Source organism: Ferruginibacter sp., from assembly GCF_049840995.1.
GTDB lineage: Bacteria > Bacteroidota > Bacteroidia > Chitinophagales > Chitinophagaceae > Ferruginibacter.
In genome coordinates, this window is sequence record NZ_JASGIP010000006.1 from 634,387 (window position 1) to 692,057 (window position 57,671).

Consider the following 57,671-nt stretch of genomic DNA (forward strand, 5'->3'; position numbering starts at 1 on the left):
AAACCGGCGTTACCACTTTTAAACTAAAACATGAAATTGATACCGGCGATATTTTATTGCAGGAAAGCTTCCCCATTGGTGAAAATGATACAGCTGGTGAAGTGCATGACACTATGAAAGCGATCGGCGCAGCCGTTTTAGTAAGAACAGTGAAAGGCTTAGCAGAAGGATTACTTACAGAAACGCCCCAATCCGAAATCGCCAATCTGCAATCTAAAATCCAGCATGCACCTAAAATATTCACCGAAACCTGCAAAATAGATTTTACAAAAACGGTTGCAGAAGTGCATAATTTAATCCGTGGGCTCTCTCCTTTTCCGGGAGCATTTACTATGCTGGATGGTAAAACATTGAAGATCTACAAAAGCGAAAAGCAAATCACTGAACCAAAATTAGCTGTCGGCAATTATGAAACCGATGGCAAAACATTTTTACGATTTGCTTGTACAGATGGATATATTACCGTGAAAGAATTACAACTGGAAGGAAAGAAAAAAATGCTGGTGGAAGATTTTTTAAGAGGCTACCGCTTTACATCATAAAAAACGTCCCGTTAAAAACGGGACGTTTAAAATTATATCTGTTCGCTTACTTACCGATCTTTAATTTATCCAGCAATGATTTGCTGAGTGCAGCTTTGGGTATCACCAAACTGATGGTATTGATAGCAAAATAATCTTCCGACACATTGATATATCCATGCGCAGGCCCAATATCGCCCCAGGAATTTTTCACCAGGAAGAAACTACCACCACTCTTAGATTTTGCCAGGCCCACAATATGCATCAGGTGATCATCCTGGGTGGTAAGGTTCTCAAATAATTTCTGGCGGGTGGCTGTATCTGCTTTTCCTTCTTTTACTTCGCCGGTAAAGATGCTCGCCTTTGTTCTGATGATATTTGTAGGTATATTTTCAAGGTTCACTGCTGACCCATATTCCTGCTGAAAACCATCATTGCTCACATCAGCATCCCACAACACTGTATATCCTTTATTTACAGCATCCTTTACCAGCTGTATCATTTCTGCCAGCGGCAAATTGTAGTAAGCGCCATTGCTGAAATTATCAGGCACTTCCAGCACAAATGGTTCATAATAACTGTGATGCGTAAACGAAGTGATATTCACGTAATCATTCGCATTAAAATGCAATGCTTCCTCCGCAAAACTTTTCGGGGTGTATGCTTTGCCTTTATAGGTGAATTTTTCCGGCATTTTTCCCAGCGTAGTATCCAGTATATGGGTGTAACCTGCCAGCCATCCGTTTGGCAATGGTTTTATCGCCAGTACACTATCCAGGTAACGTTTAAGATTGCCTACCAGCTTAATATGGTTATGCTGTTGTTGTCCTTCTTTTAAGCCGGTATACACTTCTTCCGGTACGGCCCCGTACAAGCTGATAGCCCTTATCAGGTCGTGCCCCAGGCCGCCTTCACCAAACTGTGCATGCCCTTGGCGCAGGATATAATTCTTAGCCTTTTCCACGTACACATTTCTTACACTGAACATTTCGCTCAGGTCAAATTCTCCCAGGTTATTTTTAAGACATTGACTTTCTACCAGCGATGTAGTTGAAAAACACCAGCAGGTGCCCGTCATGGCCTGGTTTTTTACAGGTGTGGCTGGCAAACTTTTTTCAACCGTGAAATTAAAACCGGTCTTATCTCCCCCTCCGGCAACTTTTGACTGGTCTTTAGGCGTTACTGTTTGCGGTTTATCATTTTGACCGCCTACCAGTTGCGCATACCCGCAAATAAAAAATGCAGTGCTCACCACGGATAAGGTCACTTTCTTCATCATAAATTTTATTTTGAATAATTAATTGTGCAGTCCAGTTTATTATCCGTTACACCCAGTGCATCTGCAGCAGCATTACTAAGGCGGATAATAAGGCCATTGTTCTGTTTAATGTCTGTAATAAGATCCAGTACTTTGGCATATACCGTTTTACCGGTTGCATTATTGGTAACTTTTAAAATAGTACCCGGTGCAGCATTATTGTGCAGGCAGTAATATTTACCATCTTCCCAACCACTGGTGCTCTTAAATATGCCACCGGTACCGGTTTCCGTTACCTGTTGTTTACCCTTGGTCTGATCGTCGTAAGTATTTTTAAACAAACCGCCTTTAAAATCTGCCGCTTTCATTGTAACTACATTCTCTACAGTTTTTACAGGTGGCGGCGGTGTTTCTTTCTGCACAGGCTTCACTTCTTCTTTTTTAGGTTCCGGTTTTGTTTTTTCTGCTGTTTCATTACCTGTTTCCACTACTTTCTCCGCAGGTTTTTTATCCGCTTCGTTTTTAGCAGGTGGTCCGGCTTTATAACCCACGATCAACTTGGCACCTTCACTTACACCGTCGCTGGTAAGGTTATTCCATTTTTTAATATCTGCCACCGGCACTTTACCGTACAGCGTACTGATATGGTACAGCGTTTCCTTTTTGGCTACTGTATGATAAATGGGTGTGCCACTTTCTTTAGGTGCTGCAACTGTTTTAGGAGTTTCATTTACAGGTGCAGGCGTTTTTGCGGCATTGGTTTCTTTTGCAGGTGCCGCTGGAATCTTCACACCATCTTTTACAGGAATCTTCAATACCTGGCCAATGGTGAGGCCTTTATCGTAATCAATTTTATTATAATTGGCAAGCTCTCTTCCATTAATATTATACATGCGTCCTATACTGGTAAGACTTTCCTTGGGGCCCACTGTATGCGTTATCACTTTTTGTGCAACTGCAAACAATGGCACTAAAAATAACAGGCAGAGTAATTTCTTCATTTATGGTTATTATAGTTGCAAATATGCAAAAATTAGTTGGTTTATAAGGTCATTAACTTGTTAACAATGGCAACAACTGTACCGTTATTTTACTTGTTCAAAATACGCCATTCCTTGGGATAGTAATTATTGATACGGTTGGGCATTATTTTCAGCCATCCCAGCGGTAATTGCCGGTACCTTATTAAGACCCAGCCCTTTAAAGTAGTATCTGTTTTTATATCCTGCCTGCGGAGGTATTGCAGGGCAGTCTCCATATCCACATCGCAAAAAAGCAGTTCATTTTTCATGATATTGCTCATCGCCAGTTCATGATGAGGGATCAGTTCGTTACGGATCACGGTGCCCATCCTTATACCGGCTTTTTTTATATACAAAGCAGCCTGTATTGCAGTAAGATCCTGCTGCAGGTGAAGTGGTATTGCAATGATCTCTTCATTTTGCTTAATAAAAAAATATTGAGCGGGTTCTTTTAACCACGCACTTACAGTTTCTGTTTCCTGCTTCGATAATTTTTCAGCAGTCTTTGCTTTTTTTTCTGCATTGGCAGACCCGGCTGATCCGCTTTTTTTAAATGCTGCGATAAAAAATCCTTCGCCTTTTATTTTATCAGGATAAAAACGATAGCCATAGGTTTTTTTCCCGGGAGAGATCGTTTCAACAATGCCGTTGCTGGTGCCGGTATCCAGCCGCAGGCTTTCCACATCAAATACTTCTGCCAGCCAATCACCAATTGCTTCATCTTCTTCCTGCGAATAAGAGCAGGTGGAATAAATGAGTACCCCATCATCTTTTAATGAAGGCATAATATCTGCCAGTATGCGCTGCTGGCGCTGGCTGCACAGTTCCACATTATTCAAACTCCATTCTTCCACAGCATTTTTATCCTTGCGGAATAAACCACTGCCGCTGCAGGGGGCATCCACCACTATCACATCAAAATGATCCTGGAGCCTTGCAAAATCTTTGGGATCATTATTGGTAACGATCACATTGGCAGCTCCCCATTTGGTGATATTCTCCGCTAGTATATTCACCCGGGTCTTGATCACTTCATTGCTCACCAGTAAACTATCATCATTGATCAATGATTCTATCAAAGTGGATTTACCACCCGGTGCCGCACAAAGGTCCAGCACTTTTAATGGCTGCGAAAGGTCGACCGTTTGCTGCAATGCCTGCTGTAAAAACATACTGCTGGCTTCCTGCACATAATAAGCCCCTGCATGAAAAAGCGGATCCGTTGTAAATGAAGGCCGCTCTGCCAGGTAAAGCCCGTTGCTGCACCAGGGAATATTTTCCGTTGGCTGGCCAAACAATGCAGCGCCATCATCAATTATCTTGGAAGGATTCAGCCTTACCGAAGTTATTTGTGTTCCCGACGCATGCACCTGCCGGAAGGCTTCTTCATCAAAGCCGGGTGCATTTTGCAAAGATGTTATCAATGTTTCGGGTAACTGCAATGAATATTGTCCGGCAACGGTGTACCGGTTTATTGGTAAATGAATAATAGCTTATAATGAAATGGTATCGTATACCACTACTTTCTGCCACAGGTGCGAACACGTTTTCACAAAATCCAAATGTATTGGATCTACCTGGTAGCTGTCCTGGTCGGCCGCAGTTTCAAATGTTAGCAACCACGACAGCGAATAAGAACTGTCGATCACTTCGCGGCTGGTAGCGGCCGGCTGGCCAATATGATAGGTTTTGATCGTAGCTACTGCAGATAGTTTTTGCAATCCTTCTGCCAGTTGTTTTTTATGGGTTTCGTTGGCCGGTTCTTTCAGCCAGAAAAAAACATGGTGTATAAAAGCCTGTTGCATTATTACTATGATTTAAAATTTAAAGCGCAAAGTTAAAGCCTGGCGGTTATTTCTGTAATGATTTCTCTTGCAATGCCGGAATATTATGCCTATTTTTCTGAAAGATACTCCCCCTTCTAAACTATTGCGCTGTACTTTCCTGAATTTTTATTTTTAAATCTTAAAACTTCCAGAGATGAAGCAATTCAAATTTTTGACTGCTGTATCATTAATGATAGCAGTATTCCTTATGGCCTGCAACAATGCAGATGAAAAAAAAGAAACGGGTACTACTACCGCTGCTAAAGACAGCAACAGCACCAAAACGCCCGAGCCACCTGCGTTTAAGCTTTTTAATGTATTGGTGGTAATACACAAAGTGGCAAGTTATTCCAAATGGTTACCCCTGTACGAATCAGATGATTCTGCTCGCAAGGCAAATGGTTTAAATAACTACGTTATCGGCAGGGGAATTGGCAACGATTCCAATACGGTAATGGTAGCCATGCGCATGGCCGATGTGGCTAAAGCAAAAGCAATGGCAGGTTCGCCCCAATTAAAAGAAAAAATGAAGCAGGGCGGCGTAACCGGTGCTCCCAGTATTTTTTATGCGGAGAATGTAGTGATGGATACTGCAACTATTCCAACCATGAACCGGGTGATGATAACACATAAGGTAAAAGATTTTGACGCCTGGAAAAAAGAATTTGACAGCCACAAACAGACAAGAATGGATGCCGGGCTTATTGACAGGGTGATAGGACATGATGTTGATGACAATCACCTGGTAAGGCTCGTGTTTGCCATTACGGATATGGAAAAAGCAAAAGCATTTATGGCATCCAAAGATCTGAAAGATAAAATGGCTGCTGCAGGAGTGGAAGGACCGCCAACTATTTTTTATTATACCATTGCTAAAAAATATTGACAGCATTAAAAAGAAAAAGGGCGGGGCGGTTTTTCCAAACTGTCCACCCTTTCTCTGTACCTGAGGTTTTTGTATTTTCTGTTTACCTGTATCAATGTTTTATTGTAGTCAATAAAATGGGTACTGGTTTACAGGCACAAGATAGCGACAGGTGTAAAATATTTTTTTAGTTCCTGTACTGTAATTACGTAGCTGTTTTTCTACATGCATTTTTATCAGGCCATTACGGAAACCATCTGCAGGGCGATGGCGCCAAGTTTTTTATCTCCTTCAATCACCACATCACGCAATGCTATTGCAGGGCTGATACCTTTTGAAAATAATTTCCACGCCGTTTCCGGTGTGAGTGTAACAATTGATGATGCAGTTGCTGCAGGATGCACAGTAAGTTGCCAGCCGCTTGTTGTTCTTTCAATAAACCATTGCCCGCCAATTTCGGTAGCCACATTTACCTGTACCACAGTACCAACAGTAGCTTCTGTGCGCCTGTATGTATGCGGCAGGCCATACATAAACGTTGCAATAAATGGATAGAACAATTCTTTGGTAAGCAGGGCAGGTTTATTCACTGCATCTCTTATCTGTTGCTGGTGAATGAATTTTTCGGTGTATTCCCTTGCTATATGAAACCAGTTCTTCGATTCTTTTTCTCCCGCCCACGATACGGCAAAGATGGCCGGTTCAAATGGATCCAGTTTTTCCAGCTGCACAATATATTCCCGGCCCGTTATTTCCATCAGTTCCGTTATTACCTGCGGGCTCAGGCGTTTAGTGGCATTTGTCCAGCTCATATTCAAATGATTCAGCCATTGCACCAGGTCTTCATACGAATTAATAACGGGCGGTGTTTCTCCAAAATAACCATCGCGTAAAAAAGAAAGTACACGGAGATTGCCATCCAGCAAATGCGATGCGATATCTTTTACCGTCCATAATTTAGCAATGGTGGAACGCTCCCATTCTTCGGCAGTAAGCGACCGCAGCAACTTTATCAACTCGTGGTGCAGCACCGGGAACAGGTGCAGGGTTTGCAACGGTATTTCTTTTTTAAGGTCAGGCATAATTTTTACTGTGTTAAAATATCTGCAAAACTATCAAAAACAAAATACAGCATTACACTTGCAAACAGCTTATAAGGATATTATTTTTATGAACAGCATTTTAACGTTTTCTTTTATAACCTGGCTGTGTAATAGCATTTCATTTCTAATCCATATAAAAACACAATCATGAAAAATATTTTTTTACTAATCTTCTTTGCTGCAGCAATAAGCAGTTGCAGCAACACCAAAAAAATGGCTGGCAATAAAGACTTGTACAATTTACAATGGAATTTAACCAAAGTACAGGGCATTACAGTGCTACCCACTTCTAATGCTGCATTGAATTTTACTGCTGATAATAAAGTAAGCGGCAGCACTGGTTGCAACAGGTTAAACGGCAGCTTTACATCGTCAGGCAGCACTATAAAATTTTCGCCATTGGCGGTAACCCGTATGGCATGCCTGGATGGCGATGCGAATAATACCGAAACTAAATTTTTAGCCGCAATACAAAAAGCCACCAGTTGGTCGGTTGAGAACGGGCAGTTGATACTGAGCGATGCATCCGGTGTGCTTGCAAAACTGCAGGGCGTTAAACCTGTTACTGCCGAAGAGAAAAAACTTAATGGCAGTTGGGAACTCAATTATATCTCCGGCGCTAAAATTGCATTTGAAGGATTGTTCCCGGCAAAAAAACCTTTTATCAGTTTCAACCTGCCCCGCACAGAGGCCAGTGGCAATGGAGGTTGCAATGGTTTTGGCTGCAAAGTAAATGTGGACGGAAATAAAATAAAGATCAGCCAGGTCATTTCTACCATGATGGCCTGCGAAGGTGGTGGCGAATCGGTGTTCTTTAAAACATTGGAGTCCGTTACTTCTTACAGCATCAGCGATGATACCTTAACGATGATAAGCGGTGATATTGCAGTAATGCGTTTTAAAAGAAAATAACACTTAGAACCATTTGCCATTCTTCCTGTCCCAGGTGGTAACGCCGATCTTAAACTGTACAGGATTCCGGAACTGGTTAGCAGCAGACCCTGATACATAAAAACCGAGTTTGAATTTGCCTAATTGGTTAAAGGGATATTTAAAAACTCTTTCCACACCGGTGAAAATTTCGGCATAGCGCAGGTTATTTCTTTCGGGTGCAAATAAAAAGCCACCGCCGGCAATTTCCCTCAGTCCTATCTTTTTAAAGAAAGGGATCTTATTCAATAAAGCGCCATTGAACTCATGTACATAATGCGCTTCGTAAAAACGTTTGAATACAGGGAAAGTAGAATCCAGTGACTGAAATGCTTCATTCGGATTTAAAAATAATAAGGGATCACCGCGGCGCTGGTATTTATAATCTATCAGGCTCAGTTCTTTCCTGTTGATGAAAGAGCCGCTTTTTATAGTATAAGACGATACTCCAACTGTACCGAGTTTGATGGATTGTTTGATACCAAACTCCAGGTAATCATAATTCACTTCGCTGCTGAGTAATTTAGGTATCCCTTTTTTCAACAACACATAAAAAGTAGGCCAGGAGGAACCGAGTATCACTTTTTCTTTGGGCTCTCTTATATAACGCTGGTGCGGCGTATATTCCAGGCGGATACTGCCGTAGAATGCGTTGGTGGGCACAAATGACTTTGCCCGGTTACTATCAATGATACCGCCTAAAAAAGAACTGTCGAAAGCATCATTGGTCTTATAACCGCTTAAAGAACTGCGGAAGGACATATCTACATCTGTAAAAAAGAACAAACCGTTAGCGATCTCCAGGCTATGCCCAACTCCTGCACCTTTATTAAGATAAAGGTTGCTGCGGCTGATCATATTGATCCAGGCATCGCCATTAAAGATGAATTCAAAATTCTTTTGCGCCCTTACATTATAAGTACCCCGGTTAAAAGGATTATACATCCTGCTTACGCGGAGGTTGCCATTGATATCTTTATTGCGCAGGCCATAACTGATATCCGCATATACACTGATGTTCTTCCTGGATTCAAAAGTTTTAAAATAATTCACAGAAGGTTCTATACGGGTACCGCCAAACTGCAATGGCTGGTATAAATTAGGCAATGGCGGGATATACCAGGTGCGCCTTTTTTTATGATCATTGAAATTCTGCCCTTTGAACAAAAGATTCTGCCAGGTGATCTTATTGATCTTCCTATCCATAGAATCAAGATAAGCTTCTGTATGTGTAGCAGAATAAATACTGTCTTTATAATGAATAAAGCGTACTTCTTTCTCTGTTAATGGCTCCGTACGGTTGCTTTGCCAAAAACTGCTGTCTCTTTTATAAGCTTCTTTTGTTGCCGCGCTCACTTCCACACCAAAATGTTTTTTATCGAAAGTTTTGTTCAGTTCAAAATTGTTATAGCTCACCACGGTACGTCCTGATGCCTTCTTCTTTCCGGAAACGGCATTGTAGGTAAATTGTTGCCGGGTGATCATCCATGCAGTATCGTTCACAAAATCGTATTGCTGCTCCACCTCAAAAAAATCGTATTCCGGCAAATGATATTTTGGCAAACTCAGCCTGGTATGCAATACCACCCATAGGCTATCCATTACCGTTATCTCGCCTTCCATCGCGGTATTGCTCAGCTGGCGGGGCTTAACACTGATGGTGTAGATCTTCCTGCCTTTTACTATATCTGTACGGATAACTTTATAGCGATAAGCAAGTAAGCCACTGTAACTTAACGGAGATAAAAATGGCATTTGTGAAATAGATGGAACATTAATAAGATTCTCATAAAAATTAAAATCCCCATCAGTAGCTGTAAGATAAAAAAGGCTTTGTGTATTGCCCTTCTTTGTAATACCGGTTCTTTCTTCTTTTATTTTTTTTCCACTGCCATGATCAAGCTGCAAAACGATCTCTGCCATGGCCATACCATTCATTTCAGCTTTTAGCTGTTGTATTTTTAATAAAGAATCGCTGATGGGCTTTTTACTTTTCTTCTGCGGCATCGAATCTTCCTGCAGTGCTTTAATATATACTTTGCAGGAATAATCACCCGCTGCATTCATAATATGATCCTTATTACGGATCACGTTGCGGATGTATTCTTCCGCCCTGTCGCGGTTCTTGCCTTTTATCACCACTTCCGAAAGATTGGTGGCATCAGCAGCTTCCATAATAATGTTCTGCTCCATATCTGCCTTGCGTACTATCACCGTTATTACCTGTGGTTTGTAACCCACCAGTGTAATCACCAGGTCAAATTTTCCTTCCTCCAGTTCCAATGAATACGTACCGTCTTCCTTTGTTACTGCACCTGCTCTTATTTCTTTTACCTGTATACTGGCAAATGCAAGCGGCTCCTGTTTGCCGTTCGTGATCTTTCCAAAAATTGTATGGTATTGGCCCAATGCCGTTGCAGAAATTCCCAACGAAAGCAGCAGTAGAATTGATCGCATAGAAGATTTGGCGTGGTTATACAGCAATAAAAATGCATCAAAACACCGGTATATTAAGCCGTACCTTTATTTATTACACATTAATTAACAAAATCAACAGCTGCGAAAGTACTCGTACTTTTATTCCGCAATGATAGATCGCAGTATACCCGATATTTCGGCCGCCCGGTTCACGATCATGAAATGTCCGCCTGCATCCAGCAGGTAATGCGGTTTAAAATTGATGATGGGCAGCACCCTGTCTTTATTACCATGTATGCGGATTATATTTTCGGGTGTGGTCGTGCGTTTCCAATTCACAATTTCATTGATGGCCCATTGCGAAAAAGAAGGATTGGAAGACGTCAATATATCTTCCAGTAAAAATCTATCACTCCTGGAGGAGATACTGAATACCCAGTTGGTAAACATATTGCTCTTATGAATATTCTTCTTCGGTAATAATTTATTGAGTTTTAAAGCACCGGCCATTTTATAATAAAACGGTAGTTCCTGCCTTCTTGCAGCGCTGGATATAAGGATGGTTTTTTGCGGCGAAATAAATTGCAATGCCTCGGTTGCCAGCATGCCTCCGAATGATAAGCCTATCAATATAAATGGAGCAGATTGATCTATAACAGCTGTAAGCCTTTTGGCATAAGCAGCCATGGGTTCATTTTTATACGGCTCTATCCAGTCTACAAAAACCGTTTTTATTCCGGGCTCAAATACCAGGTTCTTAAAAGCCCTGCTGTCTGCACCTAATCCACTGAAAAAATAAATGGTCACGGTTATTTATTTTATTGCTGTATGTTAATGTAAGTGATCACAATTTCCACCCGCCTGTTCTTCTGTTTACCGTTTGAAGAATTGTTATCTGCAACCGGTGCGTATTGTCCTTTGCCGCTTGCGAAAAATTTATCTGTAAGGGCCGGAAATTTATTTGCAAGATAGGTTTTTATTGCTTCGGCCCTTGCAGCAGAAAGCGCCAGGTTATTTTTTTCGGAGCCACTGTTATCTGTATGTCCTGTAATGTCAACTTTTAAAAATTTCTTACTGCCCAGCACTGTTGTAAGGCTATCTAAAATATTGGTGACAGGCTTTTTTAATTCGGCACTGTTCACATCAAACAGCAGGCCGGGTATGGCAAGTGTATCCGTGGTAAATTTCACTGTTGGCTTTTCTTCCGTTACTTTAAATACGGGCAGGTTATCGGAGTGCCTGTAATTATAATCATACATTGTTTTTACAGTTGCTGCATAGCCCGTGCAGGCAGGTTGTGGAATTTGCGGCTTTAATTGTATCTCGTCGATAAAATACAAAATATCACCGCTGCTGTTCATAGCGCTCCTCATTTCATAATTTATTATAGGAAGGCCGAAGGTGCTGATGACAAAATACTTTTCCTTACCCGAAGCTGTATACGAAGTTTTCACGTATTTCCAGTTTTCTTTGAAATCGCCACTTAGATCAGCTGCTGTAATGCTGATAGGTGCTGTAAGCATGCTTTTTACGGTTGCAAGTGTGGGTTCGTAGGAAGTAAAATAAAAATTAAGCCCGGCAAAATCCATTTTGCCACTGTTTACATAAAAAGAGAGATCGTACTGGAGGCCGGCTTTTAAAGGGCAGCAAAGCGCCGTGTAAACAAAACGCGGTTTATTAAAATTCTCCATCACACTGCCCACGGGCAATACCAGCACCATGTGACCGAGCATTGGCCTCGGCGCCAGGCTGCCGTGTACCAGGTAATTGGTTGCAGGAATATTGAACCAGGCTTCCGGTGCACAATCCGCATGAAATTCTGTGCAGTTGTTGAGATCTTCAAAACCCGGATTGGCAAAGAGGTTCTGGCAATGCACATGTATGCTGTGCAGTAATAACAAAACAAAAAGGCAGATACATTGCTTTATAAAATTCAAATTTTTAAAAGCAATTTAAACAATAAAAATTAAAGGCTAGGCTGTTTCCAGCGCAGTGCGCAAACTGATCTCTTTTTCTATAGCAATGGCTTTTGTAAGCAATGCTTTGTTGCGTACATATTTTGTAACATCCCTTACTTCACTCAGCAGGTCCTGTTCGTACACATTTTTAAAAGGCATGTATTCCAGGCTGAAATGCCAGTTATTCTTCAGGATGGCAAAAAAATCTTCATCATTACTGTTCAGTTGCGCATAGTTGATGAACATAAAGCGTCCTTCCGGCAGGGATTGAATATGCTGGAAGATCTTTTCGTAATAATGTATCCATACTTTTAAATACCGGTCGGTCTCTGTTTCAAATATCTTATCCAGGCTTTTTCGTTTGAACAGTTTCCACTTCAGTTTTGATAAGCCTTTTTTTGTATGGAACTTTTTTTCTTCCATTTTATGTTGCCTTGTTACCAGCGAATTAACGGTGGCATTAAAGCTCCGCACCACCACTACATAAAAAGCGCCGGGTATCAGTTCATTGTATTCGCCCAGGAAAAGACTGGTACGGGGTTCTTTCCAGCCCCATTCTTCGTGTTTGCGGTTCTTGGATTCTATTATTCCTTTCAGTTCTGTTTTTTCCAGCTCCGATAATTCGGGCAGGTCTTTAAAAATCAATCCTGATTCGGGCAATCTTCTTTTACGCAATAATTTTTGATGGATGCGCAGGAAATCTGCGTCTTCAAAATGGCCGTTTAAATTTCCTATGGCGGGACCAACAAGGTTGCTGCCTATAAAAAGTCCACAGCGATTCAACCATTGTGTTATCAGGGAGGTTCCGGAACGATGCATACCTACTACTACTAAAACTTTTGCACTCATATTATATTGGTGGTTTTGCTGCTGTTGCAGCAGTGTTAATTATTTTCCATTGCGGGTACTTTGGCAAATAGGCCTTTTGCAAGTGTTTCCTGTACAAACTCCACAATCTTACCGGAACAATTGATGATAGTATCCGCATCAGTGTTGATATAAAGATCCGGTTGTGATGGTGTATCAAATGTATCGTTGATGCCGGTAAGGTTATGCAGTTTTTGTGGATGGCCGGCAGGCAAAAAAGCTTTTTGATATAATCCCTTTGTATCCCTCGATTTCAACACTTCCACCGAACAGTCAATATGCATGGTAACCACACCGGGATAGGTTGTTGATATTTCACTGCGGATCTCATCATAAGGATTGATAGCACAGATAATGGCTACAATATTATGTTTCGATAACTGGTGTGCTACAAACGCCATACGCCGCATGTTCTCAAAACGATCCTGCCTGGAAAAACCAAGACCTTTACATAAAGTGGCACGGTATTCATCACCATCAATGATCTCCACTTCGATACCCAACTGCTGCAATTGTTTTTCCGCTTCTCTTGCCAATGTGCTTTTACCAGCACCCGATAATCCGCAAAACTGAATGATCATTTTTTTAATTTTAATGAAAGACTGTGGTTTGTTAAAAATGTTTAAAGCCAACCAATAAAAAGATGTAAGCAATAAATGATTGGTTGGGTTGAAGCTATTAAAGCGGGATTAAAAAACTATTAAAGAATATTTAAAGCGATATTAAAGACAGGGTAAGTGATGCTACATTTACAATTGTGTATCAATAAAAAATGCCGTTTTCCCAATGAAAAACGGCATTTTAATAATTATTTTTTTTAGCAGGGCGCCTGAAAAATTTATAGTTAAGCGGTTGTTAACGTATGTAACACCTGCAGGTTGAACAGGACTTTTTTAATGTTTAAACACTTTTAATTTCTGCGCAAAGGTCCTGCAATACTTTTTTTGCATCGCCAAACAACATACTTGTTTTGGGTTGAAAGAAGAGATCATTTTCAATACCTGCATAGCCAGGTTTCATGCTGCGTTTGTTTACGATCACATTTTTGGCCTGTTCAACTTCCAGGATGGGCATTCCGTATATGGGTGAGGCCGGGTCGGTTTTTGCAGCAGGATTTACCACATCATTAGCGCCGAGTATCAGTACTACATCACTGGTTTTAAATTCATCATTGGCCTGTTCCATTTCCAGCAGTTTATCATAACTCACATCGGCTTCTGCCAGCAGCACGTTCATGTGGCCGGGCATACGGCCTGCAACCGGGTGAATGGCGTAAAATACTTCCACTCCCTTTTCATTCAATATCTTTTCCAGTTCGTGGCAGGTATGTTGTGCCTGCGCCACAGCCAAACCATAACCGGGCACGATCATTACTTTATTGGCATAGGCCATTACCATTGCAGCATCAGCCATGCTGATCTCTTTATAATGTCCCTGTTCTTTTTTACCACCTCCCGTTGCTGCATTACTATTACCACCAAATGAACCGATCAATACATTCGCCAGCGAGCGGTTCATTGCCTTACACATTAATATGGTAAGCAGTGTACCTGCAGCACCTACCAGTATACCGCCGGTAAGCATTACTTTATTGTCGTATAAAAATCCGCCGCAGGCTGCTGCCACACCGGTAAATGAATTGAGTAAAGAAATTACCACGGGCATATCCGCACCGCCGATGGGCATAACGAACAAGATACCATATACTAAACTCAGTACTAAAATAACATACAGTAAATAAGATTGTGCAGGATCGATCACCAGGTAAACAGCGCCGGCCAACGCAGCACCAAGAATGATAAGATTAAGAATATTCTGGCCGGGAAAACTAAAATCTTTTACACGGCCATTCAGTTTACCCCATGCAATCATGCTACCTGCAAAAGAAACCGAGCCGATCACCAGGCCCAGTACAATTATTAAAACGGTCGGTTGAATACTGCCTGCATCAAGCATACCGGCCGACAATTCTTTTGATAAATGGTTAAACTCCACCACCGATATCAGCATCGCACATGCGCCACCCATGCCATTGAACAAACTCACCATTTCGGGCATGGCTGTCATCTTTACTTTTTTTGCTGCCAGTGTACCCACAATACCACCGATCAATAAACCGCCAAATATCCATCCATAGTTATGCAAGCCTTCACCTGTTTCACTGTTCTTATATAAAAAGATGGTACCAATAATAGCGATCGTCATACCGAATGCCGCTACTAAATTTCCCTTACGTGCAGTAGCAGGGTTAGACAACATTTTTAATCCCAAAATAAAAGTTACTGAAGCAACCAGGTAACAAATTGTGAGTATGTTTAATTCCATAATTTTTCACGCAGCAGCACAGAACCGCCGAGATTTTAATTCGTGTAATTAGTTATAATTCGTGTAATCCACGTCACTTTTTCTTCTTGAACATTTCCAGCATCCTGTCCGTAACCACGAAACCACCCACCACATTCAGTGTTCCCAGTATCACGGCAAGAAATCCCAATATCAATGCTAAATAATTATCCTGTTCCGCCTTGCCCATCACAATGATGGCACCAATGATCACCACGCCATGTATAGCATTGGCGCCGCTCATCAAAGGTGTATGCAACACACTCGGTACACGGCCTATCACTTCAATACCCACAAATACCATCAGTATCACTATGTAAATGATCTGTTGATTGGCAGATATCCATTGCAAAAAATTTTCCATCTCTATTAGTTAATTAGTTTATTGGTTAACTGGTTGAATGTGCTTCTGCAACATTATCAATTATTCATTACTCAATTATCCATTAATAATTGCGTTCACTCTTTCATTCGTAACTGCCCCGCCATGTGCAATGCAGGTGCCTTTTACAAGATCATCTTCAAAATTCAAATTCACAGCGCCGTCCTTGGTGATGATGAGTTGCAAAAAGTTCAGGATATTTTTTCCATACAATTTGCTGGCATCACTGGGCATTGTGCCGGCTAAAAACGAATTGCCGACGATGCTCACACCATTATGAACAACTGTTGTATCTGTCTGTGTAATTTCTGTATTACCACCCGTTGCTGCAGCAATATCAATGATCACCGAACCATTCTTCATCGATTCTATCATTGCTCTGGTGATCAGTACCGGTGCTTTTTTACCAGGTATCTGTGCAGTAGTGATCACAATATCTGCCTTGGCAACACTTTCTGCTATTTTCGCTTTTTGTCTTTGTAAAAACTCTTCTGTTTGTTCCACCGCATAACCACCGGCTTTGCTGGCATCTGCTGCGCCTTCCACTTCCACAAATTTTGCGCCGAGGCTTTGTACTTCTTCTTTTACTGCCGGCCTTGTATCAAATACTTCCACTACGGCACCTAAACGCTTGGCAGTTGCAATAGCCTGCAGGCCCGCAACACCGGCGCCCAGTATCAGCATTTTAGCAGGAGGCACGCTGCCCGCCGCCGTCATGAACATGGGAAAATATTTAGGAAATAAATTAGCTGCCTGCAACACCGCTTTATAACCGGCAATATTGGCCTGGCTGCTGAGTATATCCATGCTTTGCGCCCTGGTGGTACGGGGCAGCATATCCATACTGAATACAGTGATATTTTTTTCGGCCCAGTCTTTTATTACTGTTGCGTTGAATAAGGGTTGAAATACACCTAAGATTATTTTAGATTGTAGATTGTCGATCTCAGATTGAGCGGGGGTGTTTATGGAAAGGATGAGATCACTTGTTTGTAATACTTCTAACCTGGATTTTACAGTTGCGCCCGCTTCGATGTATTTATCGTCGTTGGCAAAGGCAGTAGCGCCGGCGCCGCTTTCGATGCAGACATTTACATTCCATTTTTTAAGGGTAGCTAAATGTTCCGGTAATAATGAGACTCTTGTTTCAGGTGTTGGTTCTCTTAAAACGCCAATTGTCATATATTAAAATGGTTGTAGCGAAGATAACAAAAAATGCCTCCCGCTCCTGAGCAGGCGGGCAGTTTTTCAAAATTTCATATTCATTTCATCAAAACCGGAGGGTAAAATGCTGCTTTGCTTTAAAACTGCTGTTAATGCAAACGATGCCGATAAAAAAGAGATCGATGGTGAGTGTTACAGCAGCGTGTTGTTGTATCTCTGCCCAGGCCGCCTCCATTTCTTCGCTCCAGTGTATATCATCAAAGATCAGAATTGTAGCGGGGTTGGATACTTTCAGTAATTGCTCAAAATAATCCAGCGTGGGTTGTTTGCGATGATTGCCATCTACAAATGCCAGGTCAATATTTTGTAAGGAGGATAAAAGCGGCGGCAAGGTCTTTGCAAAATCGCCTTCTGTCAAAACAATATTTTTCAGCTGGAGTGTATCAAAATTTTTTGCCGCAATGGCCGCAATATTTTTGGCACCCTCGCAGGTATATACCATAGCATTTTTATTACCTGCTGCAAGATAAGCGCTGGTAATACCAAAAGAAGTGCCCAGCTCCAGTATTGTTTTAGGTTGATAATGCTGCGCCATGCGAAACAGCAATTGCGAAAACCGTTTGGGTTTTAAAGAAGAAGCTGCAATATTTTTTACAACCCTGCTGTTGGTTTTAATAACTGATGAGCCGGCGCCAAAATCTTCCACTTCTATCACCGTATCATCCTGCAATAATTTTTTCCGTTGTGCTTCAATCAATGTATAACAACCGTATTGCTTTTTATCATTCTTTACAAACTTAATGAAGTCAAACACAAACGGCGAATGCACACCATGTCCCTTACTGTTGGATGCAGTAAAATAATAATGCAGGTATTTTTTTGCCAGTTGAAATTTGCTGTACATTATTTCAAAAATAAAGAAGGGTAAGGCAATTTTTTTCTTTTATGCAATACAAAATAAACAGTCCCCGATAAAACTAGTGGCAATAAACATTGGATAATTGTATCCCCAGGAGAATTTTCTTCAGTTGACCAGCCTGATGGTTGAAAGTCCTTGGTCCACTTTATTATTACTGCTTCAATAATATAAATATTTTGTGCTATTAAATATAATAGTATAAGCAATGCGTTTAAGCGTAATTTTTGGAAGAAAAACAGCACACCTATCAAAGGCGCTATAAAATGCTGCATATAAAAAACCACTTTCCAATGTAGTTCCTGAATTTGATACCATTCATAGGGGGTTTGCTGATACCACTCAATCAGCAGGTCTTTAAAAGATAAAATAAAACTGATAACGGCAAATGGAGGTAGCCATGTATTGAGAGTGTATATCCAGTTTTTACTTTCCGTTTTAACGGATGTTTTCTTTAGGAGAGAAACCAATAATGAAATAATCAGCAATACACTATGGCAAAAAATAAATGCCTGTATAAATGGAAATTCAAATTCCAGCACTATCATTTTCTCTCCCAGGTTTGGAAGGAATAAGAATAAGCATGCTTGGCATCAAATCCAAAATCTTCATTGCTTTTCAATTGCCATTTATTCTCATCTATTGCAGGAAAAAAGGCGTCTGCATCTGCAAATGAATGATGCACCCTTGTAAGATAAATGCGGTCGGTGATATCCATGCTCTGTTTATAAATTTCACCACCGCCAATGATAAAAATTTCTTTGCAGTTAGTCTCTTTTGCTTTTTGCAGCGCCTCGTTAATATCCTTCGCCACTATCACGCCTTCGGCTTTCCATCCTTCCTGCCTTGTAATTACAATATTGATACGGCCAGGGAGTGGCTTGCCTAAGCTTTCGTAGGTTTTGCGTCCCATTATCGCCGGAAGCCCCCAGGTGGTGTTCTTGAAAAATTTCATATCGTTGGGCAAGGTCCAGAGTAATTCACCTTCTCTTCCAATGGCATTATTTTCTGCAGCTGCTACTATTATTGAGATCATGGCGCAAAAATACGGAATTCTGGTTGCCCGCAGATTACGCTAATCACGCAGAAAAGATATCGTTCCCGCAGATTACGCGGATATCGCAGAAAAGATATTGTATCCCGCAGATTACGCTTATCTCGCAGAGAACGATTTTTTTCATCAGCGATATCTGCGCAGTCTGCGGGCTATTTTTCTAATTCTTCAATATCTTGAATTCCACACGGCGGTTCAGCTGCCGGCCTTCATCTGTATCATTGGTGGCAACAGGCTTGGTTTCGCCATAACCCTGCGATACGATCCTTGAGGCAGCAATACCTTTCGATAAGATATATTCCCTCACCGATTTGGCCCTGTTATCACTCAACGTAAAGTTATACTGATCCGAACCTTTACTATCCGTATGCGCACTCATTTCAATTTCAACATTCGGATAATCGTTCAGGAATTTCACTACACGATCCAGCTCTACAAAAGATTCAGGTCTTAAACCGAATTTATCAAAATCAAAGAACACATTATTCAAACGGAACACCTGTCCAATTTCTATCGGCGCCAGGTACAGGTCTTTATGGATCTCTTTATACCCCGCTTTTATCAATGAATCTAAATTCAGGTTTTCAGAAATTGCAAAGAATTTATCTGCCGAAGCACGGATGCTGTAATTCTTATCGTAAGGCAATACAATTTTAAACGAACCATCCACCGGGCTGCTCACACCATTACCTGCTTCTGCACCATCCGGTAATGTTTCGTAAATAAGTGATGCCGTAAGTGGTTCTTTTGTTTTGGCGTTGTATACATTACCACTCACCAATACAACCGGGTTAGGCTTTTCTTTCTCCAGCAACTTTACCCTAACGATATCGCTTGCACCAAAAGCCCCATCACTCGAAGTAAGATAAGCATATTCACCACCGGCATCCAGCGTAAAGAATGCTTCGGAACCTGCAGTGTTGATTGGAGCGCCTAAATTAACAGGATCACTCCACTTGGTCCAGCTGTCATCTAATCTTTTACTCATCCAGATATCATTCTCGCCTAATCCACCCGGCCGGTCGCTGCTGAAATACAGCGTTACACCATCCGCCGCAATAAATGGACTCATTTCATTATAATCGGGCAGGTTGATCTTTTTTCCTAAACTTTTAGGAGCGGTCCATATATCATTGCCTTCTAAAAAAGAAACATAGAGATCATTCTCATAACTGTTCTTCTTATCGGTCATATAAAACAATAAGGTCTTGCCATCATGTCCCATCGAAGCACCGATCTGCTGTGTAAAACTGAACTTATTAAAATTGCGGATCTTCAGCATCTCTGCATTGGTCCAGCTGTTATCGGGGCGTTTGTGTATCATACTTACACCCATGCCTAAATATTGGCCATCAATAAAAGAACCTTTCAGTAAGATCGTATTTAAGTCGGGAGATATCCAGTACACCGCATTGTATTGCGATGCATTTACTTTAGCGCTTAAATGTTTTGCCTTGCTCCATTTACCAGTAGTATCCCTGGTGGAATACCATATATCCTGTGAATTGGGAACTGTTTCGTATTGAATATTGGCCGGATCATTCTGCCGGATGAAGAACAATAAATTACCATCCGCAGAAATAGTGGGCCGCATCTCGGGATGCTCTGTATTGATCAACTCGCCCAGGTTTTCCACCTGCACAATGGTGGTTTCTTTAATGATGTTTTCCTTCTGCTCTTTTAAAGTAGTATCCCGGGAAGGTTGGGCTACCGCAGTAATGACAGAAAAAATAAATAAGCAAAATGTAGAGATTTTTCTCATAAGATGGATTTTACCTCACCTTACAACGAAAAAAAGAGCAAAATAATATGTGAAGCGTATTAAATTCTTAAACCACTAAGACACTAAGACTCAAAGTGTCACAAAGTTTTCCTTAATTCCCTTAACTTCTTAATGGTTACACTGCCACCGGCGCCTTTATACCTGGATGAGACTGATAATTCACCAATTCAAAATCCTCAAACTTAAAGCTGAAAATATCTTTCACTGCAGGATTGACCTTCATTGTTGGCAAAGGGAAAGGCGTTCTTGTCAATTGCAGTTCCGCCTGTTCAAAATGATTATTGTATAAATGCACATCGCCAAAGCTGTGAATGAATTCTCCCGGTTCCAGGTCGCACACCTGTGCGATCATCATCGTTAATAAAGCATAGGAAGCAATATTAAAAGGCACGCCTAAAAATACATCAGCGCTGCGTTGGTACAACTGGCAACTTAATTTACCGTTTGCGACATAGAATTGGAACAAACAATGACAGGGCATCAGTTTCATCTTCGGCAGGTCCGCCACATTCCAGGCACTGATGATCATACGCCTGCTGTCGGGATTATTTTTAATGGTATGGATCAATTCTTTTACCTGGTCCACTTCCACGCCATCAGCACCTGCCCAGCTGCGCCATTGCTTGCCATACACGGGGCCCAGGTTGCCGTCAGCATCGGCCCACTCGTCCCATATTTTTACATTGTGTTCTTTTAGATAACCAATATTGGTATCGCCCTGCAAAAACCACAGCAATTCATAAATAATACTTTTTAAATGCGTTTTTTTTGTGGTCACCAGAGGAAACCCTTCCGCCAGGTCAAAACGCATCTGGTAGCCAAAAACGCTTCTTGTTCCTGTGCCGGTACGGTCGCTTTTATCGTTGCCGGTTGTGATGATATGTTTTACAAGGTCTAAATACTGCTGCATGGCTGCAAAGTAAGTTAAAAGTTGAAAGTTGAAGGTTGAAAGTTATTAAGGATTGTTCAAAAATTCTATCCTGTTTTAAGCAATAAAAAAGCCCCCGACTGGTCGGGGGCAGATTGTTCAAGCTGACTTGCTTATTGTACAAGTATTGTAGTATTTCTTAAGCCATCATCCGTAACCAGTTGCAGCGTATAAGCGCCCTTGGCGATAATGGCCGGCACAGCAACTTTCAGCTGCCCGCCCAACTGTGCAACGAAACTGCACACTAACTGTTTACCATCCGCAGCGATCAGTTTGATCTCTTTTACTTTTCCACCGTTGTATTCAACAAACAGGTTACGGTCTACAACAGGATTGGGATACACACTAAGCATATTGATATCCTCAAAATTCACTTTTACTGTTTCGCTCAGTTTAAAACTATTGTCTTTATCAAACATTTTCAGCTGGTAAAAACTCAGGCCCTTCAATGGTTTGTAATCGGTATAATCGTAACTATGATTGCCCGAAGTACCTGTTGCTGTTACTTTATCCAGGTAACTCATAGCAGAAGGTTGCGGCCCTTTGAATATTTCAAAATGGCTGGTATTGATCTCGTTGGCCGTGGTCCATTGCAGCAGCACACTTTTATCTTTTTTAACCGCATAGAAATTAAGCAACTGCAAAGGCAGTGGCGATAGCGTGATGCCAATGCCCCATTGGCTGAAGCTGCTGATATTATTCCTGCGGGCATAACCATCTGCCACCAGGCGGCCGGGATTACCAACGACAGGTAAAGTACTGCCAACCGGCACGATCCATTCAGCTGCATTGCTGGAGGCATCGGGCCTGCGCAGCATGGCAAATTTATTATCCGATAAGCCGGTAAAACCGTTGAAATATAATTTAAGATCGTATTTACCCGAAGCAGGTACTGCATCCGGAACAATATACCAAACACCACCGGTGCTGATGGAAGAATAAGCTGTTCCGTTCTCCGTAACATTCAACCCCACATCATTACCGGGTTTGGGACCAAAAGAAATATCCACATAGCTGGTACCCGTTAAAGGCGCCGCCGTTAAATTATCCATCTCGGCCATATTCACCCTGCTGGCATCACCCACGGGAAACTGGTAATTATTTACTAAAGCAGGTGTAATAAAGCGCCGCAGTTTTCCATTGATCCACGAATTGGCAAAATTGGTATTGGCAGCATCTGCCTGCACCGCGCCGGCCGCAGCAGCACTGGCTATGGCCATAAAAGCACCCGTGGTAACCTTACCGGATTTTAAAAACCAGGTATTGGCCCTGGTATTACCGGCAAGCGTCAATCCTGTATTGTCCACATCAATTCTTTCAAACTGGTTGGGACTGTTGACGGTTTGTGTGCCGGAACCATTAAAAACAAATTTACCTGTGCCATAATTATAAGGGGTTACCGTATTATCTGTAAGGTCGGCGGTGTTGCCGCCTGTACGGGCTATGGTGATAGTACCGGCATTGCTTACTGTACTGCCATTATCCAATGCAAGGCCACCGCCTGAAATATACAGGCTGGCGCCGTTTTGCACCGTAATGATGGTGCCGCTGGTAGCTTTAAACACATCCTGTGCATGCAAAGCAGGTGCGGCGCACAGTAGCAGTATGGTTATGACAGAACTTGTTTTCATCCCGCAAAATTTTATACAATAAAAATAGGGCGCCTTAGTATCATTAACAGTTTCATTTAGTATTCGGTATTACCGGCTTTGTGAACGGGCGGTTACAGGCAAATAAATGCAGGAAGTATAGCCACCATTTTGCATAAAAAAGCCCTTTATTGTAATCAATAAAGGGCTCGTTATAAAAATTAAGAACATGTATTAGATCGGCTCGATAGAAAGCTTGGTATATTTCTCCTTGGTATTATTTTCCAGGATCATGATATGCCCTTCCTTAGCGCCGGTAACCCTTATCCTGCTTTTACCAATAGAATAAGGTATCCTGCGGGAGATCTGTTTTTTACTCAGGCTGTAGATATTATAGCTCTTATCATCCCTGTAAATGAATACATCCGATTTTGCTGCAGGAGAATACAAATTGTAGTATTCAGTAGGTGAATCATACATTACAACCGGCACCCTTGCCTGGTAATATCTCGATTTATTTTTTTCCAGTTCCTGGTCGGTAAATACCGATCCCTTGCTGGTTTGCTTGATGATGATACCTTCACCCAGCCTGTATTTATGTGTACCCACGCTTCCCATGATCACGATCGGGAAAAAGAAAGTAGGCAATAACAGCGTGCTGGAAACAACCGCGCCGATCCTGAATTTTTTATGAATAGTGGTACCTGCGAAATATACATTACCGGCAGAATCCTGCGAAGCAGCTTCCAGTATGCTGAATGCTTTCCTGTCCTGCATATAACCCCTGGTAGAAAAATCGGGCTTGAATTCACCATCCGACCAGTAAGAATAATTTTCTTTGATATCTCCTTTTTCAACACCATTCAATGTTAAAGAAAATACGCCTTTATACATCCCCTTGTTATAAGCCTTACCGCTTTCAAAAGCGCCTTTAAACCTTCTGTTGATGATGCTGCCCGCAATATAAGGCTTACCGGTAACCGGGTTCTTTTCAAAATTCAATACTCTTAAAACATTATCATCTTTATCCACCAGTTCGTACTTGGTTCCTTTTTTCCCATCTGCAACGGAAAACCTGTCCAGTTCGTAACCACCGTAAGGATTGCTGTAACTGTTGTTCTTGCCCAGTATGTACACCACTTTATCGGTAGTGATCACAGAATAGTGATTGTAACGGTCCACTTCTTTTTTCCACAGCACTTCGCCTTTGGTATTGTAAGCGATCACTTCCGATTTATCTTTATCTCCATACAAAAAACAAAATCCTTTGCCGGGAATATTCTTCACCTGCCCGCCATTTTTAAGCTGCGCACTGGCCACTACTTTTCTCTTGGCGCCCATTGCATAATCCACTGCCAGGCTGATGTTGAAATTATGGGTGTTGATCACTTTACCATCCAGCGTAATAAACTGGTTGGTGATCACATCCTTGGTATCATCCTTTGCATCCTTGAATTCTTTTTTGTTTTTAAAAGTGGTGCCGTCAATAGAACTTTTAAGATAAGAAAGACATAATACATCCTGCTCAAAAGCTACTCCCATCAGCGACATGTTCACATCCTTCTGGTTAATTTCGCCAATATCGTTCAGGTTCTCATCCATCAGCGAAAGCTTGTAATTAAAACTGTCGGCATTGGCCTTTTCCAGCTTGGTCAATACCACGTAGCCCATCACGGCTCCGTCCTGCATGATCACTTCCATATCAGAAGACATTTCTTCTGCCACCTGTTTAAATACTCTCGTTTGCGCCATACTAAAGGTTACGCACAGGCATGCGGCCATGGCCATGATAATAGGTTTTCTCATTGTTTGTTAGTTGTTGTTGTTTATGGGTTTATTTTAGTTGTTCCAGGAATTCACGGTAAATACTTTCGGAATAGGATTGCTCAAAATCTTTTTTAAGGCTGTTCAGTTCCTTCTGGCTGAGGCTTTCGGAAAAATTGAGGGAGCTGAGTACGGACCGGAAAGATTTATCATCACCCTTTGCCTGCTGCCAGAAAGATTGATTGAAAGAAGCCTTGCAGGCGGTTTCCAGGCTCTCTCTTGGTATCTGTTCAAACATATTCTGCAGTTCGTAATAACTGGAAGAGATGTATTCCTTCGATCTTATATTGATGGCATTAAAGCGGGATAATCTTTTATCTGCCAAAAACAAGCCGTTAAAAATATAGGATGCCATTACCTGGTGCCACAGGTCGAAAGTACCTTTATCTTTTTCTAAAAATATGCGGTACAATGCCGAAGTGAGATTACTGTTGATGAACAGCGTCCAGATGATCGCTTTATTCGTCACCACTTCAAATTGCGCCGGCACAGCTGTAAGCGGTTGCTTGCCGGGAAAAGTTGATTGCGGTAATAATTTTTCGTAACGCTTTACACAATCCGGGTGCGTTTTTAAAGAGTCACTGATCTCTTCCTGCGAAAAAGAATATTTTTTTGAAGAAAGTCCTTTACCACCTTTACGCAGCCAGGCATCATCAGCCGTAAAATTCACAGCCGTCAAATAACTTTTCAAATCCGATTGTAAAGGGGTTTTGTAAACAAGATCAGCACTGTCCAGCCTTAAAAAGAAAGCAGGATTAAAAGTGATATTGCTTTTCTTCAGCATCACCACGGCCAATGAATCCGCTTCACCTTCATGATAACGGTTGTGCTTGGCGCTGCCGTAGCTGTAACCATCCAGTATTTTTTTAAGCCGGGTATAGCGTTCGTATTTAGAATCAAGGATGGCATTGATATTATTCAGGTATTCTTCCGAAGTAAGCAGCTCTGCTCTTTCCTTCATCGAATTTTCGCAATGGTTTAAAATATTGTGCGCCAGTTCGTGCGCCAATGCCAGTGCTATCTCCTCACGGTACTGCGCAAACGATAAAAAGCCCAGGTTCACCGCAATGATATTATTGCCCATTGCATAGGCATTCACCGCCGGGCTGCGGTCGATAAGCAGCAGCGGCATGGTTTTTAACAATGTGGGATTGGCGTTCACCAGTTCGCGGAGTATCTGCGAAACATACTGGTGCAGCGCCGGTTGCTGTATAAAACGGTTATCATTGATCGATTCCAGGATATAATCCGTACGGGCATCCCATATCTCCTTGTATTTTTTCTGCGTTTCTTTTTTGGTAAAGATCACGGGGCAGGCCAGTGCGGCTTTCAGCGAATCCCGCTGCTTGGCCATACTGTTCTTGGAAAATTCGCTGTAGTTAACGGGAATAAGGCTTTGCCCGGCAACCGGGGCCATAAAAATAAATGATACACTAAGGCATACAATTATCCTGTAAAAAATTTGCATAGACTGGTGGTATAAAGGGTCAATTAACGAATTATATAAATTCTTATTGTATTAAGTAATGGGTAAACTATCCACAAAAATTGCTGAAAAATCGGGTACAAATTTTGTTTTCAGGTGTAAAATAATAAAAAAAGTTCATTTGCGGCCAAATTCAGTTGCAGCAATGGTTTTAAGGTTGAAAACGACCGTTTTATCAGCCTGGTAACAAAAACCTCAATGCGTAAATCGAGCATTTAAAACTGCTGTATCTTTGCAGCCGGAGAAAAGACACATGAGTAAAAAAGGAAAAGTTTTAATGGCCATGAGCGGCGGTATCGACAGTACGGTGGCCGCACTGATGCTTCATAAAGAAGGGTATGAAGTAGTGGGCATTACTATGAAAACATGGGACTATGCCACCAGCGTGGGCACCAGCGGCAAAAAAGAGACCGGCTGCTGCAACCTGGACAGTTTTAATGATGCCCGCCAGGCGGCGGTACATCATGGTTTCCCGCATTTTATACTGGATATCAGGGAAGAATTTGGCGATTTTGTGATCGAGAATTTTGTGGACGAATATATTGCCGGGCGCACGCCCAACCCCTGTGTAATGTGCAATACGCATATCAAATGGCGGGCGCTGATGAAACGGGCCGATGCATTGGGCTGCGATTTTATAGCCACCGGTCACTATGCGCAGGTGCACCAGCACAGCAATGGCCGCTATTTTATCCGCAAGGGGCTGGATGATACCAAGGACCAGAGCTATGCACTGTGGGGCCTGCAGCAGGACCTGCTGAGCCGCACCCTGTTACCGCTGGGCACCTACCATAAAACGGCGATCCGCCAGATGGCCCACGATTTTGGCTATCCCGAACTGGCCAAGAAAAGCGAGAGCTACGAAATTTGTTTTGTGCCCGACAATGACTACCGTGGTTTTTTAAAACGCAAGGTGGAAGGGCTGGAAGAAAGAGTGGACGGCGGCTTTTTTGTAGATAAGCACGGCAAGATACTGGGCAAGCACAAAGGCTACCCTTTTTATACCATCGGTCAGCGCAAAGGATTGGATATAGCCCTGGGCAGGCCCGCATTTGTGACCGAGATCATCCCCGAAACCAATACCGTGGTGCTGGGCCATGAAGATGACCTGAACCGCGGCGAAATGCAGGTAACCAAGCTGAACTGGATGAAATACGAAGGTATAACCGAGGGTATGGAAGCCGTTACCAAGATAAGATATAAAGATAAAGGCGCTGTTTGCAACCTGTACACATACGAAAATGGTATCACTGTGCGTTTCTACCACGATGTAAAAGGCATTGCCCCGGGGCAGAGCGCTGTATTTTACGAAGGGGATGATGTGATAGGTGGCGGAGTGATTCAACGCAGGATGCAGCCTTTTGCTGAAAAACAGCATCTGTAATCGATATACTATGAGCAAATTATTTTCCTTTGTCGCTATTGCCTCACTGATAGCCTTCAGTGCCTGTAAAGACACTACAGAAAAATTTCCTGCGCCACCGTTGAGCGATTATTTTCCGCTTACCGTGGGCAAGTATATCACTTACAGCCTTGATTCTACGGTATATTATACCAATTTTGGTACTTCTGCTGCCGTGCACAGCTACCAGGTAAAATACCAGGTGGATGCACAGATCACCGATAACCTGGGCAGGCCGGGATACCGTATTTTAAGGTATATCCGCAGCAGCCCCACTGCCGCATGGCTGGCCGACAATACTTTTATGGCCATCAATACCGGTACCGCCATCGAATTCATTGAGAACAACCTGCGCTTTATCAAATTAAAAAGTCCCATAGAACAGGATTATACCTGGAAAGGCAATTCCTATATCAATACCAACTCGCAAACACCTTTTTTAAAATTTTACGACGATTGGGATTACTATTATGACAGCATCAACATGCCGGCTAAAATAGGTACGCTTACGGTGGACAGTACGATCAAAGTATCGGAGATAGACGACCAGACCGCTATTGACAGAACATTCAGCGAAGCAAAATATGCAAAAGGCATTGGCCTGGTATACCGCAATTTTTTATACTGGAACAAAGGCGCTGCCAATGGCACTTATTCCGATGCGTCTTATGGCGTTACTTTAAAGATGATCGATCATAACTGATCTGGCAAAAAACTACTATAAATTATCATAGGTCTCCATAAAGATGGGGACCTTTTTTATTGACTTAACTTCCTTGAACGGCAATAGACTGAAAAATCGGTGGAAGGAATTTTATCCGTTTCGCCCAGTTGGCGCAGCATGGTAACCAGCTGCCCGCGATGAAACGTAGCATGATTGCAAAAATGGAGTAACACTTCGTGTATCTTCATCGTAAACTCCATATCAAAACGAACAAAGCTGATACTTTGTAAAAGCTGCCCCTCATCAACCGCCTCCACCCAGGCCTTCCATTCGCGGCTTTGTGCCAAAAGTCCGCTCGCTGCTTCGGAATAACTGCCCGTAAAAGTTTCGCCTAAATAGATCACGTCTTTTACATGCTGCACTCTTTGCCACCATACAAATTCTGCATGCCACATATGGATCACCGTTTTGCGGATAGTGGAAAAACTGCTGGCGATCTCTGTATTCACCTGTCCATCACTTAACCTACCGATCCTTTCCAGCATATTAGTATTTGCCCAAAGATTATAGGCTGCATATTCCGTAAAGATTTCCTTCATGATTATGTACTTTTGATGCCTATAAAATTATCAATTATCCCAACACCATTCATTAATTTTTAAACATGTCTTCTTCATTTCCATTCAGCGGTTTCAGTTCTGCAGCAGTGCATGCGGGCCATACCGACGATCCTAACTATGCACACCTTACTCCCATCTATGCCAGCAGCACTTATGTTTTTGACGAAGCAGAGCAGGGCATGCGTCGGTTCAGCGGGCAGGAAAAGGGTTATATCTACAGCCGCTGGGGCAACCCCACTATTACCGAAGCAGAAGACAAGATAGCGGCGCTGGAAAGTTTTGGTATTAAAGATAACAACGGGCAACCCCTGCAACTGAAAGCCATATTGCATTCCAGCGGCATGGCTGCGTTAAGCACATTGCTCATCAGTAATTTAAAAAGCGGCGATAAGATACTCACACATTTTTCGCTGTACGGTGGCTCGCAGGAGTTGATGGAAAAAGTATTGCCGCCATTGGGTGTTGAAGCCGTTATTGCCGACCTGAGAGATCTTGATAAAGCAGCCGAATTAATGCAGGCCGACAGCAAAATAAAAATGCTGTACCTGGAAACACCGGCTAACCCTACACTAAATTGTGTGGACATTGCCGAGCTGACCAAACTGGCAAAACAGCAGCAATTAATAATTGCCTGCGATAACACTTTTGCAACGCCCTTCCTGCAGCAACCTTTTAAATTCGGTGTGGATTATGTATTTCATTCCACCACCAAATTCTTGAACGGGCATGGCACTGCTATTGGTGGTGTGATCATTGGCAATGATATTGAAAAAATGAACGGGCATGTAACCAAAGTGCACCGCTTGCTGGGCGGCAACAGCAATCCCTTCGACGCCTTTTTACTTACCATGGGGCTAAAAACATTGGAAGTACGTATAGAACGCCATTGCCACAATGCAATGGAAGTGGCTAAATTTTTACAACAGCATCCTGCTGTAAGTAAAGTAAATTACCTGGGCCTCCCCTCCCACCCCGATCATCAAACAGCAGTAAAGCAAATGCGGCACCCCGGCGCCATGTTAAGTTTTGAAATGAAGGATGGATTGGAAGCAGCCAAAAAACTCATCGATCAATTGCAGATGTGTATAAGAGCCGTATCACTCGGCACCTGCGACACCCTGCTTTGCCATCCCGCCAGTATGACGCACTTTAGTGTACCCAAAGAAAAGCGGGAGCTGTATGGCATAACGGACGGGCTTATACGCATGAGCGTGGGCATTGAAAACTTACCCGATATTTTAGCAGATCTTGAACAGGCATTGCAATAATATATGAATACATCCCGAACGGTTTTTACAGCGTTTATCTACTTCCTGTTATCTACAATCATCACCTGGTGGTTTGTAGCTGTATGCCCATTGTATACCAGTTTGCAGCAAAAACTATTGTCCACTGGTATTGCAGGCGCCAAGTGGAGCTTGCAGATAGCAGCAGCTTATTTTTTTATGCAGGCAAAAAAATGGGATTTTATAAAAAACATTGGCGCCACCTGCTTAGTAGGTTCTGTTATTCTATTGCCTTATGCTGTACTGGCCACATGGAGTAATTATAACAGCGGTGCTTTTTTTGTGGGCTCGCTCCTTGCAGCAGTGATCACCATGATAGTACTGTATTTTTTGAATGTAAAAAAACTGCAGCTCTCTTATCGTTGGTTTTGGGGATGGATATTTTGCCTGGCCATTGCCATCACACTGCAGTTGACGGTAGTATTTTCAGTCATTAAATTTTAGATCATGTCGGTAATAATAAGAAAAGCGGTACAGCAGGATTGTGCCCGAATGATGGAACTCATTACAGAACTGGCGGTATACGAAAAGGCGCCTGAACAGGTAACGGTGGACTTTGATCATTTTGTACAAAGCGGCTTTGGCAACAACCCGGTATGGTGGGCCTTTGTAGCCGAAGAGAATGGTAAGGTAGAGGGGTTTGCGCTTTGGTATAAACGCTACAGCACCTGGAAGGGGCAGCGCATGTACCTGGAAGACCTGCTGGTAACAGAACAAATGCGGGGCAAGGGCATCGGTAAATTATTATTTGATGCATTGATAGCAGAATGCAAACAACAGCAGTTCAGTGGTATGATGTGGCAGGTGCTGGACTGGAATGAACCCGCCATTAATTTTTACAAAAAACTTTCCGGTGTAAATTTCGACGGAGAGTGGGTGAACTGCAGTATTAATTTTTAACCGGGACGGGAAGGGTATAGCAATCATTTAAAAGAGATTGAGGACGAAAAACAGTTTAAACTGTACACGATAGGGCCAGCTAATTAAATTCATTCCATGGTGAATTTACTATGATGAATGGAATAAAAACAGCATAAAACGAAATAAAGTCTCGCATAAAAACTTTGTATCCGAGCTTAAAAATTTTTCTTTTACATCATAAAACCAGCGTTTATCTTCAAAATAGGTTTATGAAAAGAAAAATTAAAAGAGCAATCGTAGTTCTATTGTTATTGAGCCCCGTTTTCAGCTGTAAAAAAACAGACCCTGTAATGGATATTGATAATAAACTAACAAAGTCTATTGAAGCCTGGTGGGATTCCCAAAATGGGTTATCTGCCTCTCAATTTTACCAAATGGGCACTAAATTGGTTAAAATACCTGAAAAAATACTTTGGAACAGGACAGTTTACTTTCCCAACGATAAAACTAATATTACACCAGTAGTTACAGAATCACTTGAGGGCAATTCGGTAGTTTTTAAATACCTGGTAACTCAAATAGATGAAAAAGGCAATATTGTTTCAGGTAATTATTATAAAGTTCTAGCTGATCAATCAACTCTATCGACAATAGAAAAGCTATATCTTACACCTGGTTTTTTTACTTTGCAAAATATACCTGAAAAATTTACCGGGGCTGTAATTAAATATAGTCGCGAAAACAAAATACTTTTTGATAAATCTTACAAAGAAGGAAAGCTAATAAAAGGTACTGATATTTTTTTTATAAAAGCTGCAAAAAAACAAACGTCGATTTCAAATCTTGCGCCTCTAAATGAAAATTGTAACTATATAACAGTAGATTGGTATTGGCAAACATGGGAAAGTGGGATATTGATTAATGAAGACTACTTATACTCAACAACCGAAATTGTTTGCGAAATTGGTGGAGGCGGGGGTAATGGTACTGGTAATACAGATAGTGCTGCTACTTTAGCAGCAGTTTCTACAGAGTTGAATGGAGTACATGAGGGAGACTTTTTCATATTTACATCTGCAACTGTAACTGTACCTGTATGGACAAAGGCAACGAATCCTATAAGCCAAAGTATCAATTGGCCAGTTGTTAATTCTGAATATTACAAGGTCACCAGTAATACAACCACAAAGGCATATTCTTTAGATACTAATCGCAATATCCATGTAGTTGAATGTAATAATAACAGTACCTTGTTTCAAATGAAAAAGGCTTCACTGTTCTGGACAGTTACCTGGGAGCAGGGAAGTTTGGCGCCAGGCAATATATCTCTGAATAATACTTCTATACCTGATGCCGCTTGCAGAGTTAACGGATATATCCATATAGCAGCAAGATCATCCATGTGGGAATGGATGAATGCGATGCCGACAATTACATCAGAAAGCGATTTATTAATTTTTTATAGAACTCCTTCCTTGATAGAATAAGAATGAAAAATGTCGCAAATATGTGCAAACTAATCATTTATACTCCTATCATATTCTTGTTTGCAAACTTTTCCTGTGAGAAAAATATTTCAAAAGGCAATTCTAAATATAATTTAATAGTTACAGAAATAGACTGCACTACAAATGAAACTATTACAAGTTTTAAAAATGTTTTCATAAGCTATCAAAAAGGCCTGTTTGAGTACGATTTTAAATCCTCCTTAAAAACTATCATTACTACCGACTCAAGACAAACCGAATCGAAAGAAGATTCGGTTACTATTTCTTTTATCCCACTGGCAAAGCCGATTTATTACAAGTTTGATTTTTTGGGTAACTTACTGAAAAAAGATTCTGTAAAAAATAAGACGAGCGATTTTATAAAGATCGATTCATCTAATAATCAAGCAGATCCTCTATTTATCATCCTTAATAATCTATCCGAAAAATATTTGATTGATACCATTGTTAACGATCTTCATTTTAAAACATATAAGCATCCTCATGTTATTAAAGACGTTGCTGGCGACATAATCCTTCAATTATTTTTTATTGAAGACAGATCATTGATAACACCATTTAGTGTAAATAACAGGTACCCACTGGTATCAGGCAAGTATGGCCTTGCAGGTTTTATTTATACCCTTCCAAAAGAAAACAGGAAGCTTATCGTACTAATGTCTGATTCAAGAGAAATTACAGCAGCTGAAAAGATATTATGTGAGAATATCTATAAAAGCATTTCAAAAATGAAGTACTGAATTATTTAGTATATTCAAGTTGCGTTCCTATACTAGCAAAACCTGTTTATGAAAATTATAAACCCTATCAGGATTTTATTATTACCGGTATTCATTGCCATCTTAGTTTTATTTTACTCCTGTAATAAAAATAATACAGCGCCCGGAACGGAAGAATACATCCATTGCACTGTAAATGGTGCGCCTTATAATTTTGATGCCCCTGCAGATAACCTGAATACACCTGATTCATTTGAAACACTTCCTTTTATCGCCGATCAGTTCATTGCCAGCGGAAAGAGAATTCCACAGGCATCCAACGATTTTGCCTACCTGGCGGTTAATAAAACCGGTATTGCACAAGGCAGTATACAGGCTTTAAATACATTTCATATTCCGCAGATCACAGGTTATGCTTATAATATTACCGGCTATTCCACTGCCGCCAGCCCGGTAATGGTAAATATTACAGAGTATGGTTTGCCAGGGCAATATATTGCAGGCAATTTTACCTGTGTATTGACCGAGCCTGCACCCGTTAATACGCAATACACTATCACTTGTAATTTCAGGGTTAAGAGAAAAAGCTGATACAAGAATTTCAGCGTTTACCAAAGGCATTTGTTTACTGTTATACAATACAATTATTCAATAAGCTACCAGAAAACTTTATTCAAAATCTGGAATTATTAATATATTTTATTATATTGCTTTTACCTAAACTTCCTGCATGAATAAACTGTACTCCTCCAAAATATTTACTGCTTTTTTACTCCTGGTGCTTTTAAGTGCGGGTAATTTTATTGGCTGTAAAAAAAATAGCAATGTCACTGATCCGGGAACAAACCCTCCCGATCTTATCACTACAATAAATGGATCGGCAAGTGGTTTTGTAACAGATGAGAACGGGCAACCCGCCGCAAATGCTGCAGTGCAATTCGGCAGCCTTAATTTAACCACGGACAAGTATGGTTATTTTGAAGCCAATAATACAGCAGTAATAAAAGAAGCAGCAACTGTAACCGTTACCAAAGCCGGGTATTTTAAAGCCATTAAAACCTATACAGCTGCCGAAGGGAAACCTGCTTTTTTCAGGATCAAACTGATTCCCAAAACCGTTGCAGGAACAATCAATGCAGGCAGTGGCGGTACTGTTACACTTACCAATGGATTAAGTGTTGGATTACCTGCTGCAGCTGTTGTAACGGCATCTAACGCCGCCGCCTACACGGGAACAATAAATATTGCGTTACAATGGATAAACCCCACCAGCACAGACCTGCCCAACATCATGCCCGGAGATCTGCGGGGCATTAATACCGACGGCAATATGCAACTGCTGACCACTTATGGTATGGCTGCAGTGGAATTAACCGGTTCGGGTGGACAGTTATTGCAAATTGCCACCGGCAAAAAAGCAACATTAACGATGCCCCTTCCGGCTTCCTTGCAATCATCAGCGCCAGCCAGTATTCCTTTATGGTACTTTGATGAAACAAAAGGCTTGTGGATACAGCAGGGCAGCGCCACTAAGAGCGGCAGTAATTATGTTGGTGAAGTGAGCCATTTTTCTTTCTGGAATTGTGACATTTCCAATACTTATGTGCCATTCAGCTGTACCATCGTCAGCAATACGGGGGCTCCATTACCCGGTGTGCTGGTAAAGATCTCTGAGGTAAGCAACCCGGCCAATTCCGGCTTTGGATATACAAATAGTGCAGGATATGTAAATGGCGTTATCCCGGATAACCGACAGTTACTGCTGGAGGTTTTCAGCTTTGCAGGCTGTGGCAGTGCTAACTATTCACAAAATATTACCACTACAACGGCACCGGTTACACTAGGTAATATCACAATGCCTTTTTCAGTATTAATTGCAAATGTTACCGGGTCAGTTACCAATTGCAGTAATCAACCTGTCAGTAATGGTTATATTAATATACAGAGTGGTAATAGCTATTTAAGAAGCCCGTTAAACAGCAGCGGTGTGTACACAGCTACTATTCTGTTGTGCAGCAGCAGTACCACTGCTACTTTTATTGCGGATGATATTACCGGGAACCAGCAAAGCATACCTGCGGTTTATACAATCAATGCAGGCAGTACTACTATTCCCACTATCCAGGCATGCGGTGTATCAACGCTCCAGTTTTTTAATTATACCGTTAACGGGCTGCCCTCATTTTCTTTTTCCACACCTGTCGATTCTTTTCACCAGGGGCCACCGGTAACGATCATAAATCCATCAGGATCTACTGTTAATAGCTACTTTACAGGTCAAACCCCCAATACCAACAATTACAGCAGCCTTTTTATCACGCTTGCAAATATGGCTCCCGGAAGTACACAGTCTCTTAGCTTGATCTTCTATCCACAATTAGAAGCAACATTGACGATACCTAACCCCATCGATGTTCATATTACAGAGTTTGGCGCTGTGGGACAATTTATAAGCGGCTATTTTAGTGGTATTGTAAAAGGCGGCGCTCCCAATAATACCCTTTATACCCTGGGCTGTTCTTTCAGGATAAGAAGAAATATGTAGGGCATCTTAATTATGGGTCTTGTTTTCAGATTCAATTTTTAAATACCAGCTATATCATAGAAAATAGTGGGCGTTTTTATTCAGGCAGTGTTGCAGGGATGCGTTATTTTTGCAACCATTAATAACCTGAATTTATATCTACAATAAAAGAGTGTGCCGCCATGCGGTATAAACTGGCCGATACAGCTTAAAAATGACTTACGGCCTGGCTCAAAAAAATAAAAATAATTTATGGCAGAAAAAATTACCATGGGTGCTAACGGAAAACTGAATGTTCCTGATAACCCCATTATTCCTTTTATTGAAGGCGATGGCATTGGTCCTGAAATTTGGGCGGTGGCGCAAAAAGTTTTTGATACCGCTGTGGCCAAAGCCTATGGCGGCAGCAGGAAGATTGAATGGAAGGAAATGCTGGCCGGTGAAAAAGCCTTTAAGCTTTCCGGAAACTGGCTGCCTGCCGAAACATTGCAAACCGCGAAGGATTATATCATTTCTATCAAGGGGCCGTTGACCACTCCTATCGGTGGTGGTATCCGTTCGCTGAACGTAGCCATGCGCCAGGACCTGGACCTGTATGCCTGTGTACGTCCCGTAAAATGGTTCAAAGGCGTGCCTTCGCCAGTAACCAAACCCGAGGAGGTAGACATGGTGATCTTCAGGGAAAATACCGAAGATATTTATGCCGGTATTGAATGGAAAGCCGGATCAGCAGAAGCACAGAAATTTGAAAAGTTTTTGTTGGAAGAAATGGGCGTGAAGAATATCCGGTTTTTAGGTACTTCTTCTTACGGGGTAAAACCGGTTTCCAGCGATGGTTCTAAAAGGCTGGTACGTGCGGCCATTGAATTTGCACTTGAAAACCACCTGCCTTCTGTTACACTGGTACACAAAGGCAATATCATGAAATTTACCGAAGGTGGCTTTAAGAACTGGGGTTACGAAGTGGCCCGCCAGGAATTTGGCGATAAAACCTTTACCTGGGACGAATGGGATGAACTGAAAAAAGAAAAAGGCGAGGCGGAGGCCAACGAAGCACAGCGGCTTGCTTTAAGCCAGGGCAAATTGCTGATAAAGGATGTGATAGCAGATAATTTTTTACAGCAGATATTGATCGCTCCGAAAGACTTTTCGGTGGTGGCTACCCTAAACCTGAATGGTGATTATATTTCGGATGCGCTGGCTGCCGAAGTGGGCGGTATTGGTATTGCGCCCGGTGCTAACATTAATTACAAGACGGGCTATGCTGTATTTGAAGCCACGCATGGTACAGCGCCTAAATTTGCTGGCACCAATAGTATGAACCCTTCTTCGGTGATACTGAGCGGCTGCATGATGCTTGAATATATGGGCTGGAAGGAAGCTGCCGATATGATCACTTCTGCACTACAGGCTACCATTATGCGCAAAAGGGTTACCATTGATTTTTACAACCTGATGAGCGGTGCCACGCTTTTAAAAACCACCGAGTTTGGTGATGATATCATTGAAAATATGGGTTCGGTGATAGCTGAATTCCAGCTAAAAAAATCCACCAGTTTGTAATAATAACTGATCGCATAAAAAAGCCCCCTATTGCACAGGGGGACTTTTTTTTATGGGACTACAACAACCTATTGTGCTATAAAATTCAATGCGGGCAGGTCTTTAATTTTCAGGTAATATACACCTGCGGTTAAATTATTTACTGCGATGGTATTGCTGCTTTGTACCGTTGCTGCACAGCTACGGCCCATTGCATCCAGTACTTTTATTTCGCCTGTTTTATACTCCATTAAATTGATGCCGGAAAGCGTGATCACATTTTTTACATTGCTGTTGCCCAGTATTACCGGCCTGGTATTTTTATTGCCTTTCTTAACGGCCATACTTGCGGTTTCTTTTACAGCACCGTCCATGCTTACGCCGGATATTTTGTAATAATAAACACCATCTACAGCAGTTGCCAATTGATCATCGTAACTGTAAGTAAGGCTGGTACCGGGTGCTACTGTACCTACTTTGGTATAGTTTCTTCCGTCGGAGCTGCGCAGGATATCGAATTCTTTTACACCGTCATTCTGTGCGATCTTCCACGAAATGGTGGCTTTATTTTCTGCAGCAGAAAATTTTACATCGCTGCTTACAAACACTACCGGTAATACTGAAGCGCTGGAAACAACCCCATAAAAGGTGGTGCCATTGCCTACGGCAAAATTTACAATCGACGGTACTGGCTGGTTGGCCGGCACAGTATAGTTGGCTTTGTAGGCCTGCCCGCCAAAAATAGTATTGGTGGTCAATACATGTGTCCCGTTTATATCGTCCACATAAATGGACAGGCCGGCCATAGGTGCACCGGTAGTTAGCGCAAAGGAAACAGCCACGGCATCGCCCGGTTTTAATGTGTTGGGGGCCACTGTTCCTGCATAAGTTTGCGCATTTACTGCGATAAAAAGAAAAAGCGAAGCAATAAGGGTAGATAATTTTTTCATAAACCTTCTGAAATTGTTAAAAAATGATTGTTAAAGGGCGATTTAACGCAGGGGAAGGTTTGTGTAATAACGGGTAAGACGGATAGTCTTTTTAAATGGTTGCGTAGGAGTTTTTTAAATTTTAAGGCATAAAAGCCCGTTACAATTATATAAAAACGATATTCCCCACTAATTCATTAATTTTATCCCCTAAAAAACAATTTAACGCTTATGGCAAAGATAAAAGTAGCAAACCCGGTTGTAGAACTGGATGGAGATGAGATGACAAGAATCATCTGGAAGTTCATTAAAGATAAACTGATCACTCCTTATATTGATGTGGATATAAAATATTTTGACCTGGGTGTGAAGTACCGCGACGAGACCAATGACCAGGTTACCATCGACTCGGCCAATGCTATTAAACAGTATGGCGTGGGTATTAAATGCGCTACCATTACGCCTGATGAAGCCAGGGTAAAGGAATTTAACCTGAAGCAGATGTGGAAGAGCCCTAATGGCACTATCCGCAACATCCTGGATGGTACTGTATTTCGTGAGCCGATCGTTATTAAGAACATTCCGCGTCTTGTTACCAACTGGGATGCGCCGATCATTGTTGGCCGTCATGCTTTTGGCGACCAGTACAGGGCTACCGATACCGTTATTAAAGGCAAGGGTAAACTTACCATGACCTTTACTCCCGAAGGCGGTGGCGAAGCACAAACTTTTGAAGTGTACAATTACAAAGGTGATGGTGTGGCGATGACGATGTACAATACCGATGAAAGTATCTACGGTTTTGCAAGAAGCTGTTTCAATATGGCTTTAAGCAAAAAATGGCCTTTATATCTTTCTACAAAGAATACCATCCTTAAAAAATACGATGGCCGTTTTAAAGATATTTTTGAAGAAGTGTACCAGAACGAATTCAAAACTGCTTTTGATGCTGCAGGTATTGTGTACGAACACCGCCTGATAGATGACATGGTGGCCAGCGCTTTAAAATGGAACGGTAATTTTGTATGGGCCTGTAAGAACTACGATGGTGATGTGCAGAGTGATACAGTGGCGCAGGGCTTTGGTTCTTTGGGTTTGATGACCTCTGTACTGGTTACGCCTGACGGAAAGACCATGGAAGCAGAAGCTGCACACGGCACTGTTACCCGCCATTATCGCGACCACCAGGCAGGTAAACCCACTTCTACCAACCCTATTGCTTCTATTTTTGCATGGACAAGAGGTTTAGCCTTCCGTGGTAAACTGGACAGCAACCAGCCTTTGATCGATTTTTGTAATGCACTGGAAGCAGTTTGTATTGAAACAGTGGAAAGCGGCAAAATGACCAAGGACCTGGCTGTTTGTATCCATGGTAATAAAGTAAAACACGGTGATCATTATTTATACACCGAAGAATTTTTAGATGCCATTGATACCAACCTGAAAACAAAAATGGGATTGTAAGAATTAATTTTTGAATAATTAAAGGGAGCAACTATTAAGGTTGCTCCTTTTAGTTTACATTTATGTATCATCAAACTGATTATATGAAAAAGATATTTCCCGCCGCCCTCCTGCTTGTAATATTATACAGCCTGTCCATCGTTTCGTGCCACCAGGGCTTATCGGGCGAAGCTTATACGCTAAAAATGAGGTTGAGCAAGAATGATAGTTTTCACCAGGCTATTAAAATGAATATGCTGATGAACATGAAAGTGATGGGCCAGGCGATGGATATGAAAATGAATATGGATGCCGGCATGGATTTTCATGTACTGGATACCAGTAGTACCAAAAAAGACCTGCAGCTTACCTATACCAATTTTCAGATGAGTATGGATATGGGCAAAAGCATTCCGAAAACTATTGATACCGACAGTATAATGAACCAAGCCACAAAAAACATGATCGGCAAATCTTTTATGATGGAATTAGCGCCTAATAACGAGATCATTGCTGTAACCGGTTTTGACAGCCTGATGGCGGGCAGCGCCGGGGATGAAGCCAGTAGAAAAATGATGGAAAAAATGTTCTCGAAAGACCAAGTGAATAATATGTTCGGAATGATGTTCAGCATGTACCCTAATAAGCCGGTAAGAGTGGGCGAAACCTGGACTTCAAAAAACAAAGTGAATATTTCCAATATAGATATGCAGATCAACATCACCTTTAAACTGGTAGGTGTAAAGAATGGCCTGGCGGATATTGATATGGATGGTGTTATTGACGGTAAAGGCAAGATGAACCAGGGGCCTATCGCACTGGATATGACCATGTCGGGTACTCAAAAGGGAATGATGACGATCAAAATGGCTGACGGTTATCTTCAAAACGGATCTTATAAAACTGACATGAAAGCCGAGATGGAAATGATGGGACAAAAGGTACCGATGACAATGAAGATGGATTATTTTTTAAACAATAAGTAGGTTACAGATCCACTGATCAATATATAAAAAACGCCCCCAAAGTTGGGGGCATTTTTATCCAAAGCCCTATATGCAGAAATCGTTAAAGTGCTGTTTTCTTATCTCAGTATCAATATCAACAAAAGGATAATGATGATGAGTGCGCCCACTGATAAATAAACCCTGCTGTCGAGTCCATCGGCTTTTTTCTTCATTTCCATCAATTCTTTACGCAAAGCCTTTTTTTCGGAAGCGGTAAGATTGCTTTTATCCATGTTCTGGATCTCAGTAACCCTGGCGGTTATTTCGCTCAGTGTTTTTGCGTCTTTTTCTGGATCAGTTGTTTTTTCTATTGGTGCAACTGATGCATGTGTTTGTAACGGGCTGGTGAAAGCAAGTGTGGTGGCTAACATGATTGTTGCCAGGAATTTTAGACTTTTCATAACATGTGTTTTTTAATGATCAAAGATTTATACTAAGGTTTTATGATTCCAGTTGAAACTTAACGGGAAGGGTGAAACGCGTTTTTACATTTTTGCCTTTTATCTTTCCCGGCGACCAGGTGGGCATTTTATTGAATACCCGCATGGCTTCATCTTCCAGCCCATCGCCGATCGGTTTACTTATGATCTTTGGAGATGAAACTTTACCCGCTTCATCCACCAAAAAGCTGATGTTCACAGTACCTTCTGTTCCGTTATCGGCTGCTGTTTGTGGATACTCCACGTTTCTTGCAAAAAAATCTTCCAGCGCCTGTTGCCCGCCTGGATAAGATGGCCATACTTCTACATTACTGTAATAGCCTTCTTTATCCATATCCATAGCAGCCTTGCTGTTGATCTTTGGCAGCACTACCACTATCTTGGCCAGTTTTCCATTTTTGCCTTTCACTACTTTTAATGGCAGTGTATCTTTTGGCCCCGGCAGCATAGCGGTATTACTATCTTTTGGTGCATTCGTATTATCTGCTACTGTTGTATTGGTGGTATCAGTGGCAGGTGCAATTGTTTTTTCATCGTTGTTATCTCCATTATTACAGGATACAATGATGGCTGGCGCCATCACGATCAATAAATACGAGGTTATCTTTTTCATAATTAAGTTTTTTACAAACCAATAATTTCAAATACAATGCCGCCCGCATTTTTACAGGCTTGTAAGTATAAAATGGTGTTTTTAACAGGATTTTTTTTCTCAGGTTGAGGAATTAATTACCCCTGCATGCGATTGTAAATCAATAAATATTGTTTTATTTAATATTAAAAGTGTTAACTTAACTGCATAACCTTTTACATGAACAACTCCTGTAAACTATATTGCACGATCACTGCTATTATTGGATGGCTTACATTGGCACTCCAGTTTTATCTTATCATAGTAAACCGCCAGGCTTCAGTACCAGAAACCATTGTACGGTATTTCAGTTATTTTACCATACTCACCAATATACTGGTGGCAATAAGTTTTACCATGGTAGCTGTTAAAGGTTTTACGGGTAACTATTTTTTTACACGCACTTCCACACTTACTGCCATTGCAGTTTATATCAGCATTGTTGGTTTAACTTATAATGTCATCCTGCGTTTTCAATGGGCGCCGCAGGGTATGGACAGGGTGGTGGATGAATTATTGCACCTTATTATACCGGTGTTGTATATTTTTTTCTGGGTAAAATTTGTTCCAAGGAAAAACCTGCAATGGAAATTGATCGCACCCTGGGCCATTTATCCTTTGGCATACTTTGGTTATACTATTGTAAGAGGACCATCTGCACAATGGTATCCTTATCCTTTTATGAACGTCACAGTGTTGGGATACAACAAAGTTTTATTCAACAGCGCTATGGTGACCCTTGTATTTGTTATTATTGCGGCCTTGTTTATTGCTATTGCAAAAAAGAGAGCAGCAAGAACAATTTGACCGACTATTTTTTTTATACTGAATATTAAACTATGGATACAGCAAAAGACCTCCGCTTAGCGGTTTTAATAGATGCCGACAATGTGCCGTACAGCAATGTAAAAGGCGTGATGGAAGAAATTGCCAAATACGGCACACCAACTTTTAAAAGAATTTATGGCGACTGGACCAAGCCCACTGTTTCGGGATGGAAGAATATTTTACTGGAGAATGCCATTACACCCATTCAGCAATACAGTTATACCACCGGTAAAAATTCAAGCGACAGTGCACTGATCATTGATGCGATGGATATTTTATATTCTGGCCGCGTAGATGGTTTTTGCATTGTTAGCAGCGACAGCGATTTTACCCGCCTTGCTACAAGATTAAGAGAAGCCGGCATGAAAGTATTTGGCATTGGCCAGAAAAAAACACCCAACCCTTTTATTGTGGCCTGCGATAAATTTATTTATATGGAGATCATCCCTGTATTTGAAGCGGAAGCAGAAGAAACAGTTGCGGTAAAAGCAAAGAGCACAAGCAAACCAAAAAGTTTTGTTGAAAAAGTAAATAAAGAAACGCTTAAACTCATTGCTGCCACCATCAACGACCTTGCAGATGAAAACGGCTGGGCATTTTTAGGCGATGTAGGCAACCTTGTTTTAAAAAAACAACCCAACTTCGATCCGAGGAATTATGGTTTTCAAAAATTAACGCCATTGATAAAATCATTACCGCAATTTGAAATTGATAAAAGAGAAACGGATAAGGCGGGGATAAAACTGGTGTATGTAAGAAACAAGTTGCAAGGGGAATAGTTACAAGGGAGAAGCAGGCAGATTTGTAGTAGCTTTTAAAACGGATATCTCATTTTATTACTTATCCCTTGTAGCTTGCAGCTACTCCCCTTTCTTTTCCCTGCTGCCATCGTACAATTCGTATTCAAACAACCTGCAGTCAATTTTGCTGGTATAAAATTCTATTCTGCGTTTTGGTTTAAGACCGATTTTTTTTGCGAGCTCTAAATTACCAGTGAAAATATAACCCGTATATCCTTTACATTTCTTCTTTAAAAAATCACCGATACGTTTGTAGGTAATTTCCAGCTCTGCTTCCACACCCAAGCGGTCGCCGTATTCCGGATTCAGGTAAACGATGCCGCTCTGTCCTTCCATAACATTAGTATCTTCAAAATCGCATACTGCAAATTCTATCATATCCTCCACACCCGCAATACCTGCATTAACTTTTGAAACATGCACCGCATCATCACTGATATCCGTTGCAATGATCCTCAATCCTGGTACTTCAACAACCTGTTGTTCCAGTTTTTTATATGCTTCCAGGTAAATGCTTTCATCATAGTTCACCAGGTGCATAAATGCATAATTATTTCTCAGCAAACCCGGTTTGCGGTTGGTGGCCAGCAGGGCTGCTTCAATAGCGATGGTGCCGGAGCCGCACATGGGATTGATAACTGCAGTACGCCTGTTCCAGTTAGTGGCCAGTAACGTAGCTGCTGCAAGGCTTTCCAGCATGGGCGCTTTACCAGGAATTTTGCGGTAGCCATGTTTGGATAAAGTTTCTCCGGATGTATCAATGAATAATTCTGCGAAAACATCTTTCCAGTATAAATGGATCACCGTTCTATCCAGTTGCGGCCCGCTATTGGGGCGCTCGCCCGTTTTTTCTCTAAAGCGGTCTACAATGGCATCCTTCACTTTTACATTAGCAAATAAAGAATTGTTGATGGTGTCGTTGCTTACATTACTGGTGATAGAAAAATAACCATCCGGGGCGATGATATTTTCCCACTCTACATTCAGCAAAGTTTTATACAGTGCATCCGCATCGAATGCTTTGAATTCTTTTATAGAAAATAATACCTGGCTGGCACAACGCAAATTCAGGTTCAGTTGAATGCAATCCTTCATATTGCCTTTCAGTTCCACACCTGTTTTAAATACCCTTACCGGTTTAAAACCCAGTTCCGCTATTTCTTTTTCCAAATAAGGCGATAAACGGTTACTACAGGTAACAATAATGCGGCTGCTGATCTCAAAAATTTGCATGCTGCAAACTTATAACTTATAACTTATAACTATAACTTTGCGCCATGCTAAAAATCAGTAACCGTGGCATCCAGATGCCCGCCTCTCCTATTCGCAAACTGGTTCCCTTTGCCGAAGCGGCCAAAAAAAAGGCACCAAAGTGTATCATCTCAACATCGGTCAGCCGGATATTGAAACACCCAAACAATGCCTGGATGCGGTGCGGCATGCTGATTTTAAAGTACTGGAATATAGCCACAGTGCCGGTAATGAAAGCTATCGCAAAAAATTAACGCAGTACTATAAAAAAGTAGGTATTGATGTAACGCCTGAGCAGATCATCATTACCACCGGTGGCAGCGAAGCTATCATCTTTGGTTTTATGGCCTGCATGGATGCCGGTGACGAAGTGATCATCCCGGAACCATTTTATGCCAACTACAATGGCTTTGCAGTGGAAGCCGGCGTAACGGTGGTGCCCATCACTTCTGCTATCGAAACCGGTTTTGCATTACCGCCCATTGAAGATTTTGAAAAAGCGATCACGCCTAAAACAAAAGCCATTGTTATCTGCAATCCCAATAACCCCACCGGTTATTTGTACAGCGCTGCCGAGATGGAAGTGCTGAAGCAGATCATCATCAAACACAACCTGTATCTATTTGCGGACGAAGCCTACCGTGAATTCTGTTACGAAGGCACCCATACCAGCGCCATGCATTTAAAAGGCGTGGACGATCATGTGGTATTGATGGATACCATCAGTAAACGCTACAGCGCCTGTGGTGGACGCATCGGCGCTTTTGTTACAAAGAATAAGGAGTTATTGAATGCAGCGATGAAGCTGGCGCAGGCAAGGCTCAGTCCTCCTTCGTTTGCACAGATACTGGGCGAGGCGGCGGTTGATCTTCCGGATAATTATTTTGATACCACCAAGGCCGAATACAAACTGCGCAGAGATACGATTGTATCAAGACTGAATAAAATTCCCGGCGTGTTTTGTCCCAATCCTGGTGGCGCTTTTTATGCTATGGCAAAATTGCCTATTGATGACAGCGATACCTTCTGCCAATGGCTGCTGGAATCTTTTTCTTACAACAATCAAACGGTGATGCTGGCGCCTGCAACAGGTTTTTATGGTACAGCTGGTTTGGGTAAGCAGGAAGTGCGTTTGGCGTATGTATTGAACACTACTGCTATCAATGCGGCAATGGATTGTTTGGAAAAAGCGCTGGAACAATATCCCGGCAGGCAATAAGCAAATGATACTATCAACCCCAAAAAAATAACTGTTTACCCCAAAAGGTAAAAACAGCTGGTAAAGAATAGCGACATTTATGCTTTAAATTGCCGGGCATGGATAAAAAGTTAACACAGGGTGGCTTATTGACGCATTTCTTTTTTGTCACACTTTTTTTGATCATTCCCACACTGGCATTTGTAAGGCCACCGGGCGAGCCCGCTTTTGCTATTACAAAAGTGTTTGCGCAGGATACCATCGCCAATTTTGTATTGCTCTGTTTTTTCTATCTCAATTATTATATATTATTACCTAAATATTTTTTCAGGCACCAGTACGTGCTGTATGTGTTGGCAGTACTGCTTTTTTTATCATTCGCTTTAACACTGCCTTATATTGTCGGCAAATATTTTCCCGGCGCCAAATGGGACCCACCCCCACCTTCGGCAACACCACATGGTGATCTTTTTGAACCTGCAGGTCATGCGCCCCGCTCCATTGTAAGTTTTGTGTTTGATGAATTCAGGCGGCACCTGTTTTTATTTTTCTCAGCAGTGTTCTTTTCTTTTTTATTAAAGACAAGGGAACATTTATCGGAATTGAAGGAAGATAAACTGAAAGCTGAATTATCATCGCTTAAATCGCAGATCAATCCTCATTTTTTATTCAATACATTGAATAGTATTTATGCTTTGTCTGTAAAAAAAGATGACAGAACACCAGGTGCCATCCTCAATCTTTCGGGGTTGATGCGGTATGTGATAAAAGATGCCAATGATTATAAAATTCCTTTGAGCAGGGAAATAGAATACATCACCAACTATGTGGACCTGCAAAAAGCAAGACTGGGCAATACCGCAGTTGTTAATTTTGATTGCTCAGGAACGGCTGGTGATAAGGAGATCGCACCGCTGATACTCATTACTTATATTGAGAACGCTTTTAAATACGGTGTCAATCCAGATGTGGAAGATTGCCTCGTGCAGGTGTCTATTCAGATCACTGATACAGGATTGAGTATGTTTGTATACAATAAAAAAGTGCCGTTGGCTGCCACTATCGATTCTACCGGCATTGGTGTTTCCAATACTGCAGAAAGATTGAAATTGCTGTATGCAGGCAAACACAGCATTGAAGTAAAAGAAAATGAATCCACTTATTCGGTAATGCTTTCATTGCAACTGGTATGATAAAAGTAATTGCTGTAGACGACGAGCCGCTGGCGCTGGATATAATAGAAACCTATTGTAAACAGTTTGATTTTTTGGTATTTGAAAAAGGTTTTACAAGAACCGGTACGGCCCTGCAATACCTCGAAAAAAATCCTGTTGACCTTTTACTGCTGGACATCAATATGCCCGCTATGTCGGGCATGGAATTTTACAGGTCGCTCAATCATAAGCCGATGCTGATCTTCACCACCTCTTACAGTGAATATGCAATAGAAAGCTATGACCTTGGGGCACTGGATTATCTTTTAAAACCATTTACTTCTGAACGCTTTGGCAAAGCCGTGCAGCGGGCTTACGAAAATTTTAACCTGATGCAAAACTCCGGTACAGCAGAAAAGATAAAGTCGTTGATGCTGAAAGCCGATTACGGTTTGATAAAAGTTGTGCTGGCGGATATCTTATTCATTGAAGGGCTGGACAATTATCTCAAGATACACCTGCATAATCAATCCCCTGTTGTAGTACGTTTAACCATGAAATCACTGATGGAAAAACTCAGCAGCAATGAATTTATCCGGGTACACCGCTCCTATATTGTGCCCCTGCACCGCATTGAAGCAGTACGCAATAAAACCATTTATATCGGCAACGAAGAGATCCCCATCGGCAGCAGCTACGAAGAGTACTTCAACGCTCATTTTAAAAAGTGACCTTTGTCACAAAAAGGTCTCCCGCCCTTCATTCACCACAACAAATTGTGCCTTTACCCCAATTAGCACTTTGGCGGCAAACTATTATTGCAGTTTTGTAATCAGGATGGATGCATATTCAACCATTTTAAAATTACAACAATGAAACAAAGAATCCTTATTCCGCTATCCGCAGCAGTGTTGACCATTGGTGTTTTTCTGGCTTGTAAAAAAGATACCAGCGATACCGGCACCGCCAGTGCAGCTATCAGTTCGCTCAATTGTGCTTCGGCCACTTTTTCGGCGGCCGCCACTATCAATGTTGCATATAATGCCACAGCCAGTGTACCTTATACCGGCGGCAACGGCGTTGCTTACAGTGCAGGTACAGCAATCACATCCACCGGCGTTACAGGTTTAACCGCTACACTTACATCGGGTACACTTACCAACAGTACGGGCAACCTGGTGTATACCATTACGGGCACACCGGCATCCAGTGGCACGGCAGCATTTGCCATCAGTTTTGGCGGGCAGAGCTGTTCGCTTTCTTTAATTGTAAATGCGGCAGGCTCCACCAGCGCTACTGTTACAGCGCTTAATTGCAGCAGTGCTGTATTATCATCCACTGCCACTATCAATACCGCATATACCGGTACCGCCAGTGTGCCTTATACCGGTGGTAATGGTGTAAGTTATACAGCAGGCACAGCAATTACATCCACTGGTGTTACCGGCTTAACAGCTACGCTGGTGGCAGGCACGCTTGCAAGCGGCGCAGGTAATATCACCTATAATATCAGCGGCACGCCCACCACTGCCGGTACAGCAGCATTTGCCATCACATTCGGCGGGCAGACCTGCAGCTTCAGCTTAACTGTAAGCAGCACCACTGCCAGTTGTAGTTCTTTATCGGGTGTTGCCAAAGTAGTTTGCCTGGCCAACACATTCCTTGCCACACTTTCTACATCGCAGCAGTCAACGGTGGTGCTTACACTAAATTTAACCAATGCAAAAAGATGGAGCAATCTGCCTTGTGCTTTAAGTTGCAGGAACGGTTTATTATTCAGCAGCCTCAGCAGCACACAGCAGGCAGCAGCGCTGGCGCTGATACAGGCCGCATCCGGCACCGGCACTGGTGAAGGATATGATGAATTCAATATGATAAGAAGTGCAGATGATTATTTAGGACAAACTGCATCGGGTTATTCTTCCGGTAATTACGTGATCGCTTTTTTAGGCACACCGAGCACTACCGGCAAATGGATGCTGCAGTTTGGCGGCCACCACTATGCACAGAATATTACGTATGATGCAGGCGTGGTTACCAGCATCACTCCTTTGCACGAAGCGGTGGAACCAAAAGGCTCCTTCACCTACAATGGCACTACTTATGCAGGCCCGATGGCTACGGAACAATCTGTAATGGCGGATATGCTGGCATCTTTCAGCAGCACTGAACTGGCCAGTGCAAAATTGTCCACTACATTTTCTGATTGCCTGATGATACCGGGTTCAACCACCAACACATTCCCTACCACCAAACAGGGAATAAAAGTAAGCACGCTCAGCACCGCTGCGCAAGCCAAAGTACTGGCAGCAATGGCGCCTTGGGTGAATGACCTGGATGCCGCTTCCGCTGCTTCGTTCATGACGATCTATCAGAATGAACTGGCCAATACTTATGTAAGTTATTCCGGTAACAGCAGCGGTACTCCTGGCAGCGCCAGTACTTTCCTGAATGCCAATACAGATTATGTAAGGATCGACGGACCGAGTGTATGGATAGAATTCATTTGCCAGAATGGTGTGGTGCTTTCGGGTATACATTATCATACAGTGATGAGGGATCATAACCGTGATTATATCGGGCTGTAAAAAAATCCAATGTTCAATTCTCAATATACAACGTACAATGCTCAAGGATGAATTATCTGCGGGCATTGTGCGTTGATCTTTTCTTAAAATGAAAAAGCAATTAATTTATATTATACTGGCAATGGTTATTGGTTGCATGCCGCAATTGGCTGCTGCACATCAAACACCTACCACCATTGTGTTGCTGGATGTGAGTCCTGGTAAAGTAGCTGCTGAACTGCAGTTGCCCTTAAGTGAACTGGAGCTGGCTTTTGATCACGACATCACAAAAGATCCGTCAACACTGGTACAGCAACTGGGGCCGCAATTGAAAGAATACCTCAAGGCGCATATTCATCCTTATGTGAACAGGGAGAACCCATGGGCTGTTGAAATAAAAACGATGCAGGTCACCAAAGGAGAACAGGCCGTAAGCGGGCCTCCCTATTGGGAACTGGTAGTGCAATTAGAAATGATACCACCGGGCAATGTAAGCACAAGAAATTTTACGTTCGATTATGATGTGATCATACACCAGGTAAATAATCATGCAGCGTTTGTATCTGTCCGCAATGACTGGGCATCGGGCAAAACGGGTGAGCAGGCTACCGATGCCGGTGTAATAAAATGGGATACGAAAGACAATGTGATCCATCCCCTGCAAATAAACCTGGAAGAAGGTAACTGGTGGAAGGGTTTTAAAAGCATGCTGGCATTGGGTATGCAACATATCAAGGAAGGTACTGATCATTTACTTTTTTTACTCACACTATTGTTACCTGCCATGCTTTTGGCAAAGGGCAACCGCTGGGGAGGTTTTGGTGGAACAAAGTACAGTGTTGTAAGATTACTAAAGATCACTACCGCATTTACCATTGGCCATTCATTGACCTTGCTGGCCGGCGCAATGGGCTGGTTCCGTTTGCCTGCACAGCCGGTGGAGATACTGATCGCCTTTTCAATTTTAATTTCGTCTATCCATGCTGTTTACCCGCTCTTTCCTGGTAAGGAAATGTATGTTGCTGCAGGTTTTGGTTTGATACATGGCCTTGCTTTTGCCTCTGTGATCGCTGATCTTAATTTAAATGGCGCTGCAATGGCCTTAAGTATTGCGGGTTTTAATATCGGTATTGAACTGATGCAGCTTTTTGTAATTGCATTGATCGTTCCCTGGCTGATATTGTTAAGCCAGACCCGTTTTTATACTGGGTTGCGCATTACCGGGGCCGTATTATCAGGCATTGCAGCATTGGCCTGGATAGCAGAAAGAAGTTCGGGTAAACCGAATTTTATCAGCACCGGGGTGCAAAACCTGTCGCAGTACGCCGTATGGTGTATTGCTGCGCTGGCCCTGCTGTCCATATTGTTATTTGCAAGTAAAAAAAGAAAACAAACGGCGTATTAAATTTTTGGCTGTATACCTTTGTTCTATTCAAAACAGTATTTGTATGGATAATAACAAAGACAAATCGCCGCATATTTTAAATGCTTCTTCCAATTTACTGGGATTGTGTTTCGTAGTACTCACTTCGTTGAAGCTGTTGAATATATCGGGCAAGACCGTTATTGATGAACTGACCACGGTGGCGATCTTTCTTTTTATGGCCAGTTGTATCCTTTCTTTTTTATCTATCCGGGGTTCAATCCGTAAAAGCGGCAGGCTGGAAAATATTGCAGACCTGTTTTTCCTGGCGGGATTATCGTTGCTGTTTATCACCGCATTACTTTTCTCCTTTAATATTATCGCTTAAGGATCATTTAAATTGTTTCACCCTTATCCAGGTGCCGCTGGCATCTTTTTGAAAGGTCATTATTCTTTTTGACCCGGTGCCGCACCAGCCGATTAAAAATTCGGCTACTGCAATACATTTTGTATTATCAGCATTAAAGTAAAGCGGTGAAAAATACAACCGCCAATAATAATATATATTAGCATTTGCTGGCAACCAACTTGTATACTTAAACCGTACTTTGTCAATGGCTGGTATATCTTCCAGCTTAAAATAATTTTTAACAGCTTCCTTCTGCGGGGTAAAATTGTAATTTTTCAATACAGTATCCCAATCATTGGTTTTCTTGTCTTGCCGTTTACCTAAATAAGAAATGAGTGTATAGTTTTCTTTTTGATTCCAGTCGGCAATGGTATCTGCAATTAAAATAGTATCCGGCTTTTTAATCCTTTGTTCTTTTGTAATTATTTCGATCATTTTAAGGTATATGATCTTATGGTCTGCATCCTGGCTTTTACCTGGCTTGCAGATCATCGACACAATCATCAAACATACCAATGACTTCATATTGCCCAATAAAATTAATTTATTTCACTTTACTTATTTCCACCGTCCATCCGCTGCCACTGTACACTTTATGCACGGCTGAAAAACTTGCCTGGTTGAGTGCAAATGAAACCTGCAGCAAACTGTTGAGGTACAACAAGGGTTTGCCCTTTGCCACAGCGCCGAATGTTTCGGTATATGGCATATTGCCTTCGTATTTTTTTATTTTATCCTGCCAGATCACTACGTGAAAGTTATCGCCCACTTTTACCTCCAGTTGTTTAAAAAGATCATCCGTAATATTGGTCCAGATATTCCCATACTGCACATCTAAAATTTCAATCGTTCCTTTGATCTTTTTATTTTCCATTACCGCCGCCTGGTAAGGCAGTTTCACTATTTCATTGGGCAACAGTTTGCCTACCTGCTCAAAACTGATGGTGCCCGATGCCAGCCTCGCCGCCGTGTATGCGTATACGTCACGTCCATGAAAAGTGTAAGATTTTTCCGAACCCTTTCTCCGGTTCACGGCTTCATCAATTTCCCTTACCGCTTCAATACCTTGTGATGCTGCAATTAAAGTAAGGGTACCATTATCAGGTGTTACGATAAATTTACCGGTCTTTGTTTTCAGCACCACCGACTTCCTGTTGGTACCCACACCCGGATCTACTACCGAAACAAATACGGTACCCGCAGGCCAGTAAGGAACGGTCTGCTCCAGGCGGTAAGCCGCTTCCCATATATTATAAGCCGGTATCTCGTGCGTAAGATCAAATAATTTAAGACTGCTGTCCACACCCATTGCAACACCTTTCATGGCTGATACAGCGCCATCCTTCAATCCAAAATCAGACTGAAAGACCACGATCTTGTTTTGTGCAAAAGAACAATTGCAGTACAGCAGGAATAATACCAATAGCTTTTTCATAAAATTCATTTTTAAATAGCGAAGACATCTTACAAAAGATGTCTTCGCTATTCATTTGTTTATAGATCTTTTTTAAAAATCAAAAGTAAGTTTGGTGAATATCTTTCTTCCGTTAAAGCCCATCTGCACACTGTCCCATGGTCCGCCGCTTTCATTATCACCAGCCCATCCTTTAGCCAATTGGTTCACACCCAGGTTGGGATGCGTATTCAACACATTATCTGCACCAATAAAAATGCTTACATTTTTAGAGAATTTATAAGAAGCATAAACATCAGCTACCAGTTTTCCTTTGTAATCAAATACTTCAGGCACTAAATCGCCGGTTGCATCCGAAGGTACCTGCGGATTGATACCGGAGTTATACGGGTTGTCCGGGGTTGAATCGCCAAAGCCCAATAATTTGATGCCGCCATAATAAGTAAAGTGCGTACCCACGCCTACTTTATTACAGGTATAATCAAAATTCAAACTGAATTTTACTTTAGGTGCAGATGCTTTCAGGAAAGCAATTTCCCTGTCGCTGTAAAAAGTATTTTTATTTAATTCTGTTGTGCTTAATGCAGCAGGAACATTTATTTTATCTAAAGTAATGTTCTGGAAATTGCCTGCCAGCAATGCTTTAAAACTGTGGCCTGCCCATCTTTTTGAATAATCTGCCACTATATCCAAACCATAATTGGTGGTGTTAACCGCATTGGTAAAGAACTGTGCAGTAGATACACCTAAACCTGCCAATGCATTATTGAAATCTGCAGGCAATGATGGATCGCCCTGGCTGAATAAACCGGACAATACCACCCTGTCTTTTACTTTTATCATATAACCATCCACAGTAAGTGTAAAGCCAGTTGCAGGTTTGCACGCAAAACCAAGACTTGCATTCAAAGAAGTTTCTTCTTTAAGATCGGGTATGCCAATTGTTTTGGTGATAGGATCGCCGTTGCGCAATATTCTTGATTGCACCAGGCTGCCATTGCTGAAAGAAGTCAACGTATTACTGAAATTGATCTGTGCCAGTGAAGGTGCCCTGAAACCTGTACTTACAGAACCACGCAAATTAAAATTATCCGCCACTTTATAACGGCTTGCTAATTTAAAAGTTGCTACTGATCCAAAATCAGAATAAGTTTCGAGCCTTACAGCACCATCCACCAGCCATGCGTTGGTAACATTCAGCTCTGCATCGCCATAAGCGCTGAAGCTGTAACGGGATGTTTTAATAGTATCCAGCGGACTAAAACCAGGGAAGCCCTGTGCACCCGGTGCAAGATCGTAGTTGTTGGGATATGCTGCATAAGAAGCCTCTTCACCGGCATTGATACTGTATTTCTCGCTGCGGAATTCTGCACCATAACCGATATTCAACCCGCTCGCTACTGATTTAAATGCTTTGCTCATATCCACATTGATAGTAGCCTGCCTGAAACGGAAACCGCCATCAATGAAATAAGTTTTATCTACATTACCTACCAATGAGGCATTGAATGTTTTATCGCCAAAATACTGGAAATCATTTTTACCATCTGTCAGGCTCACATCCCAATTCCAGTTTTTTGCACTTACACCACGGAAGCCCAACGCAATGGAAGCATCGTTGATATTGGTAAGGATATGGGGGTTATAATACGTTTCTCCATCGTTGGAGATGCGCATGATAGAAGGCACATAAATAGGTACACCGCTGGTGTTGGAGGGAAACCTTTTAGGCCTTGCACTCAAATTCCTGGTGTATGCAAATGCGTCTGATTCTTTTGAATTGGCGCCACCGAAAGAATAAAAAGTTGTTTTGGTACCGATGATAGGCAATTCCATATTGTACATACCGCCATAAGTTTTTACTGAGCCATCACCAAAGGCACGGCGGCCACTGTTGATATAAGGCAGTGCATTCTTATCCGATTGCCAATTGGTGGTATCCACCTGGCGGTAAGTTTTTCCCTGTGTTAAATAATCAAAAGAAAGATTGATGAAGCCACCGCTCTTGCCTATTGCAAAGCCATTGTTGGCAGACAAAGTAAATGTTCCACCATCAATTTTATTACCGGAATAATACTGGTTGCCCTGGTTGAATTTGGCCGTATTGAATTTGGTATCCCAATAGCCTGCCCAGCCTGTATTGATGTTCCAGTGATTGATATTCTTTTTTAAGAATGATATTCATTACTCCAGCCATGGCATCACTACCATATTGTGCCGAAGCGCCATCACGTAATATTTCGATCCTGTCCACAGCCGCCTGCGGAAAAGCATTCAGATCGGTACCCGATGCACCACGGCCCCTGGTACCAAATAAGGCTACAAATGCAGTGGCATGGCGGCGTTTGCCGTTTATCAGCACCAATGTCTGATCCGGACCAAGGCCACGCAATGTACCCAGGTCAACATGATCTGCTCCATCGGCACCGCTTTGTTTATTATAGTTGAAGGAAGGAGCGCTGGTATTTAATATAGAAGTGAAATCCATTTTTGCAGTAGGTGTTCCCACCTGGTTGATCTTTATAACGTCAACGGGTATGGCAGTTTCGGTCTTGGCCCTGGCAGCGCCACGGGTTCCGATAATTACAATATCACCCAGGTCCAGCGAAGCAGCCTCCAGCAATACAGTAATGCTTGCTGCACCGGTAAGCTTGACCATTTGGGGTTTGTATCCAATACTGGTGATCTCTAAGATATCATTTGTTTTTGCCTGCAAAGTAAATACGCCATCGCTATTGGTGGAAGCGCCTTTGTTGCTGCCTTTTACCACAACCGATGCACTGGTGACCGGGTCGCCGGTTTTGGCATCTTTTACGGTAACCGTTACCGTTTGCTGTGCAAAGACCAAATAACTACTGAAAATTAAGGTGAGGGATAATAATAATTTTCTCATAAAATAAAATTGTTTTGGTTTGATTTAAAAGAAGAAGCAAGCAGTTGCGTAAAACTAATCAATTAAAATGAGGAATTATACCGTGTAATTACTGTAGTGTAGCTTTCATTGAATGAACGGCAGCAGGTACCAATAAAAAACCGCCCCGGCAAGCCGGGGCGGTTGTAACATGATCAGACGGGGGCGTCAGATCATGCTTCCCTGCCGTGACAGTTCTTATATTTTTTTCCGCTGCCGCAAGGACACTGATCATTGCGACCCGGCATTTTTTCTACTTTTACCGGCGCCTGTTTCACTCCTTCGGATGGATCATAGTAATCTCTTTCATTGGCCGCATAGTCATCGCCTGCTGCATCGATCTCAGCTTTATTGGCCCGCATTTTACTCAGGTCGGTCTTGGTTTCCCGGCCTTCTTTTAAATGACCCGGCTGCTGCTGTTCCATTGGTATACCGCAATGGCAAAGGAAGCTCACGATATTCTTGTTCACTTCATCATCCATTTGCTTAAAGGCTCCAAATGCTTCTATCTTATATATCACCAACGGATCTTTCTGTTCGTAGCTGGCGGTCTGCACACTGTGGCGCAGGTCGTCCATTGCACGCAGGTGCTCTTTCCAGGCGTCATCTATCAATGCCAGGGTAATGCTGCGTTCCAATGCATTGTTCAGTTCACGGCCTTCGGTTGCAATGTATTTATCCAGGTTGGCCAATGCCTGTATACCTTTTTTACCATCGGTAAATGGTACGGCTACATTTTCAATATGGTTACCCTGCTCTTTGCGGATGTTTTTAATGATCGGCAATGTTTGTTGCACCATCGCATCTGCCTTCTGGCGGTATTGTGTAATGGCTTCGGTATACAAACGCTCTGCTAAATGATTCGCATCATCTTTATTCAGTTCTTCTGCTGTAATAGCAGTATCGATACCAAAGTTCACGATCACGGCCAGTTTGAAACCATCATGATCATTGCCTTCTTTAAATGAATTTACCAAGCCATCCGCTACTGAATAGAAAGCATTATCAAGATCCAGTGCCAAACGTTCGCCAAACAACGCATGGTTACGTTTACCATATACCACGGTACGTTGTTTGTTCATTACGTCATCATATTCCAACAGGCGCTTCCTGATACCAAAGTTATTTTCCTCTACTTTTTTCTGCGCCCTTTCGATGGATTTAGAGATCATGCTGTGCTGTATCACTTCCCCTTCTTTATAACCCATACGGTCCATCAGCCCTGCAATACGCTCGCTACCGAACATACGCATCAGGTCATCTTCCAGGCTTACAAAGAACTGGCTGCTACCGGGATCACCCTGCCTTCCCGCACGACCACGCAACTGCCTGTCCACACGGCGGCTTTCATGACGCTCCGTACCCAGTATTGCCAAACCACCGGCTTCTTTTACACCAGGGCCCAGCTTGATATCCGTACCACGACCCGCCATGTTGGTAGCAATGGTAACAGCACCTGCAAAACCTGCTTCGGCAACCACCTGTGCTTCCTTAGCATGTTGTTTCGCATTCAATACATTGTGCGGAATATTTTTTTGCTTCAGCATCCTTGCCAGCAATTCACTTACTTCTACAGAAGTGGTACCCACTAAGCAAGGCCTTCCTTCGGTGCGTAATTTTTCAATGGCATCAATAACTGCTTTGTATTTTTCACGCTTTGTTTTGTAAACAAGATCCTGTTCATCTTTTCGTATAGCCTTCACGTTTGTAGGAATGGTTACCACATCCAGTTTATAGATGCTCCACAATTCCGCTGCTTCTGTTTCGGCTGTACCCGTCATACCGCACAACTTGTGGTACATACGGAAATAGTTTTGCAATGTAACCGTAGCATAAGTTTGTGTAGAGGCTTCGATCTTTACATTTTCCTTTGCTTCCAGCGCCTGGTGCAAACCATCGCTGTAGCGACGTCCTTCCATGATACGGCCTGTCTGTTCATCCACGATCTTTACTGCATCGTCAA

At 42.1% G+C, this 57,671-nt stretch carries 54 protein-coding genes (2 of these 54 only partly in view); 23 read left to right on the forward strand and 31 right to left on the reverse strand.

Annotated elements, in window-relative coordinates:
* Window positions 1–542: the 3' portion of a methionyl-tRNA formyltransferase gene (fmt, locus tag QM738_RS17840; protein WP_462278088.1), read on the forward strand. It extends 451 nt beyond the left edge of the window; the window shows 542 of its 993 coding nt (coding positions 452–993); its start codon lies beyond the left edge, outside the window; the stop codon is at window positions 540–542.
* A gap of 46 nt (window positions 543–588) precedes the next feature.
* On the opposite strand, the gene QM738_RS17845 is transcribed toward fmt, so the two are convergent.
* The 4 genes from QM738_RS17845 to QM738_RS17860 form a co-directional block, all read right to left on the reverse strand.
* Window positions 589–1,800 (reverse strand): C1 family peptidase, encoded by a 1,212-nt coding sequence (locus QM738_RS17845; protein ID WP_462278089.1) that lies wholly within the window; start codon window positions 1,798–1,800, stop codon window positions 589–591.
* A 5-nt stretch (window positions 1,801–1,805) separates the two neighbouring features.
* Complete coding sequence (locus tag QM738_RS17850) at window positions 1,806–2,780, reverse strand: DPBB and LysM peptidoglycan-binding domain-containing protein (RefSeq protein WP_462278090.1); 975 nt, start codon at window positions 2,778–2,780, stop codon at window positions 1,806–1,808.
* A gap of 89 nt (window positions 2,781–2,869) precedes the next feature.
* On the reverse strand, window positions 2,870–4,225 hold the full coding sequence (locus QM738_RS17855) for a methyltransferase RsmF C-terminal domain-like protein (RefSeq protein ID WP_462278091.1): 1,356 nt from the start codon (window positions 4,223–4,225) through the stop codon (window positions 2,870–2,872).
* A gap of 69 nt (window positions 4,226–4,294) precedes the next feature.
* Complete coding sequence (locus QM738_RS17860; protein WP_462278092.1) at window positions 4,295–4,606, reverse strand: Dabb family protein; 312 nt, start codon at window positions 4,604–4,606, stop codon at window positions 4,295–4,297.
* A 175-nt stretch (window positions 4,607–4,781) separates the two neighbouring features.
* Between QM738_RS17860 and QM738_RS17865 the strand changes: the two genes are divergently transcribed.
* Window positions 4,782–5,513 (forward strand): hypothetical protein, encoded by a 732-nt coding sequence (locus QM738_RS17865; RefSeq protein ID WP_462278093.1) that lies wholly within the window; start codon window positions 4,782–4,784, stop codon window positions 5,511–5,513.
* A 215-nt stretch (window positions 5,514–5,728) separates the two neighbouring features.
* Here QM738_RS17865 and QM738_RS17870 read toward each other — a convergent pair whose 3' ends face one another.
* Complete coding sequence (locus QM738_RS17870; protein WP_462278094.1) at window positions 5,729–6,574, reverse strand: maleylpyruvate isomerase N-terminal domain-containing protein; 846 nt, start codon at window positions 6,572–6,574, stop codon at window positions 5,729–5,731.
* Between the two features lie 168 nt (window positions 6,575–6,742).
* Here QM738_RS17870 and QM738_RS17875 point away from each other — a divergent pair, with 168 nt between their 5' ends.
* Window positions 6,743–7,507: an META domain-containing protein gene (locus QM738_RS17875; RefSeq protein ID WP_462278095.1), complete on the forward strand. Its 765-nt coding sequence runs from the start codon at window positions 6,743–6,745 to the stop codon at window positions 7,505–7,507.
* A gap of 3 nt (window positions 7,508–7,510) precedes the next feature.
* Here the strand turns inward: QM738_RS17875 and QM738_RS17880 are convergent, their stop codons facing one another.
* The 16 genes from QM738_RS17880 to QM738_RS17955 form a co-directional block, all read right to left on the reverse strand.
* Window positions 7,511–9,982 carry a DUF5686 and carboxypeptidase regulatory-like domain-containing protein gene (locus QM738_RS17880; RefSeq protein ID WP_462278096.1) on the reverse strand — a complete coding sequence of 824 codons (2,472 nt, stop codon included), beginning with the start codon at window positions 9,980–9,982 and terminating at the stop codon, window positions 7,511–7,513.
* Window positions 9,983–10,102: 120 nt separating this feature from the next.
* Window positions 10,103–10,750 carry an alpha/beta fold hydrolase gene (locus QM738_RS17885; RefSeq protein WP_462278097.1) on the reverse strand — a complete coding sequence of 216 codons (648 nt, stop codon included), beginning with the start codon at window positions 10,748–10,750 and terminating at the stop codon, window positions 10,103–10,105.
* Window positions 10,751–10,761: 11 nt separating this feature from the next.
* Window positions 10,762–11,880, reverse strand: a complete 1,119-nt coding sequence (locus QM738_RS17890) for an OmpA family protein (RefSeq protein WP_462278098.1) — start codon at window positions 11,878–11,880, stop codon at window positions 10,762–10,764.
* 36 nt (window positions 11,881–11,916) lie between these two features.
* Window positions 11,917–12,750, reverse strand: a complete 834-nt coding sequence (locus QM738_RS17895) for a sulfotransferase (RefSeq protein ID WP_462278099.1) — start codon at window positions 12,748–12,750, stop codon at window positions 11,917–11,919.
* A 35-nt stretch (window positions 12,751–12,785) separates the two neighbouring features.
* Window positions 12,786–13,421: an adenylyl-sulfate kinase gene (gene cysC / locus QM738_RS17900; RefSeq protein ID WP_462278100.1), complete on the reverse strand. Its 636-nt coding sequence runs from the start codon at window positions 13,419–13,421 to the stop codon at window positions 12,786–12,788.
* A gap of 247 nt (window positions 13,422–13,668) precedes the next feature.
* Entirely contained in the window at window positions 13,669–15,093 is a 1,425-nt protein-coding gene (locus QM738_RS17905) for an NAD(P)(+) transhydrogenase (Re/Si-specific) subunit beta (RefSeq protein ID WP_462278101.1), read from the reverse strand.
* A gap of 73 nt (window positions 15,094–15,166) precedes the next feature.
* Window positions 15,167–15,475 (reverse strand): NAD(P) transhydrogenase subunit alpha part 2, encoded by a 309-nt coding sequence (locus QM738_RS17910; RefSeq protein ID WP_462278102.1) that lies wholly within the window; start codon window positions 15,473–15,475, stop codon window positions 15,167–15,169.
* Window positions 15,476–15,550: 75 nt separating this feature from the next.
* On the reverse strand, window positions 15,551–16,675 hold the full coding sequence (locus tag QM738_RS17915; protein ID WP_462278103.1) for a Re/Si-specific NAD(P)(+) transhydrogenase subunit alpha: 1,125 nt from the start codon (window positions 16,673–16,675) through the stop codon (window positions 15,551–15,553).
* A gap of 88 nt (window positions 16,676–16,763) precedes the next feature.
* The gene (locus QM738_RS17920) at window positions 16,764–17,561 is read right to left on the reverse strand and encodes an O-methyltransferase (RefSeq protein WP_462278104.1); all 798 of its coding nucleotides are present in this window, start codon (window positions 17,559–17,561) and stop codon (window positions 16,764–16,766) included.
* A complete protein-coding gene (locus tag QM738_RS17925) occupies window positions 17,561–18,121 on the reverse strand; it encodes a hypothetical protein (protein ID WP_462278105.1) in 561 nt (186 codons plus the stop codon). The genes QM738_RS17920 and QM738_RS17925 overlap by 1 nt, the downstream gene beginning before the upstream one ends.
* Window positions 18,118–18,609, reverse strand: coding sequence for a dihydrofolate reductase (locus QM738_RS17930; RefSeq protein ID WP_462278106.1), 492 nt, complete (start codon window positions 18,607–18,609; stop codon window positions 18,118–18,120). Before QM738_RS17930 ends, QM738_RS17925 begins: the two co-directional genes overlap by 4 nt.
* 178 nt (window positions 18,610–18,787) lie before the next feature.
* A complete protein-coding gene (locus tag QM738_RS17935) occupies window positions 18,788–20,389 on the reverse strand; it encodes an OmpA family protein (protein WP_462278107.1) in 1,602 nt (533 codons plus the stop codon).
* Between the two features lie 136 nt (window positions 20,390–20,525).
* The gene (locus QM738_RS17940) at window positions 20,526–21,320 is read right to left on the reverse strand and encodes a thymidylate synthase (protein ID WP_462278108.1); all 795 of its coding nucleotides are present in this window, start codon (window positions 21,318–21,320) and stop codon (window positions 20,526–20,528) included.
* A gap of 131 nt (window positions 21,321–21,451) precedes the next feature.
* Window positions 21,452–22,969 carry a T9SS type A sorting domain-containing protein gene (locus tag QM738_RS17945; protein WP_462278109.1) on the reverse strand — a complete coding sequence of 506 codons (1,518 nt, stop codon included), beginning with the start codon at window positions 22,967–22,969 and terminating at the stop codon, window positions 21,452–21,454.
* 192 nt (window positions 22,970–23,161) lie between these two features.
* Complete coding sequence (locus QM738_RS17950; RefSeq protein WP_462278110.1) at window positions 23,162–24,733, reverse strand: DUF6770 family protein; 1,572 nt, start codon at window positions 24,731–24,733, stop codon at window positions 23,162–23,164.
* A gap of 28 nt (window positions 24,734–24,761) precedes the next feature.
* Window positions 24,762–26,219 carry a M48 family metalloprotease gene (locus tag QM738_RS17955; protein WP_462278111.1) on the reverse strand — a complete coding sequence of 486 codons (1,458 nt, stop codon included), beginning with the start codon at window positions 26,217–26,219 and terminating at the stop codon, window positions 24,762–24,764.
* 271 nt (window positions 26,220–26,490) lie between these two features.
* Here QM738_RS17955 and mnmA point away from each other — a divergent pair, with 271 nt between their 5' ends.
* Together mnmA and QM738_RS17965 are read left to right on the forward strand one after the other, a co-directional pair.
* On the forward strand, window positions 26,491–27,621 hold the full coding sequence (mnmA, locus tag QM738_RS17960; protein WP_462278112.1) for a tRNA 2-thiouridine(34) synthase MnmA: 1,131 nt from the start codon (window positions 26,491–26,493) through the stop codon (window positions 27,619–27,621).
* A 10-nt stretch (window positions 27,622–27,631) separates the two neighbouring features.
* Complete coding sequence (locus tag QM738_RS17965; protein ID WP_462278113.1) at window positions 27,632–28,342, forward strand: hypothetical protein; 711 nt, start codon at window positions 27,632–27,634, stop codon at window positions 28,340–28,342.
* Window positions 28,343–28,398: 56 nt separating this feature from the next.
* Here the strand turns inward: QM738_RS17965 and QM738_RS17970 are convergent, their stop codons facing one another.
* Window positions 28,399–28,902: a DinB family protein gene (locus tag QM738_RS17970; protein ID WP_462278114.1), complete on the reverse strand. Its 504-nt coding sequence runs from the start codon at window positions 28,900–28,902 to the stop codon at window positions 28,399–28,401.
* 65 nt (window positions 28,903–28,967) lie between these two features.
* Here QM738_RS17970 and QM738_RS17975 point away from each other — a divergent pair, with 65 nt between their 5' ends.
* From QM738_RS17975 to icd, 8 genes are all read left to right on the forward strand, one after another.
* Window positions 28,968–30,191 (forward strand): trans-sulfuration enzyme family protein, encoded by a 1,224-nt coding sequence (locus tag QM738_RS17975; RefSeq protein ID WP_462278115.1) that lies wholly within the window; start codon window positions 28,968–28,970, stop codon window positions 30,189–30,191.
* Between the two features lie 3 nt (window positions 30,192–30,194).
* The gene (locus QM738_RS17980; RefSeq protein ID WP_462278116.1) at window positions 30,195–30,653 is read left to right on the forward strand and encodes a hypothetical protein; all 459 of its coding nucleotides are present in this window, start codon (window positions 30,195–30,197) and stop codon (window positions 30,651–30,653) included.
* A 3-nt stretch (window positions 30,654–30,656) separates the two neighbouring features.
* A complete protein-coding gene (locus QM738_RS17985) occupies window positions 30,657–31,109 on the forward strand; it encodes an N-acetyltransferase family protein (RefSeq protein ID WP_462278117.1) in 453 nt (150 codons plus the stop codon).
* Between the two features lie 230 nt (window positions 31,110–31,339).
* Window positions 31,340–32,557: a hypothetical protein gene (locus QM738_RS17990; RefSeq protein WP_462278118.1), complete on the forward strand. Its 1,218-nt coding sequence runs from the start codon at window positions 31,340–31,342 to the stop codon at window positions 32,555–32,557.
* A 20-nt stretch (window positions 32,558–32,577) separates the two neighbouring features.
* Window positions 32,578–33,318 (forward strand): hypothetical protein, encoded by a 741-nt coding sequence (locus tag QM738_RS17995; RefSeq protein ID WP_462278119.1) that lies wholly within the window; start codon window positions 32,578–32,580, stop codon window positions 33,316–33,318.
* Between the two features lie 48 nt (window positions 33,319–33,366).
* Window positions 33,367–33,888 (forward strand): hypothetical protein, encoded by a 522-nt coding sequence (locus tag QM738_RS18000; RefSeq protein ID WP_462278120.1) that lies wholly within the window; start codon window positions 33,367–33,369, stop codon window positions 33,886–33,888.
* A gap of 139 nt (window positions 33,889–34,027) precedes the next feature.
* Window positions 34,028–35,842 carry a carboxypeptidase-like regulatory domain-containing protein gene (locus QM738_RS18005; protein ID WP_462278121.1) on the forward strand — a complete coding sequence of 605 codons (1,815 nt, stop codon included), beginning with the start codon at window positions 34,028–34,030 and terminating at the stop codon, window positions 35,840–35,842.
* A gap of 231 nt (window positions 35,843–36,073) precedes the next feature.
* On the forward strand, window positions 36,074–37,384 hold the full coding sequence (gene icd / locus QM738_RS18010; RefSeq protein ID WP_462278122.1) for an NADP-dependent isocitrate dehydrogenase: 1,311 nt from the start codon (window positions 36,074–36,076) through the stop codon (window positions 37,382–37,384).
* A gap of 68 nt (window positions 37,385–37,452) precedes the next feature.
* Here icd and QM738_RS18015 read toward each other — a convergent pair whose 3' ends face one another.
* On the reverse strand, window positions 37,453–38,313 hold the full coding sequence (locus QM738_RS18015; RefSeq protein WP_462278123.1) for a hypothetical protein: 861 nt from the start codon (window positions 38,311–38,313) through the stop codon (window positions 37,453–37,455).
* A 210-nt stretch (window positions 38,314–38,523) separates the two neighbouring features.
* Here QM738_RS18015 and QM738_RS18020 point away from each other — a divergent pair, with 210 nt between their 5' ends.
* Both QM738_RS18020 and QM738_RS18025 read left to right on the forward strand, forming a co-directional pair.
* The gene (locus QM738_RS18020; protein WP_462278124.1) at window positions 38,524–39,756 is read left to right on the forward strand and encodes an isocitrate dehydrogenase (NADP(+)); all 1,233 of its coding nucleotides are present in this window, start codon (window positions 38,524–38,526) and stop codon (window positions 39,754–39,756) included.
* An 83-nt stretch (window positions 39,757–39,839) separates the two neighbouring features.
* Complete coding sequence (locus QM738_RS18025) at window positions 39,840–40,721, forward strand: DUF6263 family protein (RefSeq protein WP_462278125.1); 882 nt, start codon at window positions 39,840–39,842, stop codon at window positions 40,719–40,721.
* Between the two features lie 98 nt (window positions 40,722–40,819).
* Here QM738_RS18025 and QM738_RS18030 read toward each other — a convergent pair whose 3' ends face one another.
* Together QM738_RS18030 and QM738_RS18035 are read right to left on the reverse strand one after the other, a co-directional pair.
* On the reverse strand, window positions 40,820–41,143 hold the full coding sequence (locus tag QM738_RS18030) for a hypothetical protein (RefSeq protein WP_462278126.1): 324 nt from the start codon (window positions 41,141–41,143) through the stop codon (window positions 40,820–40,822).
* 40 nt (window positions 41,144–41,183) lie between these two features.
* Window positions 41,184–41,795, reverse strand: coding sequence for an energy transducer TonB (locus QM738_RS18035; RefSeq protein WP_462278127.1), 612 nt, complete (start codon window positions 41,793–41,795; stop codon window positions 41,184–41,186).
* A 198-nt stretch (window positions 41,796–41,993) separates the two neighbouring features.
* Between QM738_RS18035 and QM738_RS18040 the strand changes: the two genes are divergently transcribed.
* Together QM738_RS18040 and QM738_RS18045 are read left to right on the forward strand one after the other, a co-directional pair.
* Window positions 41,994–42,620: a Pr6Pr family membrane protein gene (locus QM738_RS18040; protein WP_462278128.1), complete on the forward strand. Its 627-nt coding sequence runs from the start codon at window positions 41,994–41,996 to the stop codon at window positions 42,618–42,620.
* Between the two features lie 32 nt (window positions 42,621–42,652).
* The gene (locus tag QM738_RS18045) at window positions 42,653–43,420 is read left to right on the forward strand and encodes an NYN domain-containing protein (RefSeq protein WP_462278129.1); all 768 of its coding nucleotides are present in this window, start codon (window positions 42,653–42,655) and stop codon (window positions 43,418–43,420) included.
* A gap of 81 nt (window positions 43,421–43,501) precedes the next feature.
* Here the strand turns inward: QM738_RS18045 and QM738_RS18050 are convergent, their stop codons facing one another.
* Window positions 43,502–44,674, reverse strand: coding sequence for a THUMP domain-containing class I SAM-dependent RNA methyltransferase (locus QM738_RS18050; protein ID WP_462278130.1), 1,173 nt, complete (start codon window positions 44,672–44,674; stop codon window positions 43,502–43,504).
* A gap of 139 nt (window positions 44,675–44,813) precedes the next feature.
* On the opposite strand from QM738_RS18050, the gene QM738_RS18055 reads away from it, so the two are divergent.
* The 6 genes from QM738_RS18055 (at window position 44,814) to QM738_RS18080 (ending at window position 51,362) form a co-directional block, all read left to right on the forward strand.
* Window positions 44,814–45,911, forward strand: coding sequence for a pyridoxal phosphate-dependent aminotransferase (locus tag QM738_RS18055; protein WP_462278131.1), 1,098 nt, complete (start codon window positions 44,814–44,816; stop codon window positions 45,909–45,911).
* Between the two features lie 98 nt (window positions 45,912–46,009).
* Entirely contained in the window at window positions 46,010–47,083 is a 1,074-nt protein-coding gene (locus QM738_RS18060) for a sensor histidine kinase (protein WP_462278132.1), read from the forward strand.
* The gene (locus tag QM738_RS18065) at window positions 47,080–47,775 is read left to right on the forward strand and encodes a LytR/AlgR family response regulator transcription factor (protein WP_462278133.1); all 696 of its coding nucleotides are present in this window, start codon (window positions 47,080–47,082) and stop codon (window positions 47,773–47,775) included. The genes QM738_RS18060 and QM738_RS18065 overlap by 4 nt, the downstream gene beginning before the upstream one ends.
* 141 nt (window positions 47,776–47,916) lie before the next feature.
* Window positions 47,917–49,632: a DUF3500 domain-containing protein gene (locus QM738_RS18070; RefSeq protein WP_462278134.1), complete on the forward strand. Its 1,716-nt coding sequence runs from the start codon at window positions 47,917–47,919 to the stop codon at window positions 49,630–49,632.
* 88 nt (window positions 49,633–49,720) lie between these two features.
* Window positions 49,721–51,016 (forward strand): HupE/UreJ family protein, encoded by a 1,296-nt coding sequence (locus QM738_RS18075; RefSeq protein ID WP_462278135.1) that lies wholly within the window; start codon window positions 49,721–49,723, stop codon window positions 51,014–51,016.
* Between the two features lie 43 nt (window positions 51,017–51,059).
* Window positions 51,060–51,362: a hypothetical protein gene (locus tag QM738_RS18080; protein WP_462278136.1), complete on the forward strand. Its 303-nt coding sequence runs from the start codon at window positions 51,060–51,062 to the stop codon at window positions 51,360–51,362.
* A gap of 3 nt (window positions 51,363–51,365) precedes the next feature.
* On the opposite strand, the gene QM738_RS18085 is transcribed toward QM738_RS18080, so the two are convergent.
* The 5 genes from QM738_RS18085 to secA all read right to left on the reverse strand — a co-directional run.
* On the reverse strand, window positions 51,366–51,908 hold the full coding sequence (locus QM738_RS18085; protein WP_462278137.1) for a hypothetical protein: 543 nt from the start codon (window positions 51,906–51,908) through the stop codon (window positions 51,366–51,368).
* A gap of 19 nt (window positions 51,909–51,927) precedes the next feature.
* Window positions 51,928–52,818, reverse strand: a complete 891-nt coding sequence (locus QM738_RS18090; protein ID WP_462278138.1) for an SAM hydrolase/SAM-dependent halogenase family protein — start codon at window positions 52,816–52,818, stop codon at window positions 51,928–51,930.
* Between the two features lie 72 nt (window positions 52,819–52,890).
* Window positions 52,891–54,834, reverse strand: a complete 1,944-nt coding sequence (locus tag QM738_RS18095; protein ID WP_462278139.1) for a TonB-dependent receptor plug domain-containing protein — start codon at window positions 54,832–54,834, stop codon at window positions 52,891–52,893.
* A gap of 25 nt (window positions 54,835–54,859) precedes the next feature.
* Window positions 54,860–55,690, reverse strand: a complete 831-nt coding sequence (locus QM738_RS18100) for a TonB-dependent receptor (protein WP_462278140.1) — start codon at window positions 55,688–55,690, stop codon at window positions 54,860–54,862.
* A gap of 191 nt (window positions 55,691–55,881) precedes the next feature.
* Window positions 55,882–57,671 carry the 3' portion of a preprotein translocase subunit SecA gene (gene secA / locus QM738_RS18105; protein ID WP_462278141.1) on the reverse strand. Its footprint extends 1,537 nt past the window's final position, so the window shows 1,790 of its 3,327 coding nt (coding positions 1,538–3,327); its start codon lies off the right edge, out of view; the stop codon is at window positions 55,882–55,884.

Coding starts and splice junctions, on each gene's coding strand:
- QM738_RS18045 (WP_462278129.1), top strand. CDS start 42,653: ATGGATACAGCAAAAGACCTCCGCTTAGCGGTTTTAATAGATGCCGAC.
- QM738_RS18000 (WP_462278120.1), top strand. CDS start 33,367: ATGAAAATTATAAACCCTATCAGGATTTTATTATTACCGGTATTCATT.
- QM738_RS17940 (WP_462278108.1), bottom strand. CDS start 21,320: ATGCAGCAGTATTTAGACCTTGTAAAACATATCATCACAACCGGCAAC.
- QM738_RS17870 (WP_462278094.1), bottom strand. CDS start 6,574: ATGCCTGACCTTAAAAAAGAAATACCGTTGCAAACCCTGCACCTGTTC.
- QM738_RS17905 (WP_462278101.1), bottom strand. CDS start 15,093: ATGGAATTAAACATACTCACAATTTGTTACCTGGTTGCTTCAGTAACT.
- QM738_RS18065 (WP_462278133.1), top strand. CDS start 47,080: ATGATAAAAGTAATTGCTGTAGACGACGAGCCGCTGGCGCTGGATATA.
- QM738_RS18070 (WP_462278134.1), top strand. CDS start 47,917: ATGAAACAAAGAATCCTTATTCCGCTATCCGCAGCAGTGTTGACCATT.
- mnmA (WP_462278112.1), top strand. CDS start 26,491: ATGAGTAAAAAAGGAAAAGTTTTAATGGCCATGAGCGGCGGTATCGAC.
- QM738_RS18100 (WP_462278140.1), bottom strand. CDS start 55,690: ATGAGAAAATTATTATTATCCCTCACCTTAATTTTCAGTAGTTATTTG.
- QM738_RS17925 (WP_462278105.1), bottom strand. CDS start 18,121: ATGATAGTGCTGGAATTTGAATTTCCATTTATACAGGCATTTATTTTT.
- QM738_RS18075 (WP_462278135.1), top strand. CDS start 49,721: ATGAAAAAGCAATTAATTTATATTATACTGGCAATGGTTATTGGTTGC.
- QM738_RS17950 (WP_462278110.1), bottom strand. CDS start 24,733: ATGAGAAAACCTATTATCATGGCCATGGCCGCATGCCTGTGCGTAACC.
- QM738_RS18015 (WP_462278123.1), bottom strand. CDS start 38,313: ATGAAAAAATTATCTACCCTTATTGCTTCGCTTTTTCTTTTTATCGCA.
- QM738_RS18035 (WP_462278127.1), bottom strand. CDS start 41,795: ATGAAAAAGATAACCTCGTATTTATTGATCGTGATGGCGCCAGCCATC.
- QM738_RS17880 (WP_462278096.1), bottom strand. CDS start 9,982: ATGCGATCAATTCTACTGCTGCTTTCGTTGGGAATTTCTGCAACGGCA.
- QM738_RS18085 (WP_462278137.1), bottom strand. CDS start 51,908: ATGAAGTCATTGGTATGTTTGATGATTGTGTCGATGATCTGCAAGCCA.
- QM738_RS17935 (WP_462278107.1), bottom strand. CDS start 20,389: ATGAGAAAAATCTCTACATTTTGCTTATTTATTTTTTCTGTCATTACT.
- QM738_RS18025 (WP_462278125.1), top strand. CDS start 39,840: ATGAAAAAGATATTTCCCGCCGCCCTCCTGCTTGTAATATTATACAGC.
- QM738_RS17895 (WP_462278099.1), bottom strand. CDS start 12,750: ATGAGTGCAAAAGTTTTAGTAGTAGTAGGTATGCATCGTTCCGGAACC.
- QM738_RS17915 (WP_462278103.1), bottom strand. CDS start 16,675: ATGACAATTGGCGTTTTAAGAGAACCAACACCTGAAACAAGAGTCTCA.
- QM738_RS17920 (WP_462278104.1), bottom strand. CDS start 17,561: ATGTACAGCAAATTTCAACTGGCAAAAAAATACCTGCATTATTATTTT.
- QM738_RS18030 (WP_462278126.1), bottom strand. CDS start 41,143: ATGAAAAGTCTAAAATTCCTGGCAACAATCATGTTAGCCACCACACTT.
- QM738_RS17955 (WP_462278111.1), bottom strand. CDS start 26,219: ATGCAAATTTTTTACAGGATAATTGTATGCCTTAGTGTATCATTTATT.
- QM738_RS17930 (WP_462278106.1), bottom strand. CDS start 18,609: ATGATCTCAATAATAGTAGCAGCTGCAGAAAATAATGCCATTGGAAGA.
- QM738_RS18090 (WP_462278138.1), bottom strand. CDS start 52,818: ATGAAAAAGCTATTGGTATTATTCCTGCTGTACTGCAATTGTTCTTTT.
- QM738_RS18050 (WP_462278130.1), bottom strand. CDS start 44,674: ATGCAAATTTTTGAGATCAGCAGCCGCATTATTGTTACCTGTAGTAAC.
- QM738_RS17980 (WP_462278116.1), top strand. CDS start 30,195: ATGAATACATCCCGAACGGTTTTTACAGCGTTTATCTACTTCCTGTTA.
- QM738_RS18080 (WP_462278136.1), top strand. CDS start 51,060: ATGGATAATAACAAAGACAAATCGCCGCATATTTTAAATGCTTCTTCC.
- QM738_RS17945 (WP_462278109.1), bottom strand. CDS start 22,969: ATGAAAACAAGTTCTGTCATAACCATACTGCTACTGTGCGCCGCACCT.
- QM738_RS17875 (WP_462278095.1), top strand. CDS start 6,743: ATGAAAAATATTTTTTTACTAATCTTCTTTGCTGCAGCAATAAGCAGT.
- QM738_RS17970 (WP_462278114.1), bottom strand. CDS start 28,902: ATGAAGGAAATCTTTACGGAATATGCAGCCTATAATCTTTGGGCAAAT.
- QM738_RS18060 (WP_462278132.1), top strand. CDS start 46,010: ATGGATAAAAAGTTAACACAGGGTGGCTTATTGACGCATTTCTTTTTT.
- QM738_RS17860 (WP_462278092.1), bottom strand. CDS start 4,606: ATGCAACAGGCTTTTATACACCATGTTTTTTTCTGGCTGAAAGAACCG.
- QM738_RS17995 (WP_462278119.1), top strand. CDS start 32,578: ATGTGCAAACTAATCATTTATACTCCTATCATATTCTTGTTTGCAAAC.
- QM738_RS17990 (WP_462278118.1), top strand. CDS start 31,340: ATGAAAAGAAAAATTAAAAGAGCAATCGTAGTTCTATTGTTATTGAGC.
- QM738_RS17845 (WP_462278089.1), bottom strand. CDS start 1,800: ATGATGAAGAAAGTGACCTTATCCGTGGTGAGCACTGCATTTTTTATT.
- QM738_RS17985 (WP_462278117.1), top strand. CDS start 30,657: ATGTCGGTAATAATAAGAAAAGCGGTACAGCAGGATTGTGCCCGAATG.
- QM738_RS18040 (WP_462278128.1), top strand. CDS start 41,994: ATGAACAACTCCTGTAAACTATATTGCACGATCACTGCTATTATTGGA.
- QM738_RS17910 (WP_462278102.1), bottom strand. CDS start 15,475: ATGGAAAATTTTTTGCAATGGATATCTGCCAATCAACAGATCATTTAC.
- QM738_RS17975 (WP_462278115.1), top strand. CDS start 28,968: ATGTCTTCTTCATTTCCATTCAGCGGTTTCAGTTCTGCAGCAGTGCAT.
- icd (WP_462278122.1), top strand. CDS start 36,074: ATGGCAGAAAAAATTACCATGGGTGCTAACGGAAAACTGAATGTTCCT.
- QM738_RS17865 (WP_462278093.1), top strand. CDS start 4,782: ATGAAGCAATTCAAATTTTTGACTGCTGTATCATTAATGATAGCAGTA.
- QM738_RS18005 (WP_462278121.1), top strand. CDS start 34,028: ATGAATAAACTGTACTCCTCCAAAATATTTACTGCTTTTTTACTCCTG.
- QM738_RS17965 (WP_462278113.1), top strand. CDS start 27,632: ATGAGCAAATTATTTTCCTTTGTCGCTATTGCCTCACTGATAGCCTTC.
- QM738_RS18020 (WP_462278124.1), top strand. CDS start 38,524: ATGGCAAAGATAAAAGTAGCAAACCCGGTTGTAGAACTGGATGGAGAT.
- QM738_RS17850 (WP_462278090.1), bottom strand. CDS start 2,780: ATGAAGAAATTACTCTGCCTGTTATTTTTAGTGCCATTGTTTGCAGTT.